At 69.6% G+C, this 57,671-nt stretch carries 52 protein-coding genes, 1 tRNA gene and 1 pseudogene (2 of these 54 running past the window's edge); 37 read left to right on the top strand and 17 right to left on the bottom strand.

Annotated elements, in window-relative coordinates:
* The 11 genes from VF557_09150 to nudC form a co-directional block, all read left to right on the top strand.
* Positions 1–567 carry the 3' portion of an alpha/beta hydrolase gene (locus VF557_09150; protein ID HEX8080363.1) on the top strand. It extends 525 nt beyond the left edge of the window, so only the last 567 of its 1,092 coding nucleotides appear in the window; its start codon lies beyond the left edge, outside the window; it ends in the stop codon at positions 565–567.
* A gap of 4 nt (positions 568–571) precedes the next feature.
* Positions 572–1,582 carry a DUF3152 domain-containing protein gene (locus VF557_09145; GenBank protein HEX8080362.1) on the top strand — a complete coding sequence of 337 codons (1,011 nt, stop codon included), beginning with the start codon at positions 572–574 and terminating at the stop codon, positions 1,580–1,582.
* A gap of 104 nt (positions 1,583–1,686) precedes the next feature.
* Positions 1,687–2,847, top strand: a complete 1,161-nt coding sequence (gene moeZ, locus VF557_09140) for an adenylyltransferase/sulfurtransferase MoeZ (GenBank protein ID HEX8080361.1) — start codon at positions 1,687–1,689, stop codon at positions 2,845–2,847.
* Positions 2,848–2,851: 4 nt separating this feature from the next.
* The gene (locus VF557_09135) at positions 2,852–3,148 is read left to right on the top strand and encodes an MGMT family protein (protein HEX8080360.1); all 297 of its coding nucleotides are present in this window, start codon (positions 2,852–2,854) and stop codon (positions 3,146–3,148) included.
* Between the two features lie 187 nt (positions 3,149–3,335).
* The gene (locus tag VF557_09130; GenBank protein HEX8080359.1) at positions 3,336–6,503 is read left to right on the top strand and encodes an ATP-dependent DNA helicase; all 3,168 of its coding nucleotides are present in this window, start codon (positions 3,336–3,338) and stop codon (positions 6,501–6,503) included.
* On the top strand, positions 6,500–9,820 hold the full coding sequence (locus tag VF557_09125; GenBank protein HEX8080358.1) for an ATP-dependent DNA helicase: 3,321 nt from the start codon (positions 6,500–6,502) through the stop codon (positions 9,818–9,820). Before VF557_09130 ends, VF557_09125 begins: the two co-directional genes overlap by 4 nt.
* A 61-nt stretch (positions 9,821–9,881) precedes the next feature.
* A complete protein-coding gene (locus VF557_09120) occupies positions 9,882–11,285 on the top strand; it encodes a dipeptidase (GenBank protein ID HEX8080357.1) in 1,404 nt (467 codons plus the stop codon).
* 9 nt (positions 11,286–11,294) lie between these two features.
* Complete coding sequence (locus VF557_09115; protein HEX8080356.1) at positions 11,295–12,122, top strand: hypothetical protein; 828 nt, start codon at positions 11,295–11,297, stop codon at positions 12,120–12,122.
* A gap of 27 nt (positions 12,123–12,149) precedes the next feature.
* The gene (locus VF557_09110) at positions 12,150–13,466 is read left to right on the top strand and encodes a pitrilysin family protein (protein ID HEX8080355.1); all 1,317 of its coding nucleotides are present in this window, start codon (positions 12,150–12,152) and stop codon (positions 13,464–13,466) included.
* On the top strand, positions 13,463–14,782 hold the full coding sequence (locus VF557_09105; protein HEX8080354.1) for a pitrilysin family protein: 1,320 nt from the start codon (positions 13,463–13,465) through the stop codon (positions 14,780–14,782). Before VF557_09110 ends, VF557_09105 begins: the two co-directional genes overlap by 4 nt.
* Before the next feature lie 3 nt (positions 14,783–14,785).
* Entirely contained in the window at positions 14,786–15,760 is a 975-nt protein-coding gene (gene nudC, locus VF557_09100; GenBank protein ID HEX8080353.1) for an NAD(+) diphosphatase, read from the top strand.
* Positions 15,761–15,815: 55 nt separating this feature from the next.
* Here the strand turns inward: nudC and VF557_09095 are convergent, their stop codons facing one another.
* Together VF557_09095 and VF557_09090 are read right to left on the bottom strand one after the other, a co-directional pair.
* A complete protein-coding gene (locus VF557_09095) occupies positions 15,816–16,448 on the bottom strand; it encodes a hypothetical protein (protein HEX8080352.1) in 633 nt (210 codons plus the stop codon).
* A gap of 2 nt (positions 16,449–16,450) precedes the next feature.
* Positions 16,451–16,699 carry a mycoredoxin gene (locus VF557_09090; GenBank protein HEX8080351.1) on the bottom strand — a complete coding sequence of 83 codons (249 nt, stop codon included), beginning with the start codon at positions 16,697–16,699 and terminating at the stop codon, positions 16,451–16,453.
* 173 nt (positions 16,700–16,872) lie between these two features.
* On the opposite strand from VF557_09090, the gene VF557_09085 reads away from it, so the two are divergent.
* The 4 genes from VF557_09085 (at position 16,873) to VF557_09070 (ending at position 20,600) form a co-directional block, all read left to right on the top strand.
* Complete coding sequence (locus tag VF557_09085; GenBank protein HEX8080350.1) at positions 16,873–18,942, top strand: ATP-dependent DNA helicase UvrD2; 2,070 nt, start codon at positions 16,873–16,875, stop codon at positions 18,940–18,942.
* 215 nt (positions 18,943–19,157) lie between these two features.
* Positions 19,158–19,325, top strand: a complete 168-nt coding sequence (locus VF557_09080) for a hypothetical protein (GenBank protein HEX8080349.1) — start codon at positions 19,158–19,160, stop codon at positions 19,323–19,325.
* Between the two features lie 244 nt (positions 19,326–19,569).
* The gene (locus VF557_09075; protein HEX8080348.1) at positions 19,570–19,857 is read left to right on the top strand and encodes a WhiB family transcriptional regulator; all 288 of its coding nucleotides are present in this window, start codon (positions 19,570–19,572) and stop codon (positions 19,855–19,857) included.
* A 563-nt stretch (positions 19,858–20,420) separates the two neighbouring features.
* On the top strand, positions 20,421–20,600 hold the full coding sequence (locus VF557_09070; GenBank protein ID HEX8080347.1) for a hypothetical protein: 180 nt from the start codon (positions 20,421–20,423) through the stop codon (positions 20,598–20,600).
* A gap of 32 nt (positions 20,601–20,632) precedes the next feature.
* On the opposite strand, the gene VF557_09065 is transcribed toward VF557_09070, so the two are convergent.
* From VF557_09065 to VF557_09055, 3 genes are all read right to left on the bottom strand, one after another.
* Complete coding sequence (locus VF557_09065) at positions 20,633–21,943, bottom strand: AarF/ABC1/UbiB kinase family protein (protein HEX8080346.1); 1,311 nt, start codon at positions 21,941–21,943, stop codon at positions 20,633–20,635.
* On the bottom strand, positions 21,940–23,046 hold the full coding sequence (locus tag VF557_09060; protein HEX8080345.1) for a hypothetical protein: 1,107 nt from the start codon (positions 23,044–23,046) through the stop codon (positions 21,940–21,942). Before VF557_09060 ends, VF557_09065 begins: the two co-directional genes overlap by 4 nt.
* 799 nt (positions 23,047–23,845) lie before the next feature.
* On the bottom strand, positions 23,846–25,342 hold the full coding sequence (locus VF557_09055) for a zinc-dependent metalloprotease (protein ID HEX8080344.1): 1,497 nt from the start codon (positions 25,340–25,342) through the stop codon (positions 23,846–23,848).
* 157 nt (positions 25,343–25,499) lie between these two features.
* Here VF557_09055 and VF557_09050 point away from each other — a divergent pair, with 157 nt between their 5' ends.
* Entirely contained in the window at positions 25,500–25,721 is a 222-nt protein-coding gene (locus VF557_09050) for a hypothetical protein (protein HEX8080343.1), read from the top strand.
* A 45-nt stretch (positions 25,722–25,766) separates the two neighbouring features.
* Positions 25,767–26,792 (top strand): PDZ domain-containing protein, encoded by a 1,026-nt coding sequence (locus VF557_09045; GenBank protein ID HEX8080342.1) that lies wholly within the window; start codon positions 25,767–25,769, stop codon positions 26,790–26,792.
* A gap of 64 nt (positions 26,793–26,856) precedes the next feature.
* On the opposite strand, the gene VF557_09040 is transcribed toward VF557_09045, so the two are convergent.
* Positions 26,857–27,432 carry a PPA1309 family protein gene (locus VF557_09040; protein ID HEX8080341.1) on the bottom strand — a complete coding sequence of 192 codons (576 nt, stop codon included), beginning with the start codon at positions 27,430–27,432 and terminating at the stop codon, positions 26,857–26,859.
* A gap of 131 nt (positions 27,433–27,563) precedes the next feature.
* On the opposite strand from VF557_09040, the gene VF557_09035 reads away from it, so the two are divergent.
* The 3 genes from VF557_09035 to VF557_09025 all read left to right on the top strand — a co-directional run bounded on the left by VF557_09035 (position 27,564) and on the right by VF557_09025 (position 31,967).
* Entirely contained in the window at positions 27,564–30,485 is a 2,922-nt protein-coding gene (locus VF557_09035) for a UPF0182 family protein (protein ID HEX8080340.1), read from the top strand.
* 95 nt (positions 30,486–30,580) lie between these two features.
* Positions 30,581–30,654 (top strand) — tRNA-Met (locus tag VF557_09030).
* Positions 30,655–31,100: 446 nt separating this feature from the next.
* Positions 31,101–31,967, top strand: coding sequence for a hypothetical protein (locus VF557_09025; GenBank protein ID HEX8080339.1), 867 nt, complete (start codon positions 31,101–31,103; stop codon positions 31,965–31,967).
* Here the strand turns inward: VF557_09025 and VF557_09020 are convergent.
* The 3 genes and pseudogenes from VF557_09020 to VF557_09010 all read right to left on the bottom strand — a co-directional run bounded on the left by VF557_09020 (position 31,966) and on the right by VF557_09010 (position 33,575).
* Positions 31,966–32,107: pseudogene (locus VF557_09020) on the bottom strand (IS3 family transposase). The gene VF557_09025 and the pseudogene VF557_09020 overlap by 2 nt on opposite strands.
* A gap of 185 nt (positions 32,108–32,292) precedes the next feature.
* Positions 32,293–33,228, bottom strand: coding sequence for a hypothetical protein (locus VF557_09015; GenBank protein HEX8080338.1), 936 nt, complete (start codon positions 33,226–33,228; stop codon positions 32,293–32,295).
* Entirely contained in the window at positions 33,225–33,575 is a 351-nt protein-coding gene (locus tag VF557_09010) for a PadR family transcriptional regulator (protein ID HEX8080337.1), read from the bottom strand. Before VF557_09010 ends, VF557_09015 begins: the two co-directional genes overlap by 4 nt.
* A 543-nt stretch (positions 33,576–34,118) precedes the next feature.
* On the opposite strand from VF557_09010, the gene VF557_09005 reads away from it, so the two are divergent.
* Positions 34,119–34,625 (top strand): hypothetical protein, encoded by a 507-nt coding sequence (locus VF557_09005; GenBank protein HEX8080336.1) that lies wholly within the window; start codon positions 34,119–34,121, stop codon positions 34,623–34,625.
* Positions 34,626–34,958: 333 nt separating this feature from the next.
* Here VF557_09005 and VF557_09000 read toward each other — a convergent pair whose 3' ends face one another.
* The 3 genes from VF557_09000 to VF557_08990 form a co-directional block, all read right to left on the bottom strand.
* Complete coding sequence (locus tag VF557_09000) at positions 34,959–35,597, bottom strand: N-terminal phage integrase SAM-like domain-containing protein (GenBank protein ID HEX8080335.1); 639 nt, start codon at positions 35,595–35,597, stop codon at positions 34,959–34,961.
* A 523-nt stretch (positions 35,598–36,120) separates the two neighbouring features.
* Complete coding sequence (locus VF557_08995) at positions 36,121–36,777, bottom strand: response regulator transcription factor (protein ID HEX8080334.1); 657 nt, start codon at positions 36,775–36,777, stop codon at positions 36,121–36,123.
* The gene (locus tag VF557_08990) at positions 36,774–37,904 is read right to left on the bottom strand and encodes a histidine kinase (protein HEX8080333.1); all 1,131 of its coding nucleotides are present in this window, start codon (positions 37,902–37,904) and stop codon (positions 36,774–36,776) included. The genes VF557_08995 and VF557_08990 overlap by 4 nt, the downstream gene beginning before the upstream one ends.
* 132 nt (positions 37,905–38,036) lie before the next feature.
* Here VF557_08990 and VF557_08985 point away from each other — a divergent pair, with 132 nt between their 5' ends.
* On the top strand, positions 38,037–40,157 hold the full coding sequence (locus tag VF557_08985; protein HEX8080332.1) for an MMPL family transporter: 2,121 nt from the start codon (positions 38,037–38,039) through the stop codon (positions 40,155–40,157).
* A 598-nt stretch (positions 40,158–40,755) separates the two neighbouring features.
* On the opposite strand, the gene VF557_08980 is transcribed toward VF557_08985, so the two are convergent.
* A complete protein-coding gene (locus tag VF557_08980) occupies positions 40,756–41,349 on the bottom strand; it encodes a TetR/AcrR family transcriptional regulator (GenBank protein HEX8080331.1) in 594 nt (197 codons plus the stop codon).
* A 59-nt stretch (positions 41,350–41,408) separates the two neighbouring features.
* Between VF557_08980 and VF557_08975 the strand changes: the two genes are divergently transcribed.
* The 10 genes from VF557_08975 (at position 41,409) to VF557_08930 (ending at position 50,338) form a co-directional block, all read left to right on the top strand.
* Complete coding sequence (locus VF557_08975) at positions 41,409–42,035, top strand: DUF2867 domain-containing protein (protein HEX8080330.1); 627 nt, start codon at positions 41,409–41,411, stop codon at positions 42,033–42,035.
* Positions 42,035–42,529 (top strand): PaaI family thioesterase, encoded by a 495-nt coding sequence (locus tag VF557_08970; protein HEX8080329.1) that lies wholly within the window; start codon positions 42,035–42,037, stop codon positions 42,527–42,529. Before VF557_08975 ends, VF557_08970 begins: the two co-directional genes overlap by 1 nt.
* A 56-nt stretch (positions 42,530–42,585) precedes the next feature.
* Positions 42,586–43,362: a DUF4386 domain-containing protein gene (locus VF557_08965; protein HEX8080328.1), complete on the top strand. Its 777-nt coding sequence runs from the start codon at positions 42,586–42,588 to the stop codon at positions 43,360–43,362.
* A 387-nt stretch (positions 43,363–43,749) separates the two neighbouring features.
* Complete coding sequence (locus tag VF557_08960; GenBank protein ID HEX8080327.1) at positions 43,750–44,199, top strand: hypothetical protein; 450 nt, start codon at positions 43,750–43,752, stop codon at positions 44,197–44,199.
* On the top strand, positions 44,196–44,933 hold the full coding sequence (locus VF557_08955; protein ID HEX8080326.1) for an NAD(P)H-binding protein: 738 nt from the start codon (positions 44,196–44,198) through the stop codon (positions 44,931–44,933). Before VF557_08960 ends, VF557_08955 begins: the two co-directional genes overlap by 4 nt.
* A gap of 32 nt (positions 44,934–44,965) precedes the next feature.
* Positions 44,966–45,421, top strand: coding sequence for a hypothetical protein (locus tag VF557_08950; GenBank protein HEX8080325.1), 456 nt, complete (start codon positions 44,966–44,968; stop codon positions 45,419–45,421).
* Positions 45,422–45,612: 191 nt separating this feature from the next.
* Positions 45,613–45,801 (top strand): hypothetical protein, encoded by a 189-nt coding sequence (locus tag VF557_08945; protein ID HEX8080324.1) that lies wholly within the window; start codon positions 45,613–45,615, stop codon positions 45,799–45,801.
* Between the two features lie 447 nt (positions 45,802–46,248).
* The gene (locus VF557_08940; GenBank protein HEX8080323.1) at positions 46,249–47,619 is read left to right on the top strand and encodes a cytochrome P450; all 1,371 of its coding nucleotides are present in this window, start codon (positions 46,249–46,251) and stop codon (positions 47,617–47,619) included.
* The gene (locus VF557_08935; protein HEX8080322.1) at positions 47,616–48,374 is read left to right on the top strand and encodes a PIG-L family deacetylase; all 759 of its coding nucleotides are present in this window, start codon (positions 47,616–47,618) and stop codon (positions 48,372–48,374) included. Before VF557_08940 ends, VF557_08935 begins: the two co-directional genes overlap by 4 nt.
* Positions 48,371–50,338, top strand: a complete 1,968-nt coding sequence (locus tag VF557_08930; protein ID HEX8080321.1) for a nucleotide disphospho-sugar-binding domain-containing protein — start codon at positions 48,371–48,373, stop codon at positions 50,336–50,338. Before VF557_08935 ends, VF557_08930 begins: the two co-directional genes overlap by 4 nt.
* A gap of 73 nt (positions 50,339–50,411) precedes the next feature.
* Here VF557_08930 and VF557_08925 read toward each other — a convergent pair whose 3' ends face one another.
* Both VF557_08925 and VF557_08920 read right to left on the bottom strand, forming a co-directional pair.
* Positions 50,412–50,801 (bottom strand): hypothetical protein, encoded by a 390-nt coding sequence (locus VF557_08925; protein HEX8080320.1) that lies wholly within the window; start codon positions 50,799–50,801, stop codon positions 50,412–50,414.
* Positions 50,802–50,925: 124 nt separating this feature from the next.
* Positions 50,926–51,414 carry a DUF6069 family protein gene (locus VF557_08920; protein ID HEX8080319.1) on the bottom strand — a complete coding sequence of 163 codons (489 nt, stop codon included), beginning with the start codon at positions 51,412–51,414 and terminating at the stop codon, positions 50,926–50,928.
* A 199-nt stretch (positions 51,415–51,613) separates the two neighbouring features.
* On the opposite strand from VF557_08920, the gene VF557_08915 reads away from it, so the two are divergent.
* On the top strand, positions 51,614–51,976 hold the full coding sequence (locus VF557_08915) for a YciI family protein (protein ID HEX8080318.1): 363 nt from the start codon (positions 51,614–51,616) through the stop codon (positions 51,974–51,976).
* A 73-nt stretch (positions 51,977–52,049) separates the two neighbouring features.
* On the top strand, positions 52,050–53,261 hold the full coding sequence (locus tag VF557_08910; protein HEX8080317.1) for a sigma-70 family RNA polymerase sigma factor: 1,212 nt from the start codon (positions 52,050–52,052) through the stop codon (positions 53,259–53,261).
* 111 nt (positions 53,262–53,372) lie between these two features.
* On the opposite strand, the gene VF557_08905 is transcribed toward VF557_08910, so the two are convergent.
* Entirely contained in the window at positions 53,373–54,515 is a 1,143-nt protein-coding gene (locus tag VF557_08905) for a phosphatase domain-containing protein (protein ID HEX8080316.1), read from the bottom strand.
* 81 nt (positions 54,516–54,596) lie between these two features.
* On the opposite strand from VF557_08905, the gene VF557_08900 reads away from it, so the two are divergent.
* From VF557_08900 to VF557_08890, 3 genes are all read left to right on the top strand, one after another.
* The gene (locus VF557_08900; protein HEX8080315.1) at positions 54,597–54,947 is read left to right on the top strand and encodes a hypothetical protein; all 351 of its coding nucleotides are present in this window, start codon (positions 54,597–54,599) and stop codon (positions 54,945–54,947) included.
* Between the two features lie 110 nt (positions 54,948–55,057).
* Complete coding sequence (locus tag VF557_08895; protein ID HEX8080314.1) at positions 55,058–56,437, top strand: hemolysin family protein; 1,380 nt, start codon at positions 55,058–55,060, stop codon at positions 56,435–56,437.
* Positions 56,434–57,471: a hemolysin family protein gene (locus tag VF557_08890; protein ID HEX8080313.1), complete on the top strand. Its 1,038-nt coding sequence runs from the start codon at positions 56,434–56,436 to the stop codon at positions 57,469–57,471. The genes VF557_08895 and VF557_08890 overlap by 4 nt, the downstream gene beginning before the upstream one ends.
* A 29-nt stretch (positions 57,472–57,500) precedes the next feature.
* Here the strand turns inward: VF557_08890 and VF557_08885 are convergent, their stop codons facing one another.
* Positions 57,501–57,671: the 3' portion of an AI-2E family transporter gene (locus VF557_08885; GenBank protein ID HEX8080312.1), read on the bottom strand. Its footprint extends 1,089 nt past the window's final position; 171 of the gene's 1,260 nt are visible here — the last part of the coding sequence; its start codon lies off the right edge, out of view; the stop codon is at positions 57,501–57,503.

Below are 57,671 nucleotides of genomic sequence, written 5' to 3'. Positions count from 1 at the left end.
GATCTGGTGCGCACCCTGACCCTGGTCTCACCTGCGGTGCCGGACCTGCGGCCGAAGAAGGGCTCGGACCGGATGATGCCGCTGCTGCTGGTGCCCGGACTGGGATACCGGGTGCTTGACCGGCTGGACCAGATACCGCCCGAACGGCGGGTGCGGGCGCTCATCGAGCTGTGCTTCGCCCATCCCGAGCGGGTACCGGCCAACCGGCTCGCCGAGGCGGTCGCCGAGCTGGAGATCCGCCGGGGCTACCCGTGGTCCGGTGAAGCGCTGTTGCGGTCGCTACGGGCGGTGGTGCGCAGTTACCTGACTCTGGGGCCTCGGTCCTCGTGGTACGCCCTGAGCCAGATCCAGGCGCCGGCCGTGGTGGTGTGGGGGCAGCTCGACCGGCTGGTCGATGTCGCCAACGCGCCCCGGGTCGCCCGGACCCTGCCCGACGCCAGCCTGCTGGTGCTGCCCGACATCGGGCACACCGCGCAGCTGGAGGATCCGGTCAGCACCGCCCGGGCCATCCTTGCCCTGCTGGCCCGCGCAAATGACGCGCACCGGGAGGCCGGTGTGGGATCGTGAGGCAGTGACCCGACCGAGCGCCCAGCCGCGTGAGCGGAATTCGGCCGGCGGCTCATCCGGCGGCCCGGGCGGGCGTGATCGGGGCTCCGGAGCCCGCTGGCGCGCCTTCGCCGGCCGCTACGGCTGGCGGGCCTACGCGCTGCCGCTGCTGACGGTGCTCAGCGTGGTGGCGGTCTACAACATCAGCACCCACCGGGACCGTCCGGCCGCCCGCGCCCAGACCAGCGTGCCGGCGGCGCAGAGCCCCGTCGTGACCACCCCCACCCCGCAGAGCAGCCGGCCCTCCGCCGCCGCCAGCAGCAGCCGGCCGCAGACCAGCAAGCCGGTCACCAGCTCCGCGCGGCCGACGCCGACGCCCACCCCGTTGTCACCGCTGGCGCTGCCGGCCGGCCCGGCCTACTCGATGACCGGCCAGGGCTCCTTCTCGATCCTTCCGGGCAGCTCGGGCGTGCTGGGCCGGGGCAACCTGCGCCGGTTCACGATCGAGGTCGAGGACGGCATCAGCGGTGCGGACCCGCAGGCGTTCGCGGCCTCGGTCATGAGCACGCTGAGCGATCAGCGGTCCTGGATCGCCACCGAGGCGGTCGCGCTGCAACGGGTGGACTCCGGACCCGTCGACTTCCGGATCAGCCTGACCGCCCCGCTGACCGTGCGGCCGCTGTGCGGGTACTCGCTGCGGATGGAGACCTCCTGCTACGCCGGCTCGGGCCGGGTGGTGCTCAACCTGTCCCGCTGGGTGCGTGGCGCGCAGGCGTTCGGCGGCGACCTGGCCAACTACCACCACTATGTGGTCAACCACGAGGTAGGTCACGCGGTGGGGCACAGTCACGCCCATCGCTGCCTCAACAACGGCCTGGCGCCGATCATGATGCAGCAGACCATCGGAACCAAGACCGAGAACGGCCGGTGCCGGGCCAACCCCTGGCCGTTCCCGCCCGGCGTGCCGGACGCGCCGGGCGCCGAGCAGGCCGGCAGCGACGCCGACGCGGCGTTCTTCCAGCGCAATTCCTCCTGACCTGGCAATTCCTACTGACCGCCGGCGTGTGGGAATCTGTCAATGCGGTCGCGCTGTTGTGCCAGCGACCGCAGAAATGATGTCCGTGGAAGGAACGAGAACTCGTGTCTCTGCCACCGCTCGTGGAGCCCGCTGAATCCCTGACCGTCGAGGAGGTGCGCCGTTACAGCCGGCACCTGATCATCCCCGACGTGGCCATGACCGGCCAGAAGCGCCTGAAGAACGCCAAGGTGCTGTGCGTCGGCGCCGGCGGCCTCGGGTCACCGGCGCTGATGTACCTGGCCGCCGCCGGCGTGGGGACGCTGGGCATCGTGGAGTTCGACGTCGTCGACGAGTCCAACCTGCAGCGCCAGATCATCCACGGCCAGTCCGACATCGGCCGGTCCAAGGCCGAGTCGGCCCGCGACAGCGTGCGCGAGATCAACCCGCGGGTGAACGTCGTCCTGCACGAGACCCGGCTGGACAACGACAACGTGCTCGAGATCTTCTCCCAGTACGACCTGATCGTCGACGGCACCGACAACTTCGCTACCCGCTACCTGGTCAACGACGCGGCCGTGTTGCTGGACAAGCCCTACATCTGGGGCTCGATCTACCGCTTCGACGGCCAGGCCTCGGTGTTCTGGAACAAGTACGGGCCCAACTACCGCGACCTCTACCCCGACCCGCCGCCGCCGGGGATGGTTCCCTCCTGCGCCGAGGGCGGCGTGCTCGGCGTGCTGTGCGCCTCGATCGGCTCGATCATGGCCACCGAGGCGATCAAGGTGATCACCGGCATCGGCGAGCCCCTGGTCGGCCGGCTGATGGTCTTCGACGCCCTGGAGATGACCTACAGCCAGGTCAAGATCCGCAAGGACCCCACCGCCGAGCCGATCACCGAGCTCATCGACTACGAGGCCTTCTGCGGCGTGGTGTCGGAGGAGGCCCAGCAGGCCGCCGCCGGCTCCACCATCACGGCCGCGGAGCTGAAGGACCTGATCAACTCGGGCAAGCCGATCGAGCTGATCGACGTGCGTGAGCCGGCCGAATGGGAGATCGTCTCGATCCCCGGCGCGAAACTGGTTCCCAAGGACCAGATCCTGCGCGGCGACGCGCTCTCGGACCTGCCGCAGGACCGCCAGATCGTCATGTACTGCAAGACCGGGGTGCGCTCGGCCGAGACGCTGGCCGTGGTCAAGTCCGCCGGGTTCTCCGACGCGGTGCACGTCCAGGGCGGCGTGACCGCCTGGGTGAAGCAGGTGGACCCGTCGCTGCCCTCGTACTGAGTCCATGACCGAGGATCTGCCGCTGGCGCAGCGGATTCTGGAGTGTGTCGAGTCGATCCCGGCCGGCAAGGTGATGTCCTACAGCGATGTGGCCGAGTACGTCGGCTCCCGGGCCGCCCGCAACGTCGGGCGGGTGCTGGCCGCCGACGGCGGCACGGTGGCCTGGCACCGGGTGCTGCGCTCGGACGGCACCTGCGCCGAGCACCTGCGGGCCGAGCAGCTGGCCAGGCTGGCGGCCGAAGGGGTTCCGATCCGGGGCGAGCGGGTCGACCTGGCCGCCGCCCGCTGGGACGGCCGCTGAGCCCAGCCGGGACGCGTATGTCTTTTGGTCGCCAGGGCGACCGAAGGACATACGCGTCGGTCGAGGTTTCGGCGGGCCGGCGTCCTGGCGGCAGGGCCCGATTCTGGCGCTGACCTAGCCGCCTGAGACCGCCTGGACGGCAGCGCGCCTGCCCGAATCTGTCAGCGCGTCATGATGCTATTGCCAGGTGTCCGCAAGCGTCATCTCCGAGCCCGCGTTCCGGCTGGTGCACCCGCACCTGCCGGCGCTGGCCGCGCCGGTTCTCGACGCCGACCAGCGGCGGGTGCTGACCCACGACCTGGGCGTGCTGAGGGTGCTGGCCGGCCCGGGCACCGGTAAGACCACCACCCTGGTCGAGTCGGTGGTCGAACGCGTCACCCGGCGCGGGGTGCCGATCGAGAACATCCTGCTGCTGACGTTCTCGCGGCGGGCGGCCGGGCAGCTGCGCGACCAGGTGACCTCCCGGCTGCAGCGCACCATCTCCGAGCCGGTCGCGCGCACCTTTCACTCCTACGCCTTCGGGGTGGTGCGCCGGGCCGCGGTGCTCGCCGGTGACCCACCGCCGCGGTTGCTGTCCGGCTCGGAGCAGGACGTCACACTGCGCGAGCTGCTGGCCGGACGGCTGGCCGATCAGGTCGACTCGTGGCCGGTGGAGCTGTCGGCCGCGGTGCGCACCCAGGCGTTCGCCGAGGAGTTGCGCGACCTGCTGATGCGAGCCATCGAGCGGGACGTCAGCCCGGCAGCGCTGGCCGCCCTGGGGGCCAAGCACCAGCGGCCGGACTGGGTGGTCGCCGCCGGCGTGTTGCGGGAGTACCTGGACGTGACCGCGCTGAAGGCGCCGGGCGCCTTCGACGCCGCGGAGCTGATCCAGCGGGCCAACGCCGAGCTGCGCCACAACCCGCAGCTGCTGGCCGCCGAGCGCCGGCAACGCCGCCGGATCTTCGTCGATGAGTACCAGGACACCGACCCGGCCCAGATCGAGCTGCTGAAGCTGATCGCCGCCGGCGCCGACGAGCTGGTGCTGATCGGTGACCCGGATCAGGCCATCTACTCCTTCCGGGGCGCTGAGCAGACGGCGATGGCCGACGTCGAGCTGCACTTCGGCTCGCTGTCCGGCGTGCCACGCGAGCCGGAGCGGGCCGGTCAGCTCGAGCTGAGCCTGCCGGTGGACACGGTGTCGCTGTCGCAGTGCCGGCGCAGCGGACCGGTGCTGCTGGCGGCCTCGCGGCGGATCGCGGCCCGGCTCAGCGGACCGGCTCACCACCGGGCGCTGGTGGCCGCGCCCGAGTTGAGCCCGGGCGCGGTCGAGGTCGCGGTGTTCGGCTCGGCCAGCCAGGAGGCCGCCCACATCGCCTCGGTGCTGCGCAGGGCGCACGCCGAGGACCAGGTGCCGTGGTCGCAGATGGCGGTCCTGGTCCGATCCGTCGGACCGGCTGCCGACAGCCTGCGGCGGGGCCTGGTGGCGGCCGGCGTGCCGGTCGGGCAGGCGGTCCGCGGCCCCCTGGCCGATGAGCCGGTGGTGGCACAGCTGCTGGAGCTGCTGCGGTGCGTGGCCGACCCGGCCGCCGTGCAGCCCGAAGCGGCCGAGACCCTGCTGCTGGGCTCGGTCGGACGGGCTGACCCGCTGCAGGTGCTGCGGATGCGCCGGCACCTGCGCCGGGCCCCGGCCGGCCCGCTCAGCCTCGCCGACCTGATCACCGAACCCGGCGCGCTGGCTCTGGTGCCGGTCGCCGTCCGCCCGCCGGTCGAGCGGCTGCGCGCGGTGATCGACGCCACCGCCGAGGCGTTGGCGGCACCCGGCTGCTCCGCCGAGGACGCGCTGTGGGCGCTCTGGCAGGCCAGCGGGCTGTCGTCCCGGCTGAACTCCCGCAGCCTGGCCGGCGGCCCGGACGGCGCCCGGGCCGACCGCGCGCTGGACGCGGTGCTGGCCCTGTTCATCGAGGCGGCGAAGCTGTCCGACCGCAGCCCGGGTGGCGGCATCAGCCAGCTGCGGGACTGGGTGAGCCAGCTGCAGATCACCGACACCGGGGCCGGGCGCCGGGCCGTGACCGACGAGGTCTCGATCCTGACCGCGCACGCCAGCAAGGGCCTGCAGTGGCAGGTGGTGTGCGTGGCCGGCGTGCAGGACGGCGTCTGGCCGAACCTGCGCCAGCGCGGCTCGTTGCTGGGTTCGGATCTGCTGGTGGATCTGGTGGCTCACCGGGCCAGGGTCTCCAGCGGCCTGCTCACCGAGCGGCTGACCGAGGAGCGCCGGCTGTTCTACGTGGCGATCACCCGGGCCAGCCGCGCGTTGCTGGTGACCGCGGTCGACAGCGACGAGTCGCAGCCCTCTCGTTTCGTCGAGGAGCTGGACCCGTTGCCCGACACCGTCGAGGTCCGGCCGGTGTCCACCGCCTCGCGCAGGTTCCTGCTGTCCGGCCTGGTCGCCGAGCTGCGCGGGGTGCTGGTCGACCCGCGCACCGCTGAGGAGGAGCGGGACGCCGCCGCCGAGCAACTGGCCAGGCTGGCCGCGGCCGGGGTGTCCGGGGCCCACCCCCGGGACTGGTGGGGCCGGGCGCCGCTGTCCACCGATGCTCCGATCCGGCCCCAGGCGCTCGGGCCGGTGCCGATCCGGCCGTCGAAGTTCCAGGCCTACACCGACTGCGAGCTGCGGGCGCTGCTGATGGAACTAGGCGCCACCGACACCACCGACGAGGTGGCCGCCTCGCTGGGCACCCTGGTGCACTGGGTGGCCGAGCAGGCCGAACCGGACGCCGGCGTTCAGGAGCTGACCGACCTGCTGGAGCAGGGCTGGTCGCGGCTGGACTTCGGCGCTCCCTGGCACGCCGTCACCGAGCGGGCCCGGGCCCAGCGGATGCTGGTCGCGCTGGCCAACTGGCTGGTCAAGAGCCGGACCGAGCTGACCCTGGTGGGCCGCGAGCAGCCGTTCACCGTGCAGGTCGGCGACGCGGTGCTGTCGGGCAAGGTGGACCGGCTGGAGCGCGACCGGGACGACCGGCTGGTGGTGATCGACCTCAAGACCAGCAAGAGCAAGCCCACCCGGGAGGAGGTCGCCGTCCACCCCCAACTGGCGCTCTACCAGCTGGCGGTGGCCGAGGGCGCGTTCACCGAGGGTGAGCCGGCCGAGCCGGGCGGGGCGCGGCTGGTGCAGGTCGGCGCGTCGACGCCCGGGCCGCAGCTCCAGCCGCCGCTGGCGGAGTTCGCCGACCCCGGCTGGGTGGCCGCCGAGCTCGCGAGGATCGCGGCGGTGCTGCGCGGCAACACGGTGACCGCGCAGCCGGGCAAGGGCTGCAGCCGGTGCCCGGTGCGCGCGTGCTGCCCGGCCCAGGACGACGGCAGGCAGGTGACCCAGTGACCCAGATCCTGCCGGCCCAGACCCTGCCGGGCCAGGCCCGAAAGACCTCAGCCCGCAAGGCTCAGCCGTCCAGGGCGCAGCGGGTTCAACACCCGAAGCCCCCCACCCCGGCGGCGCCGATCCGCTACCAGCCCGCCGACGTCGCCCGGTTGCTCGGGCTGTTCCCGCCGACCGAGGAACAGGCCGCGGTGATCGGGGCGCCGCTGGAACCGGCGGTGGTGATCGCCGGCGCCGGCTCGGGCAAGACCGAGACGATGGCCGCCCGGGTGGTCTGGTTGGTCGCCAACGAGCTGGTCGCGCCCGACCGGATCCTGGGACTGACGTTCACCCGCAAGGCGGCCGGGGAGTTGCAGCATCGAGTCCGGGCCAGGCTGAAGTCGCTGCACCGGGTGCTGGGCCTCGGCTTGGAGACCGCCGAGCCCACGGTGCTCACCTACGCCGCCTACTCCGGCCGGCTGGTCGAGGAGCACGGCATCGTGCTGGGCTCCGAGCCCGGAGCGCGGCTGCTCACCGAGGCGGCCCGCTGGCAGGTCGCCGACGCGGTGGTCCGGCGCTATGACGGCACGTTCTCGCTGGAACCTGGCGTGGTCGCCACGGTGACCGAGCGGCTGCTGGACCTGTCGGGCCAGCTTGCCGACCACCTGGTCGAACCGGAGCTGCTCAGCCGGCTCGCCGCCCGGCTGAAGGCCGAGCTGGTGTCACTGCCGCAGAAGCCGGGAACCCGCCGCGCCTACCCGGAGAACGTCCAGAAGCTGCTGGAGACCTTGACCAGGCGGACCGAGCTGCTGCCCCTGGTCGAGTCGTTCAGCGAGCGCAAGCGCGCCGAGGGCTTGCTGGACTTCGCCGATCAGATGGTGCTGGCCAGCCGGCTGGCCGCGATGCCGGCGGTCGCGACGGTCGAGCGCGAGCGCTATGACGTGGTGCTGCTGGACGAGTACCAGGACAGCGGCCACGCCCAGATCCAGCTGCTGGCGGCGCTGTTCGGCGACGGCCGGGCGGTCACCGCGGTGGGGGACCCGCTGCAGTCGATCTACAGCTGGCGGGGCGCGAGCGCGGCGAACATCGGCCGGTTCGGCGAGCGGTTCCGGACCAGCGCCGGCGCGCCGGCGCCGGCGTACTCGCTGATGACGAGCTGGCGCAACGACCGGCACATCCTCTCGGCCGCCAACCGGGTCGCCGAGGAGCTGCGCGGGCCGGACAGCCCGCCGCTGACGGCCCGGCCGGAGGCGCCGCAGGGCCGGGTGGTGGCGCGCTACAGCGAGTCGGTCGCCGACGAGGCGGCCTGGCTGGCCCAGCAGCTGCGGGCCGAATGGGACTCTCGGCTCGACTGGACGGCAGGACAGCGGACCCTGGCGGTGCTGGTGCGCAAGCGCTCGGGCATCGCGCTGATCGCCCAGGCGCTGCGTGAGGCCGGGTTGCCGGTAGAGGTCGTAGACATCGGCGGCCTGCTGACGCTGCCCGAGATCGCCGACGTCCGGGCGGTCTTGCAGGTGCTGGCAGATCACAACGCCGGCGGTTCGCTGGCCCGGTTGCTGACCGGGGCCCGCTGGCGGATCGGGCCGGCTGACCTGGTGGCGCTGCACCGGCGGGCCCGGGTGCTGGCCCGGATGACCGGCCTGGCGATGCGCGGTCCCGTCGACGCTGCCGGTCCGGCCGCCGGCCAGCCCGATGACGACGACCGGATCGAGCCGTCCCTGATCGAGGCGCTCGACGATCTCGGCGAGGCGTCGGAGTACTCCGCCGAGGGTTACCGCCGGCTGGCCGACTGCGCCTTTCTGCTGCGGCGGCTGCGCCGGCGGCTGGACCTGCCGCTGCCGGATCTGGTCGCCGAGGTCGAGCGAGCGCTCGGCCTGGACGTCGAGGTGGCGTCCCGGCCGGGGGCCGAGCATGCCGGCCGGGCCAATCTCGACCGTTTCATCGACGAGGCGGCCAAGTTCGCCAGTGATCGCGCCGCAGCCGGGGTGTCGGCCTTTCTGGGTTATCTGCGCGCGGCCGAGGAAGAGGAGTACGGGCTCAAGCCGGCGACGCTGGAGGTGCTGCCCGACCGGGTGCAGGTCCTGACGGTGCATGGCGCCAAGGGCCTGGAGTGGGATGTGGTGGCGGTGGCCGGACTGGTCACCGACGGCTTTCCGGACGCGGCCAAGAACCATGACTGGGCCAGCGCCCCGGCGCTGCTGCCCTCTCCGCTGCGCGGTGACGCCGGCGACCTGCCGGTGCTGGACTTCACCGGCTGCCAGCACCACGGAGACGCCGAGGCGCGGATCGCCGAGCACCGCGCCCGGTTGAAGGAACGGCACCTGAAGGAGGAGCGCCGGCTGGCCTATGTCGCCTTCACCCGGGCCCGCAAGGCGCTCTACGCCTGCGGGGCGGCCTGGGGCGCGGGCAGCAAGGCGCGGCCGGCGTCGGTGTTCCTGGAGGAGCTGCGCGAGTCCGCGACGGTCGAGGTCGACGGCTGGTGGCAGCTGGCCGAGGGCGAGCTGAACCCGATGGCGGGCAAGGACCTCGGGCAGAGCTGGCCGGCCGATCCGCTGGCCGGTCGGCGGGCGTTGGTCGAGCGCGGCGCCGACCGGGTGCTGGCCGCCCTGGGCTCCCCGGGCGACACCAGCTCGCTGACGGCTTCGCAGCGCAGCCCGCTGGCCAAGCTGTGGGAGCGGGATGTGGAGTTGCTGCTGGCCGAGCGGGCCGCGGCGGCGGAGGTGGGCGTCATCGAGGTGATGATCCCGCGGCAGCTGTCGGTCTCGGATGTGGTGGCGCTGTCGGCCGATCCGGTCGAGCTGGCCCGCCGGCTGCGCAGGCCGCTGCCCCAGCAGCCGGCCAAGCAGGCCAGGCGTGGCACGGCCTTTCACCACTGGCTCGAACAGCGTTGGGCCGCGCAGTCCCTTCTCGACATCGAGGACCTGCCCGGCGCGGTCGACGAGCTTGCCGACGCCGGTGAGCTCGAGACGTTGAAGGCGGCGTTCGAGCGCAGCAGCTGGGCCGACCGGACGCCGATCGCGGTCGAGGTGGGTTTCGAGATGTCCTTCGGCGCCCGGGTGGTGCGGGGCCGGATGGACGCGGTCTTCTCCGACCCCGATGGCCGTTTCACCGTGGTGGACTGGAAGACCGGCAGGCCGCCGACCGGCGCGGACGCCCACGCCAAGGCAGTTCAGCTGGCCCTCTACCGGCTGGCCTGGGCTGCCATCCGCGGCGTGCCCGACACCGAGCTCGACACGGTCGGCGCGGCGTTCTACTACGTCGGCGCCGGCCTGACAGTGGCGCCGACCAACCTGCTCGATGCCCGCCAGCTTCGCGAATTGGTAAATGGTGCAGTCACATAATTGAAAATATCGTCGCTGCCCGGGCTGCTATTTCGAGCCGGTGCGCGATAGCCTGCCGAACGTGACTAACGACGTGCGCGCATTCGTGACAGACCACTCGGCCGAGATGCTCGCCGACCTCGACGCGTGGTTGAGGATCCCCGGCATCAGCTCCGAGCCCGAACGCCGTGACGATGTGATGCGCAGCGCCGAGTGGTTCGCCGAGGCCTGCCGGCGAACCGGCTTCCCGACCGTGGAGATCTGGCCCACCGCCGGGCAGCCGGCCGTCTTCGCGGAGTGGCCGAGTGAGAACCCGGACGCGCCCACCGTCCTGGTGTACGGCCACCACGACGTGCAGCCGGTCGATCCGATCGAGTTGTGGCACACCGACCCGTTCGAGCCCACCATCGACGGCCCGCTGCTGCGAGCCCGCGGGGCCTCTGACGACAAGGGCCAGCTGCTGTTCCACCTGCTCGGGGTGCGCGCGCACCTGGCCAGCACCGGCCGCGCCAACCCGGCCGTCAACCTCAAGTTCCTGATCGAGGGCGAGGAGGAGGCCGGCTCGCCGAACTTCGAGCCGCTGCTGGCAGAGCGGCGCCCGCGGCTGGACTGCGACGTCGTCGTCATCACCGACACCGGCATGCTCGGCGAGGACATGCCGAGCTCGGTGACCGCGATGCGGGGCATGTTGTCGGTGGACGTGAGGTTGCACGGGCCCGACCTGGACCTGCACTCCGGCGTCTTCGGGGGAGCGGTGCCCAACCCCGCCAAGGCGGCGGCTCGCCTGGTGGCGGCGCTGCACGATGAGAACGGCCGGGTGCGGATCCCGGGCTTCTACGACGACGTGCTGGAGCTGACCGATCGCGAGCGGGACTTGCTGGCCCGGGTCCCCTTCGACGAGGCCGAGTTCCTGGCCACCAGCAAGTCCCGGGCGCTGGAGGGCGAGGCCGGCTACTCCACCTTGGAGCGGCTCGGGGCCCGGCCGACCGCGGAGGTCAACGGCATCGGCGGGGGCTACCAGGGCGAGGGCACCAAGACCATCGTGCCCAGTGACGCCCTGGCGAAGCTGTCGTTCCGGCTGGTGGCCAACCAGCACCCGAGCGTCATCAAGCCCGCGATCGAGGCCTTCATCGCCGAGCACGTCCCGCCCGGCATCACCCACCGCCTGCGGTGGGAGGGCGAAGGGGTCGCCCCCTGCCTGGTGCCGATGGACACCCCCGCCTACCAGGCGCTGTCCAACGCGATCTGCACGGCCTTCGACGCCGAGCTGATCCTGCCCACCCGCGAAGGCGGCTCGGGTCCCGAAGCCGCCATCCAGAAGGTGCTCGGGGCGCCGATGGTCTTTCTCGGCGTCGGCCTGCCCGACGACCAGATCCACGCCCCGAACGAGAAGGTGACCCTGTCGATGCTCTACAAGGGCGCCGAGGCTGCCGCTCACCTGTGGAAGGAGTTCGCCGCGCTGGGCCGCGACGGTTTGAAGAGCTAGTTTCGAAGGATGATCGAGCTACTACCGCCGGAGCCGCCCGCGCCGCCGCCCGCCCGAAGTGGCCGCGGTGCGACCAAGGTGATCGTGGCCGCCGTGCTGGCGCTGGTCGTGGTGGTGGCGCTCATCAACTCCCAGCGCAACCGCGACAGCGCCGTCGGGCAGCTGTCCGACCGCCAGCTGACCCAGGCGCCGTCGAACCAAGCCACCCCTGACGGCCCCGGCCCGCGCGACCGGCGGCCTGAGCGGTTGCCGCTGGTCGCCTGCCCGCAGATCCGCGACGAGGAGTCCCGGCTGGGCTATCGCTGCATCGACAACGCGCTCCAGCAGGACGGCTCCGACACCTATCTCGGCCTGCGGATCACGCTCAACCTCGAAGTCGAACCCGGCTGGCTGATCAGCCAGGGCTCAGGCAACCCGCGCAGCCTGGCCAGCCCGCCGTCGAACGACGTGGTGACCTTCCGGCAGGCCCGACAGGCCCGAGAGACCCGACGGGCCGCCGCCCCGGCGTTGCCCTCGGCCGATCAGGTCCGCGCCGAGGTGCGCCGGCGCACCGAGCTGGCGCTGGCCGAGGCCTACGGTGACAACCCGACCAGCAGGAGCCTGGCCGAACGTCCCAGGTCCTTCGGCGGGGTGCAGGGGTACCAGATACTCACCGAGATAACGATCAATCAGGCGTACCGGGAGCGCCGCGGACTGTCCACCCGCACCGAGCGGCTGTGGACCGTGGGGCTGCCCACCACGGCCGGCGTCAGCATCTTCATGCTCTCGATCCCGGACAACCGGTCCGACCTGTGGGCCAAGGCCGAGGCCACCGTCGCGACCGTGCACGTCCTGTAGAGCGATCGACTTGGCTAGGGTGGGCCGGTGCCCACCTCGTCACGTATCCCCACTCTGCCGTCCCTGTCCTTCCAGTTGCTGCACCACACGCTGCGCAACGGCCTGCGGGTCGTGCTGGCGCCGGACCGGCGGTCGCCGGTGGTCGCCATCGCGGTGCTCTACGACGTCGGATTCCGCTCCGAGCCAGAGGGCCGCACCGGCTTCGCGCACCTGTTCGAGCACCTGATGTTCCAGGGTTCGGCCAACCTGGAGAAGCTCGAGCACTTTCACTACATCCAGTCCTCCGGCGGCATGTTCAACGGCAGCACCCACCTGGACTACACCAGCTACTACGAGATGCTGCCCTCCCATGCCCTGGAGCGCGGGCTGTTCCTGGAAGCCGACCGGATGCGCTCGCCGCGGATCAACCAGGAGAACCTCACCAACCAGATCGACGTGGTGAAGGAGGAGATCAGGGTCAACGTGCTCAACCGGCCCTACGGCGGCTTCCCGTGGCTGCAGCTGCCCGCGCTGATGTATGACACCTTTCCCAACGCGCACAACGGCTACGGAGGCTTCGAGGACCTCACCAACGCCACCGTGGCCGACGCCAGCTCGTTCTTCGACAGCTACTACGCCCCGGCGAACGCGGTGCTCAGCGTGGCGGGCGACTTCGACCCGGACGAGGCGCTGGAGATGATCGAGCGCCACTTCGGGCCCATCAAGCGCCGCAAGAAACCGCAGCGGCCGGACTTCGCCGAACCGCCGTTGACCAGCGAGCGGCGCGACGAGGTGATCGATGAGATGGCGCCGATCCCGGCGCTGGCGATCGGCTACCGGGTCGCCGACCCGGCTGCCGACTTCAACCGCTACCTGGCCACGGTGCTGCTCGCCGAGATCCTGTCCAACGGCGACGCCTCCCGGCTGCACCGCTCGCTGGTCCAGTCCAAGGGGCTGGTGACCGACGTCAGCGCCTACCTCGGCACCTTCGGCGACCCGCTGGAGGAGCGCGACCCGACCCGGCTCAACATCACCGCCCACTACGCCGACCGAGCTGCCACCGGCGCCGTGCTGGCCGCGGTCGATGAGGAGTTGGACCGGTTGGCCACCGACGGCACCGAACCGGGTGAGCTGCACCGCTCAGGCGTCCAGCTGGCCGCCACCATCTCCCAGGAACTGGATCAAGTGGCCAACCGCAGCCAGGAATTCGCCAAGTTCGAGCTGCTGTTCGGCGAGGCCGCCTTGATCATGCGGCTGCCCAACCTGCTCAGCCAGGTGACCGACCAGGACATCCGCACGGTCGCCGGCGCACTGGCGCCCAACAGCCGGGCAGTCCTCGAACTGATTCCAGGAGCCACCAGATGAGCGCGCCGTTGACGGTTCCCGGGCTGGCCAAGGCCGCCAAGCCGAAGAAGCTCACGTTCTCCGAGCGAGTGCTGGACTCCGGCCTGCGGATAGTCGCGATTCGCCGTCCGACCGTGCCGATGGTGGAGGTCCGGCTGCGGATCCCGTTCTTCTCCGCCAAGGAGAGTCACCTGGCCCAGTCCTCGCTGCTGGCAGGCACCATGCGCACCGGCACCGCCGAGCACGACCGGGCAGCGCTGGCGATCGCGCTGGGGGAGCTGGGCGCGGAGCTGTCGGTGGGCGTCGACCCGGACCGGCTGCAGCTGTCGGCCTCGGCGATCGCCACCGGGTTGCCGGCCCTGCTGGGGCTGTACGCCGAGATCCTGGACTCGGCCAGCTACCCCGGCTCCGAGGTGAGCGGTGAGCGTGGCCGGATGCTGGAACGGATCGTCATGTCCCGGTCCCAGGCCGGTGTGATCGCCGGCGAGGCGCTGGCCGACCGGATGTCACCAGGGCACCCCTATGGCCGCAGGCTGCCGACGGAGCAGAGCGTCGCGGCCACCACGGCCGCCCAGCTGCGCCGCCTGCACGCGAGCATGGTGCGTCCTGACGGCGCCCTGCTGGTCATCGTCGGCGACATCTCACCGGCGCGCGCGCTGGCCGCGGCCGAGTCGGCGCTGGCCGGCTGGAACGGCGGCGCCCCGGCCACCAAGGCGCCGGCCCTGCCACCGATCACCGAGCGGCCGCTGCTGATCGTGGACCGCCCCGGCTCGGTGCAGACCGCCTTCCGGTTCGGCGGCGCGGGGCTGGGCAGGCAGGACCAGCGCTATCCGGCGCTGCAACTGGCTAACCTGATCTTCGGCGGTTACTTCTCGTCCCGGTGGGTGGAGAACATCCGGGAGAGCAAGGGTTACTCCTACTCCCCGCGCAGCGCGCTGGAGCATTCGGTGCTGCGTTCCACCTTCACCATCAGCGCCGACGTCGCCACCGAGGTCACCGCGCCCGCCCTGCTGGAGACCTTCTACGAGCTGGGCCGGATGGCCTCGCTGCCGGTCACCGAGGCCGAACTGGAGTCGGTGCGCCAGTACGCCATCGGCACCCTGGCGCTGTCGACCGCCACCCAGGCCGGGTTGGCCTCCACCGCGGCCACGCTGCTGGGCGCCGGCGTCGAGCTGGAGTGGCTGACCACCCACCCGACCCGGCTGGCCGGTGTCACGGTGGCCGAGGTGGCCGAGGTGGCCGCCGAGTTCCTGCCTCCCCGCAAGCTGGTCGGTGTCGCGGTGGGTGACGCCGCCGCCATCACAGCTCCGCTGAGTGGCATCGTGGAGGTCGAGTAGTCCTTGACCGCTGATCGGGGTGCCGACCGGCCGGCGCGCGATCCCTGGGCGGTGCCGGACGTGCCGATCCTGGCGCGCTCGGCGCATGACCGGATCGCCCACCGCCGCACCGACGAGGACTGGCTGGCGGCCGTCTGGAAGGACCCGGCCAGCCGGGTGCTGCAGCTCTCGCGAACCGGAACCACGCCGGTGCTTTCCGGCGGCCGGGCGCTGCGGTTCGTCGCACCCGCCGAGGCCGCGCCCGACGGCGTCCGGGTGCTACTCGGCGCTGCCGGCGGCACGGTCTACCTCGCGACGCTCGGCGACCAGGACGGCGCCGCCCCGGACTGGCGGGGCCTGCGCGAGCTGGCCACCGAGCTGACCGACCTCGAGGTCGGGCTGCTCACCATCGCGGTGGCCCTGCAGGCCTGGCACCAGTCGCACCGGCACTGCGCGCGCTGCGGCGCGGTGACCGAGGTGAGCAAGGCGGGCTGGAGCAGGACCTGCCCGGTGGACTCCTCCGAGCACTTTCCGCGAACCGATCCCGCGGTGATCGTGCTGGTGCACGACGGCGCCGGCCGGTGCGTGCTGGCCCGGGGCCCGCAGTGGCCGGCCGGGCGCATGTCGGTGCTGGCCGGATTCGTCGAGGCGGGGGAGTCGGCGGAGGCCGCGATCGTCCGCGAGGTCCGTGAAGAGGTCGGCATCCAGGTGTGCGACGTCGCCTATGTGGCAAGCCAGCCGCATCCCTTTCCGGCCTCGTTGATGCTCGGTTACACCGCGCGGGTGACCGGGGACCCGCGGCTGGTGATCGACGCCGACGAGATTGTCGAGGCCGGCTGGTACACCCGCGAGGAAGTCCGCCGCACCACCGACTGGGGTGCTGAGCCGGTGGCCGACGCGGGCTCGACCTCGCACCCGCTGCCGGCGTTGCGCGGACTGCCCGGGGCGATGTCGATCGCCCGGCAGCTGATCAACGCCTGGCTGCTCGCCGAGGACTGACCGCTTGGGAGCAACTGCCGGGGGACTGACTGCCGAGGCCCGTCCCGCGCCGGGGTCACCGCACCGAGACGGCGGGATGCCTGGGATCGTCGTAGCGGATCACCACATCGGCCAGCCCCACCGGGTCGACGTCGATGTCGTAGCGGTCGAAGGCCGGCAGAGTCCAGCGCCGGTCCTCGGGAACCTGCCGCTTCCTGGCGGACCGGCTGAGCGCGAGGTGGATGACCACGTCGAAGCTCAGCCCGGCGCCGAGCAGCAGCTCACCGCACACCAGCAGCACCCCGGCGGCCGGCAGTGGCACCGGTGGGGTCCGGGTGGCCCGGTTGGTCGCCGCATCGCGCAGCGCGGGCAGGTAACGGGCGTTCTCGGCCCCGGCCAGCGGGCTGAGCACCTCTCGTTGCAGGGCTCTGAGATCCAGCCAGCCGGTGTAGAAGGACTCGGGGTCGGTCCTGCCGTGCTCGAACCGCAGCGAGGCGTCCCGGTAGAAGTCCCTGGCCCACACCACGCCCACCGGATGCCCGAGCGCGTGCAGCTCGGCACGCAGTGCCTCGGTGAGCGGCTCCAGCTCGACCCAGCCGGGCGCGTCCAACGCGACCCGCAGCGGATGGCTGCCGGGGTGGCGCCGGGTCAGCAGCTCGACCAGTTGCCCGGTCAGGGCCTGCGGGGTGATCGCGGTGTAGCGCCTCACCCTCAGACCAGCGCGGCGAGCTTCTCCTGCACCTGTCGCACGCTCGGGTTGGTCAGCGCTGAGCCGTCGGCGAACTCCAGGGTCGGAACCGTCTGGTTGCCCCCGTTGACCTGCATGACACGCTCGGCCGCGCTCTCGTCCTGCTCGATGTCAACCTCGGCGAAGGTGAGTCCGGCGCGCTTGAGACCGTCCTTGAGCCGGACGCAGTAACCGCACCATGGGGTGGTGTACATCGTGAAAGTGGCAGTCATGCCAGAGCCCTCCGCAGGGTAAGCCGGGTGTCGTCAGAAGGTTCAACCGCCACAATGGCCGCAGATGTTCCCGGCGCGCACCTCGTTCTCGCCCATGCGGCGAATCGGTGTCGTTATGCACAGGTGCTCGGGCCCACGGCCCGACTGTCGGTCCGGCTTGGCAGGATGCAGGGGTGACCGCCGCCAGCTCCACCGAGTACTCCACCGACGGCTCGCCGGCGGACCGGCCGGCCGGTGCCTCGGCCGAGCGGGTGCTGGCCGGGCTCGACCCCGAGCAGCGCGAGGCTGCCGAGGCCGTCCGCGGCCCGGTCTGCATCCTGGCCGGCGCCGGAACCGGCAAGACCCGGGCCATCACCCATCGGATCGCCTACGCGGTGGCGGTGGGCGCGGTGCCCGCCGACGCGGTGCTGGCTGTGACCTTCACCGCCCGGGCTGCGGGTGAGCTGCGCACCAGGTTGCGCGGCCTGGGCGCCGGCGGGGTGCAGGCCCGCACGTTCCACGCGGCCGCGCTGCGCCAGCTGACCTACTTCGCGCCGCAGATCCTGGGCGGTCCGATGCCCGAGGTGGCCAGCAACCCGATCCGGTGGGTGTCCCAGGCCGCGAACCGGTTGCGGCTGCGCACCGACAAGGCGGAACTGCGTGACCTGGCCGGCGAGATCGACTGGGCCAAGTCCTCCCTGATCAGCGCCCAGGACTATCCGAGCGCCGCCGCGAAGGCCAACCGGGGCATCTCGGTGACACCGGAACGGGTGGCGGAGGTCTATGCCGGCTATGAAGAGGCCAAGCGCCGCAACAACGAGATCGATTTCTCCGACCTGCTGCTGATCATGGCCGGCGCGCTGGAGGAGATCGGCGAGGTGGCGCGGTCGATCCGCACCCAGTACCGCTACTTCGTGATCGATGAGTACCAGGACGTCTCACCGATCCAGCAGCGGCTGCTGGACGCCTGGCTCGGTGGCCGTGACGACGTCTGCGTGGTGGGCGACCCGAACCAGACGATCTACTCCTTCGCCGGCGCGAAACCGTCGTACCTGCTCGATTTCGCCGAGCGCTACCCGAAGGCCACTGTCGTGCGGTTGGAGCGGGACTACCGCTCCACCCCGCAGATCGTCGACCTGGCCAACCGGCTGATCAGCGGTGCGACCGAGAGCCGCTCAGCGCATCTGCGGCTGATCGGTCAGCGCCCGGACGGCCCCCAGCCCAGCTTCGCCGAGCACGACGACGAGGTCGCCGAAGCCCAGTCGGTGGCCGCGGCGGCCAAGCGGCTGATCGCCGGTGGGACGCCGGCCTCGGAGATCGCGGTGCTGTTCCGGATCAACGCCCAGTCCGAGGCGTACGAGCAGGCCCTCAGCGAGGCCGGCATCCCGTATGTGCTGCGCGGCGGGGAGAAGTTCTTCGAGCGTGCCGAGGTGCGCCAGGCACTGGTGTTGCTGAGGGGAGCCGCCCGGGCCGACGACGGCAGCGTGTCGTTGCCCGAGTCGGTGGCCGAGGTGCTCAGCTCGGTCGGCTGGAATGCCGAGCACCCGCCGCCGGGGGGCGCTGCCCGAGAACGGTGGGAGTCCCTTGCCGCGCTGGTGAACCTCGCCGAGCAGTTCCGCGTCGAGCTGCCCGCCGCCCGGCTCGATGACTTCAACGCCGACCTCGAGCAGCGCGCGGCATCCCAGCACGCTCCCACGGTGCAGGGCGTCACCCTGGCGTCGTTGCATTCGGCCAAGGGACTGGAGTGGGACGCGGTGTTCCTGGTCGGGCTGACCGATCAGACCCTGCCGATCCAGCACGCCAACACTCCTGAGCAGCTGGCTGAGGAACGCCGGCTGTTCTACGTGGGCATCACCCGTGCCCGGCAGCGGCTGATGCTGTCCTGGGCGCTGGCTCGGCATCAGGGGCAGGCCAGGCGCCGGCGGCCCAGCAGGTTCCTCGACGGGTTGCGGCCCGGGACGGCCGAGCGTTCAAGCCGTTCCAGCGGCTCGGGCAAGCGAGCCAAGACGGCGGTGCCGGCCGAGGACGCCGCGACGTTCGGACGGCTGCGGGCCTGGCGCAAGAAACAGGCCGATGCCCAGTCGGTGCCGGCCTACGTGGTGTTCTCCGACGCCACCCTGGTGGCCATCGCCGACCGGGCGCCGGCGAACGAGGCCGAGCTGGCACAGGTGCCGGGGGTGGGCCCGACCAAGCTTCAGCGTTATGCCGACGTGGTGTTGGCGGTGCTGGCCGGCCAGGATCCGGAGCCGGTCGAGCTGGACTGAACAGCGCGTGCCGACGTCGCCTGTGCCGGTGTGGCGACGGCTGGCCGAACGGGCTCCGGAGGAGTCACAGCCGTGCCAGAAAAAATTTCGGCGTGTTCGTGGAAAATGATTTGTGCGGATCCAAGGCGCTCCGCTAGCCTCGCGTACACAACACCACCGCTAACCGTCGCTGCTTACTGGTAGCCGCGTCGAGACTCGAAAAGGAGGCGCCGAACATGTCTAACTACACCAACTTCTGCGCAGCCGTCGAGATCGCGGCTGCGTTCGGTGCTGTTCCGACGGGATTGACAGTTGTCTCGGCAGTTCGCGATCACGACATCACCGGCATCGAGATGACGAATGTCTTCGGTCAGGCTCGCCGACCTCGAAAGATACCGCTCTGATTTTCCTAGAGCGATCCTTTCGAGGCCGCGGATTCCCTGACCGGGAACCGCGGCCTTTGTTATTTCCCGCTCAGCACGCAGGTCACGAGGGGCACCACATGCAGCAGTCGCCCACCACACAACCGAACACGAAATCCAGTTTCCGCAACGAAGTAGGAGGTGACCCGACGTGTTTGCCACTGCCACTCTGATCGAGCCGCAGGCGCAACCGTGGGTTGTGGCCGAACAGCCGGCTGCTATCTCGATCTGTGAGCCGTTGACGGCCACGGTCGACCCGGCCTTCGGCGCCGACATCGACGATCTGCCCTGCCGGTCACTCGATGCCGACCTCTGGTTCGCCGAGTCACCGACCGAGCTGGAGCAGGCCAAGGCGCTGTGCGCGCCATGTCCGCTCCGAGCCGGATGCTTGGCCGGCGCGCTCGACCGCCGCGAGCCGTGGGGCGTCTGGGGCGGCGAGATCTTCAGCCAGGGAACCGTCATCGCTCGCAAGCGCCCGCGCGGCCGGCCTCGCAAGGACGAGGTCGCCGCCTGAGAAGAACGTCGTTCGGCGGCCGGGTAACCGGTCGTCGGGTGATCCGAGATCTTCCGTTCGCCCTTACGGGCAACGGGTTCAAGCTGACAGACCACTGAGGAGTTGGACAACATGTTCACCATGTATGAAGCATTCGCACGAGAGCGAACGCAGGAGCAGGCGATGCTGGCAGCTCAGCGTCGGCTGTCCCAGCAACTCGTTCAGGCTCGGCGCTGGAACCGGCTAGCGGCATATTCCGCGAACCGGGCAGCTCACTCCGAGCGCCGGCTGGCTGAGCGATCCGGGGCTGACTACCAACTGGTCGGCTAAACCCGAGCCGTACCAGCTCTACTAGCCGTACTAGCTCTACGAGCTGTATCAGCTCTACGAGTCGTATCAGCTCTACGAGCCGTACCAGCTCTACTAGCCGTACTAGCTCTACGAGCCGTACCAGCCGTTCTCGTTGACCGGGCCGGCCTGGCTGTCAGCCAGGCCGGCCCGGTCATCTCCATACGGGGCCCGGATTCTGCGGCGGCCGCGGTGTGGTGGCTTGGCCTGGAGCCGGCGGCGCGCTGCAATGAGATATGACTCAACCGTCAGTGACCTGCCAGCGCTGCGGCCGGACGGCAGAGCCGGCCGAGGGCGATCCGCCGCTGACCTGGGTGCTTGACACCGCAGGTGACCGGCGCAGCTGGACCTGTCCTGGCTGCGCCCGGGACAACGTCCGGGCCATGGAGGCCAAGCTCGAGCCGGACTGGTGGTGACCCGGGAGTTCTGACTCACCTGGCGGGTTGACTCACTTGGCGAAGCCGGGCTGCCATGCCTCCGCGATCGCGCGGTACGAGGCCCGAGCTCCGAGCTGGCACAGCACCCCGATCGAGCCTAGGGTCACCCGGTGCAACAGCAGGTACTCCGGCGGCAGGTTGAGCATCCGGCCGATCCGGGCGGCCTCGTTGCGGGGGTCACCGATCCGCTGAGCCTGCTCCCGCATCCACTCCCGGGTGAAGGTGAACTCGGGCTGGGCCAACGGCTCCAGGATCGGGCGGAGGTAATCCATCACCCGGTCCGCGTCGATGTCCAACCCCGGCCGGATGAACCGCTCGGCGAGCATCGCGGCGATGACGGCCTCCGTGTCACCGTCGAGCACCAACCGGGTGATCCGGCCCAGCGGTTCGGGAGTGCCGTGCGGAAGCCGGGCCATCGCGCCGAAGTCCAGCACCCCGATCCGGCCGTCCTCGAGCAGTCTGAAGTTGCCGGGGTGCGGATCGGCGTGCAGCAGTTGGCTGCGTTGCGGAGCCGAGAAGTGCAGCAGGGCCAGTAGCCGGCCGGCCCGGTCTCGTTGCTCCTGGGTGCCGGTCGCGATGATCTGTGACAGCGGGGTGCCCTCCAGCCATTCGCTGACCACGACCTTGGGCGCGCTAGCCACCACCCGCGGCGCGACGATGTCCGGATCGCCTTCGTAAGCGGCGACGAACTGGCGCTGGGCGCCGGCCTCCAGCGTGTAGTCCAGCTCCTCGCTGACCCGGGCCTTCAGCTCCGTCAGCAGCGGCTTGACGTCCAGGCCGGGCGAGATCATGCCGAAGACTTTGGCGAACCGGGACAGCTGGTTGAAGTCGGCCATCAGCGCGGGCCCGGCGCCCGGGTACTGGATCTTGACCGCCACCTCGCGACCGTCGGCCCACACGGCCCGGTGGACCTGCCCGATCGAGGCGGCCGCCGCTGGCAGGTCGTCGAAGGAGCTGAACCGAGAGCGCCAGGACGTGCCGAACTGCTCGTCGAGGACCCGGTGCATGATGGCCGGCGCCATCGGGGGAGCCGCCTCCTGCAGCCGGGTGAGCGCCTCTCGGTACGGCGCCGCGGAGGTCTCCGGCAAAGCCGCCTCGAAGACCGACAGCGCCTGCCCGAACTTCATCGCCCCGCCCTTGAGCTGGCCCAGCACCGAGAACAGCTGCTCGGCCGTGCGCTGGGCAAGATCTGCTTGAACGTCTTCGGGCGACTGGCCGGTCAAGCGCTTGCCAAGGCCAACTGTCGCCCGGCCGGCAACGCCGAGGGGCAAGCTGGCGAGCCGGGCTGTTCGGGCCACGCCGCGCTGCGGGATGTCGGTCACGGATCTATTCTGCCGTGTCCGTGGTGTGGCGGTTTTGCCGTCGCCGCGCCGCAGTCACAATCGTGGTGAGCGGGCCAGCTCCGGCGGCGCAACCGCCAGTCCGGCAGCTGCCATTCCAGGCTCGCTTCGATGGTGGCCGGGCGCTGCCGGTCCAGGTATGCCAGTGCCTGCCCGACCGCCACACCTACCGTCGCCACGCACAGCGCGACGTCGGAGGTGATCCGCCGGCGGGGCCGGGCGCCGAGTTGCACGGCCAGCGCCGGCCAGGCCGGATCTCGATCGGTGCGGTGCAGGTCGGCGCACCGCAGGCAGCCGGTGCGCCCGGGCAGCACCAGCGGACCGACCACGGCCCGCTGACCGTCCACGCTGGCCGGCAGGTGGGGCACCTGCTCCTGGTGCAACGCCGAGCGCAGTGAGCTGTCCAGCGGCGCGGGGTCGGTGAGCACCACCAGGTCGGCGCTGCGCTCAGGCGGAATCGGGCTGGTCACCACGTCAGGACCGCACCGGCGTACCGCCTCGTCGGCCGCGACAGCGAACCTGCGGCCCTCGTCCGCGGGAGTCACGCCGCCCGGGCAGGCGTCGCTGGCCGAGACCTCGCCGCCGTGCACCAACTGGATCCACCCGACCCCTGCGGCGGCGAACGTGGCGGCCACCGACGTCGCCAGCCTGGAGGTGCCGTGCACCGCCACGGCCGCTGCCCGACGAGTCTGCAGCACGGCCAGGGCGCCGTCCCCGAACTGGGCCGTGAGCGCGCCCAGATCGGCCGTCAGCCGAGCCGGCGCGGCCGGCTGTCCGGAAGGGTGGCAGCCGGTGCTGGTCAGGAAACCGGCCTTGTCCAACACGGCGGTGAGTTCAGCCACACCGCTGGCCGGATGCCGGTAAGGCGTGGCGGGTCGGCTGCCGGCCGGACGCCACAGCAGCGCGGAAAGCTGTTCGGGATCGACGTCCTCCACGACGATTCGCCGCGTGCCCAGCTCGAGTTGCACCACCCGCCGCGACCGCCACAGCACGATCGTCGCCCGGTTGAGTCGCCGGCTGGGCTGAGACGTGGAGCTGTCGCCTGAGGTCGGGCCCGGGTCGGGCCGAGGGTGCTGCGGTGTCATGGCGAGGACGTTGGCACACCTGGCCGACGGGGCCGCCAGTCCGTCCACAGGCACCCGGGCAACCCTCAACCACATGTCCACACTTGTGGAGCGGGGTGTGGATAACCTCTGGACGACGCGCCGAACTTTCCGTTGACAAGTTGTGGATAACGGACGCAGTCCTCGACAGAGGGCCCGGAGCGCAGCCGGGACGCGGAGGCTGACGTTCTCCACAATCAGCTATCTCTTTCTCCACAATCGGCTCGCCGCCAGCGATTCTTGTCGTTGACGCGGCCTAGGGTGACCCCATGGTTGATGCACCCCAGCCGATCGAAGTGCGGCGAAGCGCGCGACGGCGCCGCACCGTGTCTGCCTATCGTGAGGGCGACAAGATCATCATCTTGATGCCGGCTCGCACCAGCAAGGCCGAAGAACAGCGCCTGATCACCGAGATGGTGGACCGGGTCACCCGTCGGGAGGCCAAGGTGGCCACCACGGGACCGCGCGCCGGCGACGAGCAGTTGCTCAGCCGCGCCCGCCAGCTGTCCAGGGCCTACCTGGACGGGCGGGCTCAGCCGGTCAGCGTCCGTTGGGTGCGCAACATGCACCATCGCTGGGGTTCGTGCACCATCACCGACCGCACCATCAGGCTCTCCCACCGGCTGCAGTCGATGCCGTCCTGGGTGATCGACTACGTCCTGATGCATGAGCTGAGCCACCTGCTCGAGCCGGGGCACGACCGGGCCTTCTGGGCCTGGGCAGAGCGCTATCCGCGCACCGAACGCGCCCGGGGCTTCCTGGAGGGCGTGGCCGTGGCGGCTCAGCTACCCGGGTTGTCCGACTGTGACTCGCCCGAGCTCGACTGTGGACCAGCCGGCCCTTCCGAACTGCCGGGCCGCTTTGCTGTGCCGGATTCCTCCACGCCGGCATCCGGGCCGGCTGGTGACTCTGCCTTGCCCTCTTCCTGGCCAGGCGGCTCGGCCTCGGTCGCCGGCGTCGCGCCGGTCAGGTCCTCGGCCTGCTCGACTTGACCCTGCTCGACTTCGGTCGGCTCGACCTCAGCCGGTTCGGCGGCCGGCTTGAAGCTGGCGAGTTCGGGATCGTCAAGCTCGGGCATCTGCAGGTCGTGAGCAGCGCCGTGCTCAGCCGCGAAGGCCATCGGGTCATCGAGGTCCTCGGCGCGGGGAAGCAGGTCCGGGTGATTCCACAGGCCGTCCCTGGCCGTGGTCCCGTGCAGCTGGTACATCGCCGCCCATAGCGTGGCGGCATCACGCAACCGCCGTGGGCGAAGCTCCAGGCCGACCAGGGTCGCGAAGGTCTGCTCGGCCGGTCCGCCAGAGGCGCGCCGTCGCCGCATCGCCTCGGTCAGCGCCTGCCCGCCGGGCATCCGCTCGCCGGCGGCTTGGCTGACGACCGCGTCGACCCAGCCTTCGATCAGGGCCAGCAGCGTCTCCAGCCGGCGCAGCGCGGCGTTCTGGGCGTCGGTGTTCTGCGGTTGGAACAGCCCACCGGTCAGCGCGTTCTGCATCGATTCGGGATTGGTCGGGTCGATGTCGTTGAGCGCGGCCGAGATCGCCTCCGGGTCGATGGAGATGCCGCGACCGTAGGCGTCCACGGCTTCGATCAGCTGCTGGCGCAGCCACGGCACATGGCTGAACAGCCGCTGGTGCGCCGCTTCTCGCAGAGCCATGAAGAGCCTGACATCGGCGACCGGACGTTGCAGACCCGCTGCCAGCGCGTCGAGGTTGGCCACCACCAGCGCACCGGTTCCGGCGGGGCCCAGCGGCAGGCCCACCTCGGTGGACGAGACGACCTCATCAGCCAGCGCCGCGATGCCCTGGCCCAGCTGGGCGCCGAACATCATGCCGCCGAGCTGGGCCATCATCGGCGCCATCGGCCCGGCCTGGGCGGCCACCTCGGGAGGGATCGCGCTCGACATCGCCGTCACCACCCGGCTGGCGACCGGGTCACACAGCGCCGCCCAGGTACCGATGGTCTTCTCCACCCAGTCGACCTGGCTCCACGCTTGGGTGGTGGTGATGCCCGAGGGCAGGTCGGTGGCCCCGTCCAACCAGATGTCGGCCAGCCGCAGCGCGTCGGCGACGGCGGCGTGGTCGGCGGGGCTCATCTTGCGGTGCTGGCCCGCCAGGCTCGAGATCGCCAACTGCCTGGCCAGGTCCCAGTTCACCGGCCCGCCAGAGCTGGACAGCAGCCGTTGCAACTCGGCGAAGAGCGGGATCTTGCTCGCCAGGTCATCTGGATCCCGGCCTGGCTCGTCCTGCCCGAACTGCCCGAATCCGAATCCGAAGTTGCTCATACCAGCCACGGTATCTGCAACGAGCGGCTCGCAGCGGCGGTGCCCACCTGACTGCGCCGTGAGCGAACGCCGTGAGCGAACGCGAGTTCCGCCCAGCCGGCGGCGAGGCTCGGCGCGCGTCCGCACCAGTGGTGGCCGAAACGCCTAACGTGCACCCATGGCGTGGATGTGGTGGTTGCTGGCTCCGATCGCCAGCACTGGGCTCGGCGCCGCCGTGATCTGGTGGCGGGCCCCGACCGAAACCGGTGGACGGCTTCGCCGTACGGATGCGATGTCCGAACACCAGGCGCTCCTGCGGGCGTTGGCGAAGCAACCCTCGGCTGCCGCGCCGCCGCCGGTCACCATGCGGGTGCTTGCCGCCGAGCAGCCGGCGGACTGACGTAGCGACAGCCCTAGCCGGCATCCGGCGGCTACTGTGATCGCAATGTCCCGTCAGTTACGCACGCTCATCGTCGGCGCTGTCCTGTGCCTTGTGCTGGGCATCCTCAGCTTCGGGCTGCAGGTGCCTTACCTGGTCGAGAGCCCCGGGCCGACCTTCAACACCCTGGGCAAGGACGACGGCAAGGACATCATCGCCATCAGCGGGCACCCGGTTACCCCGACGTCGGGCCACCTGAACCTCACGACGGTGTCAGCCGACACCCAGAAGACCACGGTCCTGGGCGCGGTCCGTGGCTGGTTGCGGCGAGATGAGGTTGTCGTGCCGCACGACAGCCTGTACCCGCCGGGAACCTCGCAGGAGGAGCAGAACGAGCAGAACTCCCAGGACTTCCTGGTGTCCCAGCAGAACGCCGTCGAGGCGGCCGCCTGCGAGCTGGGGTATCCGGAGGGCCTGGGGGTGAACTCGGTGTCGAAGGATTCGCCGAACGCGACGGCGCTCAAGGCCGGGGACCATTTCGTGTCGGTGGACGGAACCTCGGTCACCGATGACGCGGCGCTGCGCAAGATCCTGGACTCCCACCGCGCCGGTGACCGGGTGCCGGCGGTGATCCGGCGGGCCGGCAAGCAGGTCCAGGTGACGCTGCTGCTGCAGCCGCCGGCAGCCGAGAGCAGCACGCCGCGGATCGGCATCACCATCGTCCAGGGCTGCCTGCCGCCCTTCCAGGTGACGCTGAGCCTGACCGGCATCGGTGGCCCGTCGGCCGGGCTGATGTTCGCGCTCGGCATCATCGACAAGATCAGCACTGACGACCTGACCCGGGGCCGGTTCATCGCCGGCACCGGCACCATCGACTCGTCGGGCAAGGTGGGCCCGATCGGCGGCATCGCGCTGAAGATGATCGCCGCCAAGCGGGCCGGAGCCACGGTGTTCCTGGCGCCGGCGAACAACTGCGCCGACGTCACCGGCAATATCCCGTCCGGGCTCGACGTCATCAGGGTGGCGACTCTGGACGAGGCGATCGACAACCTGAAGGCCCACGCCAGCGGCGGCCCGGTAGCGCGCTGCTAGCCGGTCAACCCTTAAACGGTCGGCTCAGCCGGCCAGGTGGCTGCCAACGCCGAAGACGATCAGCTCAGTCGGCCAGGGTGGCGCTCAGCGCGGCGACCAGGTTAGGGGCCAGCTCCGGCCCGGTCAGCAACTCATCGCCGGTCTCGGCGGTGCCCCGCAGCCGCAGCAGGCTCGCCGACCGGCCGCCGCGCAGCACCGCCACCACCAGCCTGGCTTCCCGGCGATCCGGGTGCTCCAGGGCGGTGGCGGCCGCCGACTCGGCCGTCAGGTCGTCCAGATCGGGCTCGGCCGACGGTGGCAGCAGGACGATCTCCTGGCTGAGCGCGCAGCCGAGCACCTCGGGCGGCCAGCCGATCTGGGCGAGCGCCTCGTCCAGCGGCCCGTCGGGCAGCTCCTCCTGGGCCACCGGAGTGATCGCGTCCGGGGAGATCTCCGACGGGTCCACCCCCGCGGCGCTGCCCAGCGCGGCCGCGGCGGCGGGGTCGGCGGCCAGCATCCTGGTCGGCACTAGGGCGAATAACGCGGGCGCCAGGTCCCATCCGGCCAGGCCGACGTAGGCTTCGATCTCGGCCGCGACGGCTTCGAGCAGAAGTTGCTCGGGCTCGGAGGCGGAGCCGGCTGAAGACTGGTCATCGGGCATGGCTAGATCGTGCCATCCGGGCGGAACCCGCATCCGACTCGGTACGTTGCTGCTGAAGAACAATGAGAGCGTTCCGGACCCGCCGCGGGAACCGGGCGACTGGACCGCCAGGTGAGGAGAACCTCGTGGCCATGCGGCCTGATATGCCGAACATCCGGGTGTCGCGGCGCGGAAAGATCGTGATCGGGGTGCTGGTCTCGTTATTCGTGCTGCTGTCGGCCCTCGGCTCGCTGGTGCGCGTCTACACGAACTGGCTGTGGTTCGGCGAGGTGGGCTTCCGCGACGTGTTCAGCACCATTCTGGTGACCCGGATTGTGCTGTTCCTGACCGTGGGCATCGCGCTGGCCGTGATCATCGGCGCCAATGTGTTCCTGGCCTACCGGATGCGCCCGCCGTTCCGGCCGATCTCGCAGGAGCAGGAGAACCTGGAGCGCTACCGGGTGACCCTGGAGCCGAAAAAGCGGCTGATCTTCGCCGCGCTGGTCGGGTTGATCTTCATCGCCTCCGGCACCTCGGCCCAGGCCAATTGGAAGATCTGGCAGCTGTGGCGCCACGGTGAGTCCTTCGGCGTCACCGACCCGCAGTTCAACCGCGACATCTCCTTCTTCGCCTGGGACTACCCGGCGTACCGGCTGATCCTGGGGCTGGGCTTCAACGCGGTGGTGTTCTCGCTGCTGCTGAGCCTGGCGGTGCACTACCTGTTCGGCGCCTTCCGCATCGCCACCCCGGGGCCGAAGCTCACGATCGCTGCCCGCCGGCATGTCACCCTGCTGGTGTTCTTCTTCATCGTGCTCAAGGCCTGCGCCTACTGGCTGGACCGCTACGGCCTGGTGTTCTCCGGCCGCGGCAAGGTCACCGGCGCCTCCTACACCGACGTCAACGCCTCGCTGCCCGCCAAGATGATCCTGTTCTGGGTGGCGGTGCTGATCGCGCTGGCGGTGCTGGCCAGCCTGTGGCTCAAGAGCGCGCAGATCCCGGTCATCTCGTTCGTGGTGCTGCTGATCCTGTCGATCGGCATCAACGGCATCTACCCGGCGATCGTGCAGCAGGTGACCGTCAAGCCGAACGCCAGCGACAAGGAAGCGCCGTACATCACCCGAAATATCCAAGCCACCAGGCAGGCCTACGACATCGTCACCGATAAGGACGGCGGCCAGGTGACCTATCAGGACTACCAGGTGACCAACCGGCCGGACAATGCCGCGCTCACCGCCTCTGACCCGACGGTGGCCAACCTGCGCATCCTGGACCCGAACGTGGTGTCTCCGACGTTCAGCAAATTCCAGCAGCTGCGTAACCAGTACGGGTTTCCGGCCAAGCTCGACATCGACCGGTACGAGGTCGACGGCGAGGTCGCCGACTACGTGGTCGGCGTCCGGGAGCTCGACCAGAGCAAGTTGACGGGTAACCAGACCAACTGGATCAACCAGCACACCTTCTACACCCACGGCTACGGGTTCGCGGCGGCCGCGGCCAGCAGCGACGTGACCAACACCAAGCAGTTCACCGAGGGCGAGATCCCGCCGAAGGGGCCGCTGAACCTGACCACGCCGCAGGTGTACTACGGCGAGCTGCTGCCCAACTACTCCATCGTCGGCGCGTCCGGCGCGCCGCGCGAGTACGACGGCGCAGAGGTCAATACCACCTACACCGGCACCGGCGGGGTGCCGCTGTCCAACATCCTGAACCGGCTGGCGTTCGGCATGAAGTACCGCGAGACGAACTTCCTGCTCAACGACGCCGCCAGCGCCAAGGGCGCCAAGATCATGTTCGACCGCGACCCCCGTGAGCGGGTCAAGAAGGTCGCGCCGTTCCTGACCGTGGACGGCGACCCCTATCCCGCCGTGATCGATGGCCGGGTGCAGTGGTTCGTCGACGGCTACACCACTATCGCCAACTACCCGTACTCGGAGCGGCAGAGCCTTTCTGACCTGACGACCGACTCGTTGACGGCGACCAACCGGACGGCGTCGCAGGCCGACAGCCAGGTCAACTACATCCGCAACTCGGTGAAGGCCACGGTCGACGCGTACTCGGGCAAGGTCACCCTGTACGAGTGGGACGAGGACCCGGTGCTCAAGAGCTGGATGAAGGTGTTCCCGGACCTGGTCCAGTCCAAGGCGTCGATGCCTGCCAGCGTGCTGGCCCACGTCCGCTACCCGCAGGACCTGTTCGAGGTGCAGCGCAAGCTGCTGGAGCAATACCACGTCGACAGCGCCACCGACTTCTACAACGTGGCCGACAAGTGGACGGTCCCGAACGACCCGTACCTGGACTCCGACGTGGCCCAGCCGCCGTACTACGTGCTGGCCAGCGCGCCGGGGACCAAGGCCGGCACGCCCAAGTTCCAGCTGACCACCCCGATGAAGGTCAACAACAGCACGAACCTGGCGGCCTACATCTCCGTCGACAGCGATCCGGGCCCGACGTACGGCAAGATGACGGTGCTCAACGTGCCCGACGGCACGGTGATCCAGGGGCCGGAGCAGATCGCCAACACCTTCCGCTCCAACGCCACTATCTCCCAGAACATCTCGCTGCTGGACTCCGGCGGTTCCCAGGTGATCCATGGCAACCTGCTGACCCTGCCGATCGGAGACTCGTTCCTGTACGTGGAGCCGCTGTACGTGCAGGGCTCCGGGTCGACCGGGTACCCGATCCTGCAACGGGTCATGGTGGCCTACGGCGACAAGATCGGCTACGCGGCTGACCTCGCCGGCGCGCTGGACAACCTCAGTCGGGGGCCGGTCGGCGTTTCGCTGATCAACAGCAGCGGGGTGGGCACCGGCGGCCCGCCCGCCACCACCTCTCCCAGCCCGACACCGCCGGCGACGTCCGCGCCGCCCACGGCCCAGCCGAGCACCCCGCCGATCACCGGAAACCAGGCGCAGATCCTTACCCAGTTGAATACGGCGATCACCAGGCTGCAGGCCGCCTACCGCAGCGGTGACTTCGCAGCCATCGGCCAGGCGCAGGCAGATGTCCAGCGGCTCCTCAAGGCATACGAGGATGGTCGGGCCGCGTCGCCGAAGCCGTCGGCCACGCCGCCCTAACCCGGGTTCCAGCTGCCGGATCGGGGCCGCCTTGCCACGCGAGGCGGCCCCGATTTGGTGGCGGGTAGGCCGGCAGGTAGTGTTGTGCTTACCGACGCGGGGTGGAGCAGCTCGGTAGCTCGCTGGGCTCATAACCCAGAGGTCGCAGGTTCAAATCCTGTCCCCGCTACAACGTAGGTCCCAGGATACAAGGCCTCCAGCGCACCGCGCTGGAGGCCTTGCTCGTTGTGACCCTGGTGTGACCCTCACCACGAGGCGGTAGGGCACGTCCTCGGTCGTGACGAAGCACCACAGAGCGATACGGTGCCTTGTTCGCATCGGTGCCGTCCTTCATCGATATAGATCTTGTCGAAGAAGGCTTGGTTGAGCTGTCGGCGACTGCCGGTGACGCTCCCAGGTAGGCCGCCTGGCAGTCCTGCAAGTAGGCGATGCAGGTTTGCAGGTTGGGCTGTTGTGGACCGCTTGGACGGCTTGGACGCGCTGCCAGGTGGCGGGATCGACGATCGCTTCGTGCCTGCCCGGATAGCGCACGCCGCAGTAGACCACCTCGCCTATATAGTACGGCTGCGGGATCTCCTCCGAATTGCTAGTCGTTCAATGATTTATGATATGTGTATGGGAACGCGTGAATGGGCAACGCTATTTTGGTTGGCGGTACTGCTTGTATTTTGCCTGACGCATTCTGAACTGCGCCAGTCGCTGGGAAACATACTTAAGCAGCTAGGCAACTCTAAGTTGTTGGTGCCGCTGCTGACCTATATGGTCATTATCGCAGGGCTAACCTGGGTGGTTGATCGACTGGGCTATTGGGATCCCTCTTTGATCGGCGCAGTCGGGTTTTGGTTCTTCTTTACGGGCTTCGGCCTTTTTATACAGAGTATGGACGCCATCCAGAAACCCGGATTCTTCCGGAAGCGGATTGTTGAGCTGATTGGAGCGGGAGCATTCTTTGAGTTCTTCCTCAACATTCGGACGTTCAGCATTCCGGTCGAGATTGTGTTGCAGCTTGGTTTAGCGGTGCTAGTGATGTTGCAAGTGGTGAGCGCATCAAAAGACGAGTTCAAACCGGTGCATCGAGCGATCAATGTCGTGCTTTTAGGTGTGTTGCTCTGGTTGGTGGTGGCGACGGCACTGTATCTGGCCAGTCACTGGCACGAGCTCAATCCGCATGATGTCGTCGCCTCCTTTTTGGTGCCCGTCTGGTTGACCGTCGCGGCCCTGCCATACCTGTACCTCGTGGCGCTGGTAGGCACTTATGAGTCGGTGTTCCTGCGGATGCGGTCGCAGGTGGATACTCCTGCTTCTTGGGCTGCCAAGCTCGGCGTGATCGTTCAGCTTCGCGGCCACCCACGGCGGCTCAGTGAGTTCAGGGGGATGTGGCCGCGCCGAGCCGGGGAGGCAGCGAGCTTCAGGGGTGCCCAGCAGGTTGTGCGCGACTACGAGGCTGATCGAGATCAGCAGGCTGCCGACGAGGTGGCTTGAACGGCTCGACGTAGCCGTTGCGCCAAGGTTCGCCGGGCGGGATGAAGGAGAGTCCGAAGCGTTCGCCGGCCCCAGTCGGCCTTCGCGTCGCAGGCCCGCTCGGGGCCGTTGTCGCAGAGCAGCGCGGCCGGGTAACCGCGCGACAGAAGGGTGCGTGTTTGCTTAGCTCGACGCGGGTCAAAGCTTGCGGCGCGAGTTGAGTCGCACGGCGAGGTAGATGGCCGCGAAGAACGGCGCGGCCGCGGCCAGCAGGAACACCGTACCGACGAGGGTGAGGGCCAGCATGTCTAACTCCGAGCTGTCGTAGGGCAAGCTTTGTTGTCGGTCACGCCACCATCAGGAAGAACAGGAAGAAAAAGGCGAACAGGCCGAGGAGAACCGCGCCGAGCGTCAGTGCCGTCGCGACGACCTTCTCGGTGCGGGTCCACGCATCGGACGTCCAGGCGAGTGCCAGCCCTGCGATCGGTGCGATGATCGGCGCGACGAATGTGCCCACCGACAGCAGCAGGACCGCTGCAATCTCGAGTCCGCCCCAACGGGCCGCGTCCAACTGCTCGATCGTGATCGGCACGGGTGGTTCCTTTGCGGCGCGCGCGGCGGCACGCTTGAACAACACGACCGCGACCGCGATCGGCGCGATCAGCCAGAACAGGATCAGCGGAGTACTCATCCAGGCCGAGAGGATCAGACCGCTGTGCGTGCATACCTGCGGCACTGTGGTCACGGTGCCGTCGAAGGACGGTGTCTCGGTGCCGCCCGTGCACGACTCGCTTGAGACGGGTATCAGCGCGAACCAGATCACCGCGGCGGGACCCAGCGGCATGATCAGCGTGCCGAGCACCTTTTCTCCCGGGCGCCACCGCGTGGACGTCCACAGCATCGCGACGCCGGCCAGCCAACCGATGACCGGGACGATCGACCCGATGGTCAGCAATGCGACCGTGATGCCTTCCCACGTCGTGGTCGGCGCGCGCAGTGCCACCGGCGCCTCGCCGATGTAGGGCGGCGAGAGCGTGAATCCCGGCGTCGCGCCCGCATCGGCGCGCGCGGCCGCAACGATCTCTTCCGGCTCGCCGAGCCGGTCGAGCATGGTGCGCATATCCGCCTCCGTGCGCACCTGGCCGATCGCCATCGCATCGGCGATATGCCGGCTGATCTCCTCGACCAGTTCAGTGCGCTGGTCGGTCGGCAGGACGGCAGCGCACCGGTCCAGCCGGTCCAGGTAGGCCCGGAGGAACGGATCGGTGACAGGGATGCTCATGGACGGGCTCCGGTGTCCAGAAGGGTGTCGACGGCATCGCGGAACCGTGCCCACTCAACGGTGAAGGCCTTCAGTGCGCCCTGCCCGTCCTCAGAGAGCGCGTAGTACCGGCGCGGAGGTCCCACATCGGACTCCTGCCAACTGGTGGTCACCAGCCCGTCACGGCGCAACCGCGACAGCAGCGGGTAGATCGTGCCCTCGCTGGTCACCATGCCCTCGACCTCGCCAAGCAGACGCACGAGGTCGAAGCCGTAACGCTGCTCGTCGCGCAGCAGGGACAGCACACAGAACTCGAGCACCCCACGTCGCAGCTGGGTAATCGGGTTGCGTGTGCTACCCAGTTCCATGCGACACAAGGTAGCCGCACGCAGCCAATCGGTCAATCCAGACGACTGCAGAGCACGTTGCGCGACGGTGACACAGTTGCCCGTTTGGCGGGGACGACGGGGCGAGCTGGCCGATGGCGTCCATAGGTTAGGGGAGCCGCCTACAAGGCGGCCCGGCCAGGTGTTAGCAGCACCGGACCGGGCCTTGATCGAACCCTGCGTCAACAGGAGACGACCCGATGACGAAACTACCCAACCTCCAAACCTGACCCGCCGTGGTGCCAGCGACGAGTACGTATACCCGAACCTGGAGCACCCCTGCCTTCGATGGCTGTGCTGCACCGGCGCTATGCGGGTGACAACCCAGCCGCGGGGTCGTGATCGGCCGGTTGAAGTTGTCATAGCGGCGTCTACCTTCCCCGCCATGTTGATGGCGCGGCGGAAAGAGCCGAGTGGCCCGTCGAGTGAACGGGCCCAGAACCATCCCCATCAGGCGGCCCCGGCCGGTGCGGCAACACCGACCAGGGCCTTGATCGCTACCTACGCGAGATAGGCAACGACCCAATGAACGAATCTAACGGCTCCGACCGTTCCAGCTCGTCTGACCCCGGCGAAAGCCCGGAGTGGGTGCCCACACCCGACCAGCCCTGGCGACTCATCCCTGACGGCGAGGACGGAGACAGCTACCAATTCGACTACGGCGCGGACTGGTGCGTTGACCGGGCCAGCCACCCGCAGTTCCCCGACGGGTACGCGTCACCGAACCACCACCACACCGAGTGCCGTAGCTATGACGGCTTCTTTGGCGCCCTGGACGACGGCGGACGGCCGGGTTACTTCTCGGCCTACCTGGTGCGCCCGTTCCGGTTCGGCCAGCTCGGGCACACGCCGGACCAGACTCGATTGGCTATCGAGTTCGAACCGGCCGAGGACACCGGCGGGGAGCGGTTCCGATGCACGGTGCATCCGGACAGCATCCGTAACCTCGCCGCGTACCTGGCCCACACGGCCGACGTGGAGGAGGGCTGGCGACCACCCCGGCACATCAGCCAGGGACTGGCTGACTCCTAGCCCGGTGCAGCCCGGCCAAACGCACGCTGAGGCGTGCGCGCTGTCTGACCGTGAGGCGCAAGTGGTACGGCTACTGCTGTCCGGCCTCCGGGTGCCCCTGATCGCTCGGCAGCTCTACCTGTCGCCCGACCTGCGCAACGACCGAGCCCGCGACATCATCGACCTGCTACTGCTGCGCGACCTGGTAAATGCAGAACAGTCGCCCACTGCTGACGAACTAAGACAAGCATGCCTCTCGTTGTTCCAGGCACGAGCCGCGGAAGCCCGGGAGCTAGGTCGCCCGGAACGCAGCTGGCCACCCATAGCGATTGCCCACGAGCACTGGTCCCGGGACTACTCGATGGCCGCGACAGCAGGTGGCGTCACTGTTCCCCTCGCGGACGCGATCAGCGAACTCAACACTTGGATCGCCCTGATAGACGCGGCCGGGTAACCACGCTGGTCTGCCAGAGCGTCCGGGGCCAGGATGCGGAATGACTTGATTGGGACGGTTGGCGTCTTGACTCCGCGGCAAGGGTGCAGGCGGATGACGAAGTCGTTGAGGGCAGTTGTGAAGACTGCGGACAGGATGATCTTCTGGTGCCGAATGGTGGCCGGGGTTACGCCACGGGTGACCATGTCGATGACCCATTCACGGACGTGGATGGGCAGGATGTCGGCCATCTTCATCGGCCCGAACCATGGGATGATGTGCCGGTCGAGGTTGTAGTGGTACGACTGCCGGGTCGTGGGCTCCATGACGTGGTTCGGCAACCACGCGGTGGCGACGTAATCCGCGAATGGTCGCTGTCCTGCTCGAAGGTCACCTGGATGTCCGGACTGTTGGAGCGACTCGGCGTTGCGCCAGGCCGCGTCGGCTGCTTTCTTGCTGGCGAAGGTGCCGGCGGAGCGGCGTCGGCCGCGGAGATCGTCGTAGTACGCGGTGTAGCGGATGTCACCGTTGCCGATGATGCGTTTGCGACTCTGGCCCATTGTTTTCCTCAACTGTGCTCGTGACCCTCTGATGACCCCGCACGGCGCGCCACGAGCCGTCATGAGGCGGCATTAAATGGCACTGAATTCCCTATAAAATAAGGCTATTACCGCTACGAGTACGATGCAACAGGGGACCGGTTAACGGCTCATAACCCAGAGGTCGGAGGTTCAAATCCTGTCCCCGCTACCAAATTCAGGCTCGGAATCTACGGATTCCGAGCCTGAAAGCATTTAGAGATTTGATCCAGTGCCCACTTACGGCGAGTTATCCGGACTGGCGCAGGTTCGCCGCAGGCGGTGGCCTCCCATTGCTCGCTGAGCGCGTGACGCTGACGGCTCGCTGGTCGGTGTCTCCATGTCTGACGGCGCTACGCCGCTTGGCTGCTCGCCTCGGCCGTGAAGCGGTCTACGACGCCGTCCAGCCGGATTGCCACCTCCGCCAGAACCCGCCGGCGACGTTCACCGACGTTCTCGGCATGATCGTGCGAACTGCGTAAACGCGATCGGAGGTCAGCCGGCCCTATCCCTTGACGCGCCTGGTCTCGTACGCCCACATCGCGACCTCGACGCGGTTGCGGGCACCGAGCTTGTTCATCAGCGCGGCGACATGGGTCTTCACCGTGCTCAGGGTGATGTACAGCTCGTCGGCGATCTCGGCGTTGGTGCGGCCGCGGGCGACGGTGAGTAGCACTTCTTCCTCGCGTTCGGTGAGCGGCTCGATCGGCTGGGTCGGCGGGGAGGCTCGCTCCAGGCCAGCCAGCGTGGTGAGCAGGCGGCGGGTGATGTCGGGTGAGATGAGCGCGTCGCCGTTCGCGGCTGCGTGGATCGCCTGGACCAGTAGCTCGGGCCCGGCGTCCTTGAGGAGGAAGCCTCGGGCGCCGGCCTTGAGGGCGCCATGGATGTACTCGTCGAGATCGAAGGTCGTGATGACCACGATGGCCAGGGGGTTCTCGACGCCTGGGCCAGCGAGCTGGCGGGTGGCCTCGACGCCGTCGATGCCGGGCATCCGGATGTCGAAGAGGCAGACGTCGGGACGCAGCTCGCGGGCCACGGCCACCGCCTCGTGACCGTCCGTTGCCTCGCCGACGACCTCGATCCCGGGCTGCGCGTTGAGGATCATGGTGAGCCCGGTGCGGACCAGGAGCTGGTCGTCGGCGACCACCACCCGGATGGTCATCGCGGCACCTCCCGCGGGAGAGTCGCCTCGACGGTCCAACCGCCGGCCGGGTCCGGCCCGGCCTGACAGGCGCCGCCGAGCAGCTTGGCTCGTTCTGCCATACCGAGCAGGCCGTAGCCCACGGTGGTCGCGGGGCGGGCTGCTTGTCCGTCGTCGTGCACACGCAACCGTACGACGCCGACGTCGCCGGTGACCCCCACGGTGACCGCCGTGGCGTTCAGCGAATGCCGGATCGCGTTGGTGACCGACTCCTGACAGATCCGGTAGACCGCCACCTCCACCGGTTGCGGCAGGCCAGCGAGGTCGCCGCCGCGGTGCACCTGCACCACGGGGCTCATCCGGGTCAGCTCGTCCAGTTCGCTGATGCCCCGCGGCGGCGCGTAGTCGACCGCCTCGCCGTCGCGGAGCACCCGGACCATCGTGCGCATCTCGTGCAAGGTCCGCGACGCTTCCGCCTCGATCACTGCCAGCGCCCCGACCGCCGAAGCCGGGTCGGTGGCTGCCACCGCCCGCCCCGCCTGGGCCTGGATCGCGATGGCCGACACGTGGTGCGCGACGGTGTCGTGCAACTCGCGGGCGAGCTCACCGCGCTCGAGCGTCCGGGCCTGCTGCACCTCGCGCTGGCGCGCAACCGCGCGGTAGCGCATCGCGGCCCCGAGGGCGAACGCCGCGACCAGCACGGTGGTGCCACCGATCACGTCCTCGAGGGTCTCGCTGGTCGCGAGACCCAGGCCGGCCGGTACGGCGACGATCGCCGTACCGACCAGCGCCTCGGGGCCCGAAGCCCAGCGGTACAAGGCGTAAGGCAACAGCAGGACGCCGATCATGGAGTAGAGCCCCGCATCGGCGACGTCGTCGACGATCATCGGGATGTGCAGCACCATCGCGCCGCCGAAGCCGACCGCGGTCGCCAGGAGTGGATGAGTACGCCGCCAGAGCAGGGCCGGGATCACCAGGAGCGCGACCACGGTGGCCAAGGGCCGCGCCGATACGTCGGGGCGGAAGATCGCCTCGCCCGCGGCCGTGACCAGCAAGGCGCCGACCAGGGCCCAGTCCCACCACACCCGCGCTGGCGGGTCCGGGGCACGGGGCTCGGCAAGGATCGAGCGGATGAAGGAGGCGAACACCTCCCCAGCCTAGAGAGCGGTGACGCTCGTCGTACGGGGCACAAGCATGAGCCGCTTCTCGTCCTTTCGGCCGAGGAGTCCCCCACTCCAAGGCCCGATGTGCCTCGCTCGCCGCCGGGTCACCGTGTAGGCATGTCGAATCTCCTCTACCGGCTCGGCCGGTCTGCTGCCACCCGGCCCTGGGTCGCCATCGGCGCCTGGGTCGTCCTCGCGCTCGTCGTCATCGCCTCCTCCGCTGCCTTCGGGCGCGCTCTCGAGGAGAGCTTCGAGGCACCCGGCCTCGACTCCTACCACGCTGCGGCGCTGCTCGCCGAGGCCCAGGCTGACGAGGGCGGGATCACCGCCCACGTCGTACTCGAAGCCCAGGACGCTGCGGCGCAGCTGGCGCCGGTGGAGGCCGCTCTCGAGGCACTCCCGCGCGTGCTCAGGACGACCAGCAACGTCTCGCCGGACGGCGCCATCGCACTCGTGCGCGTGCAGTACCCCGCGATCGAGCACCTCGATTCCTCCGACCTGAACAACCTCAAGGACGCCGTCGCCGACCTGCGTGACGAGTCGTCGCTGACGCTGGAGACCGGAGGCGATCTGTTCTTCGCGTTCGAGGAAGCACCCACCGGGCTCGGCGAGGTCGCGGGGATCGTCGTCGCGATGATCGTCCTGCTGATCGCCTTCGGCTCCTTCGTCGCGATGGGGCTGCCTATCGGGATGGCGCTGTTCGGTCTGGTCATCGGCGTCACCTCGATGAAGCTGGTGACGTACCTGATCGACATCCCGATGTGGGCGCCGCAGCTTGCGGCCATGGTCGGGCTCGGCGTCGGTATCGACTACGCGCTCTTCCTGGTCACCCGGCACCGCGAGCACCTGGCCCTGGGGATGCCGGTCGCCGAAGCGGCCGGCCGAGCCCTGGCAACAGCAGGACAGGCGGTGATCTTCGCCGGCGGCACGGTCGTCGTGGCGATCCTCGGGTTGCTCGTCGCGGGGATCCCGTTCGTGACCGGTGGTGGGGTCGCCATCTCCGCGATGGTGCTCGTGATGGTGCTCGCTTCGGTCACCTTGCTGCCGGCACTTCTCGGCCTGGCGGGGCACCGGATCAACGGACGCCGGCGCACGCCGCACCGGCCGAGCACCGGCTGGTACCGGTGGGGCGCTCACGTGACCCGCAACGCGACGGCGTACCTGGTCGGCGGAGCGGTCCTCATGATCGCCCTGGCCGCACCCGTTCTCGCGCTCAACCTGGGCTTCCCCGACGACGGGACCAAGCCCGAGTCTAGGACCGAACGCCTTGCCTACGACCTGATCGCCGACGGGTTCGGCCCCGGGGCCAACGGGCTGCTGGTGATCGCGGTCGACATCTCCCAGGGCGGGTCCGTCGTGGCACCGCTGGCCGCGGCGATGGCAGCCGACCCGGGCATCACCTCGGTCGGCGACCCGACCATCGATCTCACCGCAGGCGTGGCGACCCTGGTGGCGCAGCCGACCACGTCGCCCCAGGACGAAGCCACCCAGGAGACCGTCGCGAGGCTTCGCGGCGAGGTCTTCCCGACGGTGCTCGACGGCACCGCGGCGACCGCCCATGTCGGCGGTCAGACTGCCACCTTCGCCGACCTCGGTGACCGGGTGCAGGAGCGGATGCTGCGCTTCGTGGTGGCCGTGCTGCTGCTGTCGTTCCTCTTGCTCACGGTGCTGTTCCGGTCGGTACTGGTGCCGCTGAAGGCGGTCGTGCTGAACCTGCTGAGCGTCGGCGCGGCGTACGGCGTGCTCGTCATGGTCTTCCAGTGGGGCTGGGCGGCCGGCCTGATCGGCGTGGAGTCGACGGTGCCGATCGTGTCGTTCATCCCGCTGTTCATGTTCGCGATCCTGTTCGGTCTCTCCATGGACTACGAGGTGTTCCTGCTGTCGCGGGTGCGCGAGGAGTACCGCCGCCACGGCGACAACACCCGCGCGGTCATCGCGGGGATCGCCGGCACCGGGCGCACCATCACCGCAGCCGCGCTGATCATGGTGGCGGTCTTCTCGGGCTTCGTCCTGGGCAGTGACCCGGTGGTGAAGATGATGGGAGTGGGACTGGCCACGGCGATCTTCCTCGACGCGACCGTCGTACGCCTGGTGCTCGTCCCGGCCACCATGAAGCTTCTGGGCGACGCGAACTGGTGGCTGCCAGGGTGGCTGGATCGGCTGCTGCCGGAGTTGGACTCTGCGCCGGTGGAGAAGCCGGTGGAGGTAGCGGTAGGCCTATCGCCGCTGGCTTCCTAGGGCCGGTGGTGTCTAGGCTGCGCCTCACGACAACACTGCGTGGCTCGCCTAGGCGGGAACATTGCGTGGTTCGCCTAGGCGGGAACATTGCGTGGCTCGCCTAGGCGGGAACATTGCGTGGCTCGCCTAGGCGGGAACACTGCGTGGCTCGCCTAAGCGGGGCCAGGGAAACGACGAGGTGCAAGATCGACGCCGGAGCACTCCAAGAGCGGTATACGACGGCGCCTGATCACTCGACGCTGCAACGTCAGGAGTCAGAAGCGCGCTAAGCCGCGACGCGGATGCGTCATATCGCCGCGACGAACCCGCTGGCCAGCGACTTCATGTCCCTCACCGTCGGGCATCACGTTCGGCGGCGAGCAGATCGCCGACCGGCTCCCGGGTGCACCATGTGGTCAAGGCGTTCAACACCGTCATGGCAGCCACCCTCGCCGCGCCGGAATTCGGCGGGGTCATCCAGCTTGCCTACGGCCAAGGTCTCGGGACCGGCATCGGCCTGCGCCTGGCGAGGGCGCGACCGCAGACGTGGTCCCGCGGACGCGCGTCGCAGGTGCGGGATGGACTCTCCGAGGCGCGAGCCGGAATTGAGGCCTGCGGTCTAGGAATCGACTTTGACCAGTGCGGCAACTATTCGGTCGACGTGCGTGCGGAACGCCCGCCCCTGTGGCAGCAAGTCCGGGGTCGCGTGAGCCAGCTGGACGTGGCCGAGGTAAGCCGTGTAGGCGAGGAGGGCATGGTCGCGAGCGCGAGCCTGGGAGAGACCGAGCGCGGAGTACAGCCCGCTGAGTGCGGCGATGCGGCGGCTGGTGACCCGCTGAAGGGCTGGCGCAACCAACGGGTGGGAGGCGCTTGCCTGGAGTGCCAGCTCGATGGAGCCGGCACCTTCAGCGGCGTCCCGCTGAACCGACAAGAGAGCCACTTGCACCAGATTGCGCAGTCTCGTCGCCCCGTCCTGTGTCTCGTCGATCCCGGCCAAGACCTGGTCGGTGTTGCGGCGCTCCCATAGCTCGAGTGCGGCTTGGAGCAGTGCGTTCCGATCGGCGAAGTGCCAGTAGAAACTTCCTTTTGTCGCGCCCAGGGACTTGGCGAGCGGCTCGACAGCCACTGCCGCCACGCCCCCACGCGCGAGGGCGTCGAGCGCCGCCTCGGTCCAGTCTTCGGAGGACAACAGTCTGCGCTTCCCAGATGCCATGGCCATACGCTACCGTACGGGTCACTGCCTCCATACGGAGGCGTATGGAGGAGCCGCAGATGATCACTCACATCCAGTCTCGGCGGTCGGGTGCCGAGTATCTGCAGCACCGCTGCGTTCGGCGGGCTCGCTCGCCTCGCCCCTACCAGGTTTCGTTGCCGAGTTCGCCGCTGCTCGCTCATGCGCTGCCGCACGTCGATTGGTCGGATGCTTTCGCCGTCAAGGTCCTGAGAGATGCGCCGCGTCGCGGCCCCCAGGAGTGGGCCGACGCCGTTTTCCACGGGCCACCGCCTTGGATCCGGGTGTTGTTCGGGGTGCGCGAGTTGCTGGTTCGCGTGGTCGGCATCGAACGCGGCGGCAGACACGTCTTCGACACCCTGTCGAGGACGGCCGACGAGGTACTGCTGGGGGTCGATCAAAGTCACCTGAGCTTCCGCGCATCGGTGCTTGTCGAGCGTAACCGCGTTGTGGTCACCACACTCGTCCAGTTGCGTAGCCGACGCGGAGCCGCGTACTTCGCGCTGGTCCGCAGGATCCACCCGCTCGTTGTCCGCAGCATGCTGGCGCGAGCGGCACGCGCGTTGGCAGTCCCAACACTCACCAACACAAACCCGGCGGTCCTGCGCCTCTGCAGACCTGCCGCAACGAGCGTCCCGTGCCACGGCGCACAATCACAGGAGAACTGATGAAGATCGACACCCGAGAGCGCACCTACGCCTGGCAGGATCCCACGCCTACTCTTGTCGCCGGCGCCACCCAGGACGGTCTCACCCTCCTGCGTGCTATCGGCGCAGGGACGCTACCGGTTCCTCCGATTCTGAACACCTTGGCCATCGAGCCGGTCGAGGCAGAGGACGGCAAAGTCACCTTCACACTGGACCCCGAAGAGTTCCACCTCAACCCGTTCGGAATGATCCACGGTGGCGTACTTGCCGCCATGCTGGACACCGCCATGGGGTGTGCAGTGCACTCGCTGCTGCCGGCCGCGGTGGGCTACGTGACCTCCGAGATGAACGTCCGGTTCCTGCGCCCGGCGCGGCTGTCGAGCGGACGTCTCCTGTGCACCGGCGAGGTCGTCCATCCGGGCAAGAACACCATGATCGCCTCGGCCCGCGTCGTCGACGCCGACCAGCGAGTCATTGCCATCGCTGGCTGCACCTGCAATCTCCGCAGGCCCTGATGTCCACATCTGCGGCACCGCGAGTGTCCATGACCCGTAGAGCCACAGGCCGCCTTGTGGGTGGGCTCTTCATCTCCGCCTTCTTCCTCTATGGCGGCGCTATTTTCCTCGACTTCTCCTCCACCGGCGACGCCCCGGCAGTCCCCGAGAACGCCGATTCGCTCGGACAGCTCTGTGCAGGCGCGACACTGCTGCTCCTCAACTCGGTCGCTGTCGTCACGATCGGTGCGCTGGCGTTCCAGGTCTTGCGGCGTGAGCACCGCCGTACCGCCAACACCTATCTCGCCACCCGTATCGTGGAGGCGGTGCTGTTGGCCCTCGCGCCGCTGGGCACGCTAAGCCTGGTGCTGTTCGACTGGGGGAGTGCGGACACGGCGAACGTTGATGACTCTGAGCTATCCGGCCTGGCACGGACCTTCGTCGAAAACAGTGAGTCCGCGTACTCGGTCGCGATGACAGCGCTGGGCATCGGGAGCATCTTCTTCTGCTGGACGCTGCTGAAGTCCGGTTTGCTGCCGCGTTTCCTGGCCACGTACGGGATCGCGGGTTACGCGATCTTCGCCCTGGGAAGTGTCCTGGAACTTTCTGGGTACGGGGTCGGGCTCGCGATGTCGATTCCCGGCGGACTGTTCGAGGTCGCGGCCGGCTCCTTCCTGCTGGTCAAGGGGTTCCGAGGTGTGATGCCGGACAGCGCCCCCTCGACTCAGAACACCGGCAGGCCACCGCACCTCCCGAGGCCGGCCCGGACATCGTTGCTACAAGCGTCCGGAACTCAGGCGCGCAATGAGCATCACGAGGATCTGCAACGTCCACGAGCGCCGGATCGCAGCTGACCCCGAACGGGTGGAGGACCTCTCGATGACGCTGTCAGGTCCCGGTGATCGGCTGTGGCCCGCCGAGGTACCCCCTTGCGGTTCGATGGGCCCTTGGTGGTCGGCGTCCGCGGTCGTCATGGACCGATCCATTACGAGCTGACAGCTCTGGAACCCACCGCTGGCAACCTGGTGGGTCTCGGTGGGTCAAGAGCCTGTTGGCGATGGGCGCGAAGAGACCTCGCCCTGGCGACTATCTCCGCTTCCCATGGACCGACTCCACGGCAGCGACAGCAATCTGGGCAGCGGGTGCCGCGCGTGACCAGCCACCGCTTCCCATCACCCTCGTTCGGCCCCTTCGGCCCCGCGCCGACAGCGCAGGCGCTGCCGAATCGCAAAGGATGAAAGATGAACATCTCAATCGCTCGTGGCATCGCTTGGGCGCTAGCTGCCACCGCCGCCTATGTCGGGCTCTGGGCCATGGCCTGGCCCCACTCCTTCTTCACCAGCTTCCCAGGGTTCGGACAATCCTGGGTCGCGCCACTGGGGCCGTTCAACGAGCACCTCGTCAGAGACGTGGGCGGCTTGTACGTCGCGCTCCTGGTCTTTTCCGGATGGGCCGCTGTGAAAGGGGACCCCGGCGTCCTTCGCGTCCTCGGCTGGGCCTGGCTCGCCTTCGGACTGCCACACCTCGCGTTCCACGCCACCCATCGGCACGGGTTCTCCATCGTCGAGTGGTCAGCCAGCTTGGCCCCCCTCACGTTCACCGCCCTCGGCGCCGCCATCCTCGTGCTGCTACGCAGCAATGGCAGTGCCACAGCAGGACACCCCACCCCCAAGAAGGAGAAGATCCGATGAAGACGATCGCAATTGCAGGCGGCACCGGCTGGGTCGGTCGCCGAGTTGTCGAGAGCGTGCGTCGCCTCGGCGCCGAGCCGATCGTCATCGCCCGATCGAAGGGGATCGACCTGACCACCGGAACTGGGCTCGACCAGGCCCTCGAGGGCGTGGACGACGTCATCGACGTCACCAACATCGTCACCCAGAACCGCCGCCGCGCCACCGCGTTCTTCGAGACCTCGACCCGCCACCTGCTCGACGCCGAGAAGCGCCACGGGGTCAAACATCACGTGCTGCTCTCGATCGTCGGGATCGACCGTGTCGGTCTGGGCTACTACCAAGCCAAGCTCGCACAGGAGGACCTCGTACGTCAGGGTCCCGTCCCGTGGACCATCCTGCGCGCAACCCAGTTCCACGAGTTCGCCGCGCAAATGCTAGGCGGCGGCCCCGTCGCAGTAGTCCCCTCGATGCTCAGCCAACCCGTGGCCGCCCAAGACGTCGCCAACGAGCTGGTCCGCCTCGCAACCGCCCCGCCCGTTGGTATGGCGGCAGAACTCGCCGGCCCCCGAGAGGAACGAGTCCCGGACATGGCACGCCGCCTCGCGTCCGCCCGAGGTCATCAGCCACTCGTGATCACCCTGCCGCTGCCAGGAGCCACCGGACGGGTCATGCGCACCGGGGCCCTCCTGCCGACTAACACTGGACCACGCGGAACCCAGACGTTCGACCAGTGGCTCCAGGAATCCACATGACGGCACGTGGCTCTCACGACCGAAGGAAACCAATGACCACCGAGGCGACAGCGCGACGAACCAAGGACCGACCCGATCGACCCCGCGTTGCCATCGTCCTCGCGATCGGCCTGCTGATCGTGGTGGCATTTCAAGCCGCGCTGACGCTCGGGGCGCCGTTCGGCGTGGCCGCCATGGGTGGAACGAACCCGGGGAGCCTTCCTGGCGCGGTACGGCTCGTGACCGGTCTCGCCGCTCTCGTCTGGTTCTTGGCCGCCTTGGTCGTGCTGGCAAGGGGTGGTCGTGCCCTCGTTCCTGTGCCGCCGGCGGTCGCTCGGGTCGGAACCTGGGTGCTCGTTGGGCTCCTAGGGCTGGGTGCGTTGATGAACTTCGCCTCTTCCAGCCCTTGGGAGCGCTTTGGCTGGGGGCCGTTCACCCTCATCATGTTCGGACTCTGCCTCGCCCTCGCGAAGAGTGGCCCCTTGGCGCACCCCGCCCCGCGACAGTGAACGCGAAGCGCTGCGCCGTGCCCCGCCGAGGGACTAGCGCACCCGGCGTTGCAGAGACCACCTGATGCACCAGTGCTGATCGAATAATGACCCCGTGGTGCTGATTGAAATTGGACCCCTGCGCGACAGGGCTTGGAGAGGGGCGCGCCTGACACGGCTGCGCCGGGGAACACGACCGACGCCGTCCCGGCTTGAATCACCTCGCCTTTCACGCCGGCGACCGCAGCCACGTCGACGACATCGTCAACCATGCCGTGAACAACGGTTGGACTCTGTTGTTCGCGGACCAGCATCCGCATGCAGGTGGACCCGACCACTACGCCGCCTACCTCACTAATACCGATGGCTATCAAGTCGAACTCGTCGCCAACCCCGTATGACGACAGGCGGCGCCGGGCCGCTGGCTATCCGCCTCCCCTTAGCCCGAAGCCGGAATTGAGAACGAGATAGAGATCATCGACCGTCCGACATCCGGGCAGCTCCCAACCTGGCAGCTGTCCTGCGGGGTAGTAGCGGTCGTCCCACAGCCCTGCCGCAGTGGGCTCTAGACCTGAGCCAATCATATTGGTATGGTCGATATGTCCGTTTGGGAACAGCTCAGGCGGAACCAGCACCTGGCAGGAGGTGATTCGTGATGAAGAAGCTTGCCTACCGGCTTGCGGCCGCCCTCGGCTTGGGCAGTGGCGACCCGCTCACCACGCCGTACATCTATTACTAGACCCAGTCCGTCAGGGCCTACCGCAGCCCCGGCCTGTGCACAGGCCGGGGCTTCGGCGTCCGCACTTCACCCTTGGCTCCGGCCTCACCGGCGGCCCGAAGGAGCACCCATGCGGGAAGGACGCCTCACTCCTGCGCCGACGCTCCCTCCCGGACCGTCAACCCTGCTTCCCGGACCGTCCACCCTGCCTCCCGGAGCGTCCACCCTGCCTCCCGGACCGCGCGGCGGGCGCTTCTCCGGCACCCGGCCCGAGTACGCCGCTGACCCCCTCAGCTTCCTGGTCCGCTGCGCGGCCGAGTACGGCGACGTGGTCCGGATCGCGCCGAGCAATTACCTGGTCGTCCACCCGCGCGACATCGCGACCGTTCTGGTGGACCGGCAGGGCGCGTTCGTGAAGATCCGGCCGGGCGTACGCCGCCGCTCCCACGCCGGTTTCCCGCGGGCCATGATGAACAGCGAGGGCGATGACTGGCGCGTCAAGCGCCAGCGGCTGTCGCCGGCCTTCGCCCGCGAGCAGGTGCTGCGCCATGCCGGCGCCGTCGAGGAGGAGACCTCGCGGGCAGTGGCGTCATGGCAGCAGGGCCAGGTCATCGACGTCCACCAGGCCATGTCTGACCTCACGCTCCGGATCGGCACCCGGGCCCTGCTGGGCGCGCCGCTCGGCGACGGCGCCGCGGCCGTCAAGGCGGCAGTCGATGCGATCATGCGGCTGACCGCCACCCCGTTCCGCTTCCCGGCCTGGGTCCCGACGCCGACGAACCGGCAGCTGGCACGTTCCCTCGGCAGGCTGGACGGGTTGCTCGGAAGTCTCGTCGAGAACGCGGACGCGGGTCGCCAGGAGCGCAATGCCCTGGCCCTACTCCTCGACGAGGATCCCGCCCTCAGCGCTGCCGCGGTGCGCGACGAGCTGGCGACGCTGATCATGTCCGGCTACGAGACCACCGCCGACGCGCTCACCTGGACGCTGTATCTGCTGGGAACGCACCCTCAGCTCGAAGCACGGCTCAGGCAGAGCCTCGCCGACGAGGACGAGCCGTCGTTGCTCGACGCCGTTCTCAAGGAGTCCATGCGCCTCTACCCGCCGGCTTGGGTCACCAGCCGGGTCGCGGTCAAGGAGAGCCGGCTCGGGGACTTCGACGTCCCGGCCGGGACGACCGTGGCGGTCAGCCAGTGGGTCACCCACCGGGACGGGCGCTGGTACCCCGACCCGGAGCGATTCCTCCCCGAGCGCTGGTTCGGCGAGCCGCCGCCGCGCCACGCGTTCATCCCGTACGGCTCCGGGCCGCGCGCGTGCATCGGCGCCGCCCTCGCGACCCAGGAGCTGGCCGGAATCCTCCGCTGCCTCCTGCGGAAAACCCGCCTGAGCCTGGTCGGGGCCGACGCGGTGCGACCGCGCCCCGCCCTCGCCCTGCAGCCCCTGGGCGTCCGCGCGCGCGTCGACGACACCCGTGGTGGCCGACCCGGACCGCAGGCGCTGTGAACCGGCGCCCGAGCGAGCTGCCGCCCCCGGTTGTCGAACCGCAGCCCCCGGTTGTCGTGCTGTCACCCCACCTCGACGACGCGGTCCTGAGCTGCTTCGCCGTGCTGTCCCGCCAGGGCACGGCCACGACCGTCGTGACCGTGTTCGCCGGCGTCCCCGGGCCCGGGACAGTGGGCAGATGGGACGCTTCGCAGGGTGTCTCGCGCTCCGACGAGTACCTGGCCGAACGCGCCGCCGACGACCTCGACGTGATGGCCGGTCTCGGGGTCCGGGCGGTGCACCTTCCGCTGCTCGACGAGCAGTACCGCACGAGCCGGCTGACCACCCGGTCACTCGCCCGGCGCCTCGAGCAGCACGTCGAAGGGGCGGACGTCCATGCCCCGGCCGGCTTCGGACAGCACCCGGACCACGTCCTCGTTCGCGACGCCGCACTGCGCGCCTTCACCGGCATGGCGAGCCTGCGCCTCTACGCGGACCTGCCGTACGCAGCCGACCAGGGCTGGCCGCTGGAGTGTCGGGACGGCTCCTGCGGACGCGACCTGCCCGAGACCCTCCCCGGCATCGCCTCCCGTCCGCGCGTGACAGGCTGCGAGCACGAAGCCCTGACGGCCGAGACCGCCTCGGCCAAGCTGCGGTGCCTGGCGAGGTACCGCAGCCAGTTCCCGCTGCTGGACGGCCCCTCCGGAGAGTTGCGCCGCCGTGCCGTCGACCGCTTCGAAGCCCGCTGGACCGTCGGCGAGGACGTCGGCAGATGAGGATCGCTTTTCTCAACGTCGCCGCGGCCGGTCACATCAACCCGACACTCCCCATCGCCGCGCAGCTGCAGGCCGACGGCGCGCGCGTTGCCTACTTCGTGCCCCCGGGCGCCCAGCACCGCAGCGCTCCGGGCATCGACTTCCGGCCCATCCTCGATCCGGTCACGGTGGCCACCGGCGGCGCGTCCGACCGGGCCGAGATCCTGGTGCAGGCTCTGACCGCGGCGCAGCAGTGCCTTCCCGAGCTGGTGGACGCCGTCGCCGCGGTCCGGGCGGACGCCCTGGTCTATGACCGCTCCGCGCCCTGGGGCCGTTGGGTGGCGCAGCGCCTGAGCATCCCGTCGATCCAGGTCCTGACGACCTACGCCCTGCGAGCCGAGTCAGCACCCACCAGGATCGGCGCCGCGGGCTTCGACAGGCCCGGCCGGGAGCTGCGAAGGGCGCTGCGCGGCTACGCCCGGTCCGTCGAGGCGAACGCGGGTCATGGCCTGACGAGCCTGCGTCCGCAGGACGTCTTCGTGGCCGGCGACCGGCACAACATCGTCACCGTCGCCAGGGCGCTGCAAGCCGACGCCGACGACTTCGACGACTCATACACCTTCGTCGGCCCCTGCCTTCCCAGGACGCTTCCCCGGCGAGCAGCAGCGACGCGGACAGCCTTCGTCTCCACCGGATCCGTGCTGCCCGGCGACGCCGGACTGATGCAGGCCTGCCTGAGCGCCTTTCCGCCGGAGGACTGGGAGGTCGTCCTGGCCGTCGGCGCGGCAGCCCCCGAACTCAGCCGGCTGGCGCCCGCTAACTGGACCGTCCAGGCGCAGGTGGACCAGCTGGACGTCCTCGCGCGCGCGAGCGTGTTCGTCACCCACGGAGGCATGAACTCGGTCCAGGAAGCCGCGTTCCTCGGGGTGCCGCTCGTCGTCGTGCCGAGGACCCCCGAGAACCAGCGGACCGCGGCGCGGGTGGAGACCCTGGGCCTGGGCCTGGCCGTCGCACTCGACCGACTTGACGGTGAAGCCCTGCGGCGCGCGGCTCGAGCGGCCCAGGCCCCCGCCGTCGCGCGAGGACTGCAGGACTTCGCCGAGCACTGCAGGCAGTCCGGCGGGACGCGACGCGCCTGCGAGGTGATCGTCGCGGCGGCCACGGGCAGCGGCGGCGCAGCCGAGAGACGGCAGCCTTCCATCCACCACTGTCTGACAGGAGGAGCCATGACCGGGACATCGCAGGCAGTGGTGGGGGCGGTCGGCGCGCTGCAGTCCTCGCACCGGTTCCGGTCCCTGCCGAAGGACTGCGGGCAGGACGACCATCCGGGGGTCGACGAGGTCGAGGGCTGGCGGGACTGGTCGTCCTTCGAGCCGACGCCTGACCAGCGCAGGATCGAGGCGTGGCTGGCAAAGCTCGTCGGGTCCGAGGACAGGCTGTTGCACGTCGGAGTCGGCGGCTCCCAGCTCGCGCAGGCCTTCGCGTCCCGGACGCGGGAGATCGTCGGCATCACGATCTCGCCCGGCGAGGTGCGCCGGGGGAACGCGCTGGGGCTGGACAACTACCGCCTGCTCCTGCGGAACAAGTACCAGCCCTGGGCCGACGCGCCGCGCCCGCTGGACGTCGTCATCGACAACAACCTCACGACCTTCGCGTGCTGCCTCACGCACGTCCTCACCATGCTCGACTGGTACTCGACCTCGCTGGCCCCTACGGGATTCCTGCTCACCGACCGGGTCGGCCTGGGCTGGGTGGTCTCCGCTGACGGTGGCGATCCGGCGTGGGGCTTGGACCTGGCAGCGCTCAGGATCCTCGCCGGGTCACTCGGCTTGACGGTCCTCGATCTGGACGGCGACGTCTACGCCGTAGCCACCCCCGGCGGAGCCGCCAGGTTGAGCCGGCGCGCCGTCCGGCGTCCTGCGATCGCAACAGCGGCCGCGGGCGATCGGAACGGCCGCCCGGAGGCCGTTCTGCCGCCGGGGTAGCCCGCACGAGCGGATGGCCTAGCCTGCCGGCCACGCGGGCCTGGGTGCACGCGGTCTGAGTTCAGGCGGGACTTCAGATCTCTGAGGTCGGACCGCAGGACATGTGCCTCGTCAACGTCACAGTCTGGCCGCTGGAGTCACTGACGTTCAGAGTGACCCTGAAGGCTTTGCCGTATGTGCAATGACCTTGAACCCGAACTTCGAAGCGGTCGCCGGCGAAGTCATGTCCGATGGTTATCTGATTGATGGAGGCCCAGCTATTACTGGTTGAGCCGGTAGCGGTAAAGGGAGCAGTGCCTCCGGTGAACTCGTCGAAGCACTGAAATGTGTTACTGCCAGAACTCCAACAACCCGCTCCGCCGACGCGTTGCATGGTGCCAGCCGCAGCTGCGGTGACGGGGCTGCTCAGCAGCACGGTTGCTAGGGCGATACCGGCTGCCGCAACACGGACGAGATTTCTCATGGCGGCAGCGTAGGCCGCATGGGGGCAGTATGTCGAGATTGCATGTTAGATGCATTTGCGCCTGTGTTGGGTCGCAGCTCGCTGGACCTGGTGAGGGACCCTGGACGGCACGGTTCGAGCCTGGTCAGCGGGTGTGCGCAAGCCGTCCCGCTAGGGTCGGCACCACGATCGCCGCGGCGACGATGTGCAGCGCGATCAGGGTGGCGGCGGTGGCGGTGTCGAAGCCGAACGTCACGTCCGGGACGAAGGACAGCACGGTCAGGGCGAGGGCCGTCCGCACGAACGTGGCCCGCGGCCGACGCGCCCGGCGCGCCAGGACGGCGGCGATGCCGACGCCGATGAGGGAGAAGAACAGCGTCAACTGCGCGAACCCGGCGAGCGGGATGCTCGCGCCGGTGCTGTCGGCGAACGAGACCCCGGCGGCCGACGCGACCGCCGCGAGGGCGGTGGTGGCGACCGAGGCCGCGACGGCCGCGGCGACGCCGTGCTTCCAGACCGGCTGCCGCTCGGCCGCCGCAGCCGGTGCGCCGGAGATCGGGCGGGTGCGGACCTGCGCGGTGGGAACCTGGGTGGTGGGGACCTGGGCGGTGATGGCCTGCGTGGTGGTGGACATGTCGGGCTCCGTTTCCTCGGCGGATCACCCGGTGTGACCCGCTCACACCACGTTCACGAACGAGCGGGTACGGATTCGACAGGTCGCGAGAAAAATTTTCGGCAAGACATCCGGTGGCAGGTTGTCGTATCGGCGCGATGCCGTTCGTGGTGAAGTGGAAGGCGGTCATGGGGACCGCCCGGAACTGAGGAGAAGTGGGATGACGCAGTACCTGTTATCCGTGCACGGCCCCGTCGAGAGGGAGGAGTACGGCAACTACGGCTCCAAGGAGGCGATGGAGGCGGCGTTCGCCGCGACCGAAGCCTTCAATGACAAGCTTCGCGCCGAGGGCTACTGGGTCTTCGCCGGCGGGCTCAAGTCGGCGTCCACCGCGACCGTCGTCGACGGCCAGGGTGAGACGCCGGTGATGACCGACGGTCCCTACCTCGAGACCAAAGAGGTCATCGGGGGTTTCTGGATCATCGACGCGCCCGACCTCGACGTGGCGCTCAAGCTCGCGGCCGAGGGGTCCAAGGCCTGCCAGGGCAAGGTCGAGGTCCGTCCGTTCGACGGCCTCGCCTGAGCCGGCCCGAACGACTGATCGGCGGACGGGTATGGGTATCGACCGCCCCGGCGATCACAACACATACGCGTCGATGCGGAGCGAAACGGCGGCCGTAGAGCGGGTCTTCCGCGAGGAGTACGGCCGCCTGATCGCCTCGCTCGTCCGCCGCTTCGGTGACATCGACATCGCGGAGGAAGCGGCGGGCGAGGCGCTGGTGACCGCGCTGGTGAAATGGCCGGAGTCCGGTGTGCCTCCCAACGCCGGCGGCTGGCTCACCACCACCGCGAGCAACCGCGCGATCGACCGGATCCGCCGCGAGAAGCAGCGCGACGCCAAGCACCAGGCGGCATTGATGTACCACGACGACACCCCCCACGAGCCCACCGGGCCCGTCGAGGACGACCGATTGCGGCTGCTGTTCACCTGCTGCCACCCGGCGCTGCCACCGGAGGCGCGGATCGCGCTGACGCTCCGCCTCCTCGGCGGGTTGACCGTGGCCGAGATCGCCCAGGCGTTCCTGGTGCCCGAGACCACGATGGCGCAGCGGATCACCCGGGCAAAGAAGAAGATCGCGGCGGCGAAGGTGCCCTACCGGGTGCCCGAGGCCACCGACCTTCCCGAGCGGCTCGGCGGCGTGCTGGCGGTGCTGTTCCTGGTGTTCAACGAGGGCTACCTCGCCACCGGCGACGGCGAACCGGTGCGCGCCGAGCTCACGGGCGAGGCCATCCGGCTGACCCGGATCTTGCGACAACTGCTCCCCGGGGAGCCGGAGGTGACCGGTCTGCTCGGGCTGCTGCTGCTCACCGAGGCCCGGCGGGAGGCCCGCGTCCGCGACGGTCAGCTGGTCCCGCTGGGCGAGCAGGATCGCGCCGGCTGGGACCGCGGGCTGATCGCCGAGGGGCACGGCCTGGTCCGCGAGTGCCTCGCGATCAACCGGCCGGGCCGCTACCAAATCCTGGCCGCGATCAACGCCGTCCACACCGACGCCCCCACCGCCGCGGACACGGACTGGTCGCAGGTGGTCGCGCTGTATGACCAGCTGACCCGGCTGGACCCGTCGCCGATCGTCGCGCTCAACCGCGCGGTCGCGGTCGCGGAGCTGGACGGCCCGCAGGTCGCCCTCACCCTGGTCGACCGCCTGCCTCTCACGGGCTACCACGCATGGCGCGTCGCCCGCGCGGACTTCCTCCGCAGGCTCGGCCGGACCGCCGAAGCGAAGGACGCTTACGACGCCGCCATCGCCGTCACCCAGAACTCCGCCGAACGTGCCTACCTGAGCAGGAAGCGCGGCGAGCTGGTCTGAGCGGTCTCATCATTCGGCAGCGTCTGCCGGTCGTGGGTCTCGACGTGGTGGGCGCGTGATCGGGGCGCGTCGACGCCATGAGCGACGGCGGGTAGATCACCATGAGCACTCTCACGGCCGGGCGACGAGCCCGTGCTCCACGGCATGGCGCAGCATCGCGTCGGTGTCGTCGGCCAGGACGTAGGGCACGCCGGCCTCGGCGAGCAGCCGTCCGGCCTGCTCGGCCCGCTCGTCGCTGACCGTGCCCGCCGCGCCCGCGCGGCGGATGTAGACCGCGGCGACCCGACCGGGGTGCTCGGCGCAGAAGTCGGCGTAGATGGCCGGGTCCTGCTGGCCGCTGTCGCCGATGAGCACGAAGCGGCTGTGCGGCAGCGCCTGCGCCAGCTGTCGCAGGCTGGACAGCTTGTGCGTGCGGGTGCTGACCCGCAGCAGGCCGTCCGCGCCGGGGCCCCAGTCGGTCAGCACCAGCGGCCCGTCCGGGAACCGGTGCCGCACCAGGAACCCCTGCAGGAAGCCGACCAGGTTCCACGGGCTGGTCGAGAGATAGAAGAACGGCCGCTCGACCGTTCCCGGCGGGCCCTGCGCCAGCGCGCGGTACAGCTCCGGAGCGCCGGTCAGCGGGACGCGGGTCGACTGCTCCAGCAGCAGCATCGTTCTCAGGGTGGCGGCCAAGCCATGGGCGATGCCCGAGTCGACGATGGTGTCATCGACATCGCTGACCACAGCCAGGTCGGCCGCCGGGTCGGGCACGTGCACCGTCCCGTAGGCGGGCGCGCCGGTCGGCTGCACCGGGGTGAGGGTCACCCGGTGCCGTCCCGGCGTCAGCCGAACACCCTCGAACCGCACCTGGACGTAGCCCTCGTGGTCGGCGCGCACCACCAACTCGTGCTCCTCGAAGGTGACCCGCACCCGCGCTCCGGGCACCTCGACGCTGAGGAACGGCAGCAGGTTGGCGCGCAGCACCGCCCACCTGCTCGCCCGGGCGGCGCCGGTGCGAGCCGGCGCCTCGACGAGCACCCGCCCGCCCAACTGGGCCCAGTCGCCGGTCCCGTAGCCCGAGAAGGGATGGATGCGCACCGGCCGCCCCAGGCGCAGCAGCAGCCAGGCGAGCTTCCGCTCGGCGGCCTCGAAGGCGAGCAGCAGCGAATGCAGCCCGGCCCGCAGCCCGCCCACTACCTGCCGCGGCCGGAACGGCATTCGAACCGGCGTCGACCGCGGCGGCGTCACAGGTACCGGACTGGGGTCGGTGGACACCCGACGAGCCTATCCACGCGCACCGACGGGGGAACCTGTGGCATCGACTCGTCGCCTCCGTCGATGTGCCAGGGTGGAGCCATGGCCTCCTACTCGCTCAACCAAGCCGCCGTGGAGCACGCCCGGCAGCTGATCGATCGGCGGCAGTACGTCCTCGACAGCGACTGGGGCGAGGTCCAACCGAACGCCGCGGCCCAAAACGACTACCTCGCCAAGCACGACTGGACGGAGTACGCCGCCTGGCACCTGGGGCTCACCGACGGCGCCAACGATGAGACCAAAGCCCGGTACGCCTTCGGCTACGGCGACTTCCGCCGGGTCCACCGGTCCGGACTGATCGCCTGCGTCTACCGCGCGTCGGAGTGGCGGCACAAGAAGGTCGAACTCGCCGCGCACGACCTGCTGCAACACTTGGACGCGACCGCGGGATGACCGCGGCCCGAAGTCGCCGGCGCCGCAGCCGGCACGTCACAGGCAAGATGAGGGGTGGATGGGGACATCGCGACGACCTCAACCGTTGAGCCGGCTGTGAACAGCTGCCGGTGTCCCGCACTCTGCTACCGCCTCGGGACGCCGTAGTGGCCCTGGCCCTCAGCGGTGTGGCCTGTGTCATCCTGCTCACGCTCGGCACCGCGTTGTTCGTGGCGGCCGAGTTCAGCCTGGTGGCGGCCGACCGCGCGGAACTGGACCTCGCCGCGAAGGCGGATGACCGGGCCGCGCAGCGAGCGCTGGCCGCGGTGCGCACGCTGTCCTTCCAGCTGTCGGGAGCCCAACTCGGCATCACGATCACCACGTTGCTGGTCGGCTTCCTCGCCGAGCCTTCCATCACCACGCTGCTGCGGCCGGCGCTGAGCGCGGCGGGCCTGCCCGAGGCGGCTGCTGACTTGCTGGGCGTCGTCGTGGCGCTGACCCTAGCCACGCTGCTGCAGATGGTACTGGGTGAACTCGTTCCCAAGAATTGGGCCATCGCGCGGCCCACGCCGGTCGCGCGCACCGTCGCCGCCCCGATGGCAGTGTTCACCACGACGTTCCGGCCTCTGATCGCGGCGTGCAACGGGCTGGCGAACATCATCGTCCGCGGCCTGGGAATCGAACCGCAGGAGGAGTTGCGCTCGGCGCGTTCGGCCGCTGAGCTCGGCAGTCTCGTGCAGAGTTCAGCGAACCAGGGCACGCTGCCCGGGGAGACCGCGCGGCTCATCGCCCGTTCGCTCAACTTCGGCGACCGCGTCGCCGGGCATGTCATGACTCCCCGGACCCAGATCATCAGCGTGGCCGAAACCACCTCCCTGGCAGACCTGCTCGCCGCCAGCCAGGCCTCAGGCCATTCCCGCTTTCCGATCGCCTCCACAGCTGGAGGCCGGCAGGACGTCGATGACATCACCCACATCGTCCATGTCAAGAAGGTCTTCACCGTTCCGGTCGAGGATCGCCCTACCACCTCGGTGTCGGTGATCGCTTCCCTTGTGCCGCAGGTTCCGCAAAGCCTGAACCTGGAACCGCTGCTTGCCCTGCTGCGCCAGCGCGGCCCCCAGATGGCGGTGGTCATCGACGAATACGGCGGCACCGCCGGCATCGTGACTCTCGAGGACGTCGTCGAAGAACTCGTCGGCGACGTCGAGGACGAGCACGACGCCGTGACGATGAGGCACCCCCGCACCGGCGCCACGATCACCGTCTCGGCGAGGCTGCGGATCGATGAGGCCACCCATGTCGCGCCCGGCTTTCCACTGGTCAGCGGACCCTTCGACACCCTGGCCGGCTTGCTGCTGCACCGGCTCGGCCGGCTGGCCCAACCCGGTGATCAGGTCGAGGTCGAGGGCTGGACGGTGATGGCGGCCACCGTGGACGGGCACCGCATCGACACCGTCACCCTCACCCGCCCGACCTCGAACGCCGCCGCCGACGGGGAGAACTCCCCATGACCGCCCTGCTGCTGCTGGCGGCGCTCGGCCTGCTGCTGGGTAACGCGTTCTTCGTCGCCGCCGAGTTCGCCGCTGTCAGCGTCCGGCGCGCCCAGATCGAGCCGCTGGCCGCCACCAGTCGGCGCGCCAGACGGGTGCTGGCCGCCCAGCAGCGCCTGTCACTGCTGCTTGCCGGCGCGCAACTGGGCATCACGCTGTGCTCGCTCGGCCTGGGGGCTGTCGCCGAGCCGGCGGTCGCCGCGCTCTTCGAAGACCTCTTCCACACCCTGGGTGTCCCGGACGGCCTCACCCATCCGCTGGCGTTCGCGATCGCGCTGGTCATCGTGGTCCTGTCGCACATGGTCATCGGAGAGATGGTGCCCAAGAACATCGCGCTGGCGGCGTCCGAACGCGCCGCGCTGCTGCTGGTCCCGGCCCTGGACAGCTTCGTCGCCGCGACCGGGCCCGTTCTCCGCGGCCTCAACGCCTTCGCGAACAGGTGCCTGCGACTCTGTGGGATCGAACCCCAGGACGAGCTGAAAAGCGCCTACACCCACGAGGAACTCGCCGACATCCTCGCCGAATCCCGCGACGAGGGCTACATCGACGCCGCCGAGCACCAACGCCTTTCCAGCGCCCTGCACCTGGCCGAGCGGACGGCGGCCGACGCCACCATCCCGCACGCTGAGCTGGTCACCATCACGACTGCCACCACCACGGGCGAGCTGGAAGCACTCACCGCCGCCACCGGTTATTCCCGCTTTCCGGTTCGCGACCACAGCGACCACGGCGCGCTGCTCGGCTTCGTCCACATCAAGGACGTCCTCACCGGAGCGCATGACCCCAGCCGACCGTGGCCGGTCCACAAGTTGCACCGCATGCCGCCGATTCCCGCCGACAGCCCGTTGCCGGACGTCATCACCGCTCTGCGCCGCGCCCGCAGCCATCTCGGACACGTCACCGACGGCGCCACCAGCCTGGGAGTGCTGGCGCTGGAGGACGTCGTGGAGGAGTTCGTCGGCGAGATCTCCGACGCCTCACACACCGGCCCCTAGCTGGCACGTAGCGGGCGCTGGCCGTCTGGCTAGCCGGGCGGTAGCTGGGTGTGCGTCGCGCTGGTCGTCGCGGTGGACACCGCGTCGAGCGTGGAGTCAGACGCGGGCGGCGGCACCGGGGCGGCGGCGGACGGTTCGGTGCGGTCGAGAAACTGCTCGCGGGCATAGCGCACCATCGTGACCACGACGGCGACCAGCGG

The organism is Jatrophihabitans sp. (assembly GCA_036389035.1).
Taxonomy (GTDB): Bacteria; Actinomycetota; Actinomycetes; order Mycobacteriales; family Jatrophihabitantaceae; genus Jatrophihabitans_A.
This window is presented reverse-complemented; position numbering and strand designations above follow the sequence as displayed.

Coding starts and splice junctions, on each gene's coding strand:
- VF557_09135 (HEX8080360.1), top strand. CDS start 2,852: ATGACCGAGGATCTGCCGCTGGCGCAGCGGATTCTGGAGTGTGTCGAG.
- VF557_09115 (HEX8080356.1), top strand. CDS start 11,295: ATGATCGAGCTACTACCGCCGGAGCCGCCCGCGCCGCCGCCCGCCCGA.
- VF557_09105 (HEX8080354.1), top strand. CDS start 13,463: ATGAGCGCGCCGTTGACGGTTCCCGGGCTGGCCAAGGCCGCCAAGCCG.
- VF557_09090 (HEX8080351.1), bottom strand. CDS start 16,699: ATGACTGCCACTTTCACGATGTACACCACCCCATGGTGCGGTTACTGC.
- VF557_09080 (HEX8080349.1), top strand. CDS start 19,158: ATGTCTAACTACACCAACTTCTGCGCAGCCGTCGAGATCGCGGCTGCG.
- VF557_09070 (HEX8080347.1), top strand. CDS start 20,421: ATGACTCAACCGTCAGTGACCTGCCAGCGCTGCGGCCGGACGGCAGAG.
- VF557_09060 (HEX8080345.1), bottom strand. CDS start 23,046: ATGACACCGCAGCACCCTCGGCCCGACCCGGGCCCGACCTCAGGCGAC.
- VF557_09055 (HEX8080344.1), bottom strand. CDS start 25,342: ATGAGCAACTTCGGATTCGGATTCGGGCAGTTCGGGCAGGACGAGCCA.
- VF557_09050 (HEX8080343.1), top strand. CDS start 25,500: ATGGCGTGGATGTGGTGGTTGCTGGCTCCGATCGCCAGCACTGGGCTC.
- VF557_09045 (HEX8080342.1), top strand. CDS start 25,767: ATGTCCCGTCAGTTACGCACGCTCATCGTCGGCGCTGTCCTGTGCCTT.
- VF557_09040 (HEX8080341.1), bottom strand. CDS start 27,432: ATGCCCGATGACCAGTCTTCAGCCGGCTCCGCCTCCGAGCCCGAGCAA.
- VF557_09035 (HEX8080340.1), top strand. CDS start 27,564: ATGCGGCCTGATATGCCGAACATCCGGGTGTCGCGGCGCGGAAAGATC.
- VF557_09025 (HEX8080339.1), top strand. CDS start 31,101: ATGGGAACGCGTGAATGGGCAACGCTATTTTGGTTGGCGGTACTGCTT.
- VF557_09015 (HEX8080338.1), bottom strand. CDS start 33,228: ATGAGCATCCCTGTCACCGATCCGTTCCTCCGGGCCTACCTGGACCGG.
- VF557_09010 (HEX8080337.1), bottom strand. CDS start 33,575: ATGGAACTGGGTAGCACACGCAACCCGATTACCCAGCTGCGACGTGGG.
- VF557_09005 (HEX8080336.1), top strand. CDS start 34,119: ATGAACGAATCTAACGGCTCCGACCGTTCCAGCTCGTCTGACCCCGGC.
- VF557_09000 (HEX8080335.1), bottom strand. CDS start 35,597: ATGGGCCAGAGTCGCAAACGCATCATCGGCAACGGTGACATCCGCTAC.
- VF557_08995 (HEX8080334.1), bottom strand. CDS start 36,777: ATGACCATCCGGGTGGTGGTCGCCGACGACCAGCTCCTGGTCCGCACC.
- VF557_08985 (HEX8080332.1), top strand. CDS start 38,037: ATGTCGAATCTCCTCTACCGGCTCGGCCGGTCTGCTGCCACCCGGCCC.
- VF557_08980 (HEX8080331.1), bottom strand. CDS start 41,349: ATGGCATCTGGGAAGCGCAGACTGTTGTCCTCCGAAGACTGGACCGAG.
- VF557_08975 (HEX8080330.1), top strand. CDS start 41,409: ATGATCACTCACATCCAGTCTCGGCGGTCGGGTGCCGAGTATCTGCAG.
- VF557_08970 (HEX8080329.1), top strand. CDS start 42,035: ATGAAGATCGACACCCGAGAGCGCACCTACGCCTGGCAGGATCCCACG.
- VF557_08960 (HEX8080327.1), top strand. CDS start 43,750: ATGAACATCTCAATCGCTCGTGGCATCGCTTGGGCGCTAGCTGCCACC.
- VF557_08955 (HEX8080326.1), top strand. CDS start 44,196: ATGAAGACGATCGCAATTGCAGGCGGCACCGGCTGGGTCGGTCGCCGA.
- VF557_08950 (HEX8080325.1), top strand. CDS start 44,966: ATGACCACCGAGGCGACAGCGCGACGAACCAAGGACCGACCCGATCGA.
- VF557_08940 (HEX8080323.1), top strand. CDS start 46,249: ATGCGGGAAGGACGCCTCACTCCTGCGCCGACGCTCCCTCCCGGACCG.
- VF557_08930 (HEX8080321.1), top strand. CDS start 48,371: ATGAGGATCGCTTTTCTCAACGTCGCCGCGGCCGGTCACATCAACCCG.
- VF557_08925 (HEX8080320.1), bottom strand. CDS start 50,801: ATGAGAAATCTCGTCCGTGTTGCGGCAGCCGGTATCGCCCTAGCAACC.
- VF557_08920 (HEX8080319.1), bottom strand. CDS start 51,414: ATGTCCACCACCACGCAGGCCATCACCGCCCAGGTCCCCACCACCCAG.
- VF557_08915 (HEX8080318.1), top strand. CDS start 51,614: ATGACGCAGTACCTGTTATCCGTGCACGGCCCCGTCGAGAGGGAGGAG.
- VF557_08910 (HEX8080317.1), top strand. CDS start 52,050: ATGCGGAGCGAAACGGCGGCCGTAGAGCGGGTCTTCCGCGAGGAGTAC.
- VF557_08900 (HEX8080315.1), top strand. CDS start 54,597: ATGGCCTCCTACTCGCTCAACCAAGCCGCCGTGGAGCACGCCCGGCAG.
- VF557_08890 (HEX8080313.1), top strand. CDS start 56,434: ATGACCGCCCTGCTGCTGCTGGCGGCGCTCGGCCTGCTGCTGGGTAAC.